This window comes from Caecibacter sp. AF58-12pH5A, assembly GCF_027681725.1.
Taxonomy (GTDB): domain Bacteria; phylum Bacillota; class Negativicutes; order Veillonellales; family Megasphaeraceae; genus Megasphaera; species Megasphaera hominis.
On record NZ_JAQDBC010000018.1, the window covers coordinates 1 to 49,505 of the forward strand.

45 protein-coding genes are annotated in these 49,505 nt (G+C 53.7%); 23 read left to right on the forward strand and 22 right to left on the reverse strand.

All coding sequences use genetic code 11. From position 1 onward, the window contains the following. The first annotated feature begins 539 nt into the window (after positions 1 to 539). The 3 genes from PGX44_RS08630 to PGX44_RS08640 all read left to right on the forward strand — a co-directional run bounded on the left by PGX44_RS08630 (position 540) and on the right by PGX44_RS08640 (position 3,644). Positions 540 to 1,631: a YkvI family membrane protein gene (locus PGX44_RS08630; protein WP_186503478.1), complete on the forward strand. Its 1,092-nt coding sequence runs from the start codon at positions 540 to 542 to the stop codon at positions 1,629 to 1,631. A 327-nt stretch (positions 1,632 to 1,958) separates the two neighbouring features. Beyond that, positions 1,959 to 3,260, forward strand: a complete 1,302-nt coding sequence (locus PGX44_RS08635; RefSeq protein ID WP_498855055.1) for an ammonium transporter — start codon at positions 1,959 to 1,961, stop codon at positions 3,258 to 3,260. A 21-nt stretch (positions 3,261 to 3,281) separates the two neighbouring features. Continuing rightward, complete coding sequence (locus PGX44_RS08640; RefSeq protein ID WP_498855056.1) at positions 3,282 to 3,644, forward strand: P-II family nitrogen regulator; 363 nt, start codon at positions 3,282 to 3,284, stop codon at positions 3,642 to 3,644. 188 nt (positions 3,645 to 3,832) lie between these two features. Here the strand turns inward: PGX44_RS08640 and PGX44_RS08645 are convergent, their stop codons facing one another. Both PGX44_RS08645 and PGX44_RS08650 read right to left on the reverse strand, forming a co-directional pair. Then, the gene (locus PGX44_RS08645) at positions 3,833 to 5,077 is read right to left on the reverse strand and encodes an aminotransferase class I/II-fold pyridoxal phosphate-dependent enzyme (RefSeq protein ID WP_498855057.1); all 1,245 of its coding nucleotides are present in this window, start codon (positions 5,075 to 5,077) and stop codon (positions 3,833 to 3,835) included. A 165-nt stretch (positions 5,078 to 5,242) separates the two neighbouring features. Then, on the reverse strand, positions 5,243 to 5,959 hold the full coding sequence (locus PGX44_RS08650; RefSeq protein WP_498855058.1) for an MgtC/SapB family protein: 717 nt from the start codon (positions 5,957 to 5,959) through the stop codon (positions 5,243 to 5,245). Positions 5,960 to 6,182: 223 nt separating this feature from the next. Between PGX44_RS08650 and PGX44_RS08655 the strand changes: the two genes are divergently transcribed. The 7 genes from PGX44_RS08655 to PGX44_RS08685 all read left to right on the forward strand — a co-directional run bounded on the left by PGX44_RS08655 (position 6,183) and on the right by PGX44_RS08685 (position 16,872). Beyond that, a complete protein-coding gene (locus tag PGX44_RS08655) occupies positions 6,183 to 7,280 on the forward strand; it encodes a hypothetical protein (protein WP_498855059.1) in 1,098 nt (365 codons plus the stop codon). 146 nt (positions 7,281 to 7,426) lie between these two features. Then, the gene (locus PGX44_RS08660) at positions 7,427 to 8,026 is read left to right on the forward strand and encodes a DedA family protein (RefSeq protein ID WP_186503491.1); all 600 of its coding nucleotides are present in this window, start codon (positions 7,427 to 7,429) and stop codon (positions 8,024 to 8,026) included. A 70-nt stretch (positions 8,027 to 8,096) separates the two neighbouring features. Continuing rightward, positions 8,097 to 9,710, forward strand: a complete 1,614-nt coding sequence (locus PGX44_RS08665; protein ID WP_498855060.1) for an ArnT family glycosyltransferase — start codon at positions 8,097 to 8,099, stop codon at positions 9,708 to 9,710. Between the two features lie 11 nt (positions 9,711 to 9,721). After that, complete coding sequence (locus PGX44_RS08670; RefSeq protein WP_498855061.1) at positions 9,722 to 10,417, forward strand: uracil-DNA glycosylase; 696 nt, start codon at positions 9,722 to 9,724, stop codon at positions 10,415 to 10,417. A gap of 272 nt (positions 10,418 to 10,689) precedes the next feature. Further along, the gene (gene gltB / locus PGX44_RS08675; protein WP_498855062.1) at positions 10,690 to 15,243 is read left to right on the forward strand and encodes a glutamate synthase large subunit; all 4,554 of its coding nucleotides are present in this window, start codon (positions 10,690 to 10,692) and stop codon (positions 15,241 to 15,243) included. Between the two features lie 127 nt (positions 15,244 to 15,370). Next, positions 15,371 to 16,258 carry a radical SAM protein gene (locus tag PGX44_RS08680; RefSeq protein ID WP_498855063.1) on the forward strand — a complete coding sequence of 296 codons (888 nt, stop codon included), beginning with the start codon at positions 15,371 to 15,373 and terminating at the stop codon, positions 16,256 to 16,258. Between the two features lie 50 nt (positions 16,259 to 16,308). Beyond that, positions 16,309 to 16,872: a hypothetical protein gene (locus PGX44_RS08685; protein ID WP_498855064.1), complete on the forward strand. Its 564-nt coding sequence runs from the start codon at positions 16,309 to 16,311 to the stop codon at positions 16,870 to 16,872. Between the two features lie 18 nt (positions 16,873 to 16,890). Here PGX44_RS08685 and PGX44_RS08690 read toward each other — a convergent pair whose 3' ends face one another. Then, positions 16,891 to 18,309 (reverse strand): aspartate ammonia-lyase, encoded by a 1,419-nt coding sequence (locus tag PGX44_RS08690; protein ID WP_498855093.1) that lies wholly within the window; start codon positions 18,307 to 18,309, stop codon positions 16,891 to 16,893. 311 nt (positions 18,310 to 18,620) lie between these two features. Between PGX44_RS08690 and PGX44_RS08695 the strand changes: the two genes are divergently transcribed. After that, complete coding sequence (locus PGX44_RS08695; RefSeq protein WP_498855065.1) at positions 18,621 to 19,925, forward strand: L-cysteine desulfidase family protein; 1,305 nt, start codon at positions 18,621 to 18,623, stop codon at positions 19,923 to 19,925. 52 nt (positions 19,926 to 19,977) lie between these two features. Here the strand turns inward: PGX44_RS08695 and PGX44_RS08700 are convergent, their stop codons facing one another. The 4 genes from PGX44_RS08700 to pdxR are packed head-to-tail and all read right to left on the reverse strand — an operon-like array spanning position 19,978 to position 26,125. Beyond that, positions 19,978 to 20,439, reverse strand: a complete 462-nt coding sequence (locus PGX44_RS08700) for a GNAT family N-acetyltransferase (RefSeq protein ID WP_498855066.1) — start codon at positions 20,437 to 20,439, stop codon at positions 19,978 to 19,980. A 32-nt stretch (positions 20,440 to 20,471) separates the two neighbouring features. Next, positions 20,472 to 23,459 carry an AAA family ATPase gene (locus PGX44_RS08705; RefSeq protein WP_498855067.1) on the reverse strand — a complete coding sequence of 996 codons (2,988 nt, stop codon included), beginning with the start codon at positions 23,457 to 23,459 and terminating at the stop codon, positions 20,472 to 20,474. A gap of 3 nt (positions 23,460 to 23,462) precedes the next feature. Beyond that, positions 23,463 to 24,728, reverse strand: a complete 1,266-nt coding sequence (locus PGX44_RS08710; RefSeq protein ID WP_498855068.1) for a metallophosphoesterase family protein — start codon at positions 24,726 to 24,728, stop codon at positions 23,463 to 23,465. Beyond that, positions 24,728 to 26,125 carry a MocR-like pyridoxine biosynthesis transcription factor PdxR gene (gene pdxR / locus PGX44_RS08715; RefSeq protein WP_498855069.1) on the reverse strand — a complete coding sequence of 466 codons (1,398 nt, stop codon included), beginning with the start codon at positions 26,123 to 26,125 and terminating at the stop codon, positions 24,728 to 24,730. The genes PGX44_RS08710 and pdxR overlap by 1 nt, the downstream gene beginning before the upstream one ends. A 238-nt stretch (positions 26,126 to 26,363) precedes the next feature. Here pdxR and bioB point away from each other — a divergent pair, with 238 nt between their 5' ends. Beyond that, positions 26,364 to 27,356, forward strand: a complete 993-nt coding sequence (bioB, locus tag PGX44_RS08720; protein WP_498855070.1) for a biotin synthase BioB — start codon at positions 26,364 to 26,366, stop codon at positions 27,354 to 27,356. A 2-nt stretch (positions 27,357 to 27,358) separates the two neighbouring features. On the opposite strand, the gene PGX44_RS08725 is transcribed toward bioB, so the two are convergent. Beyond that, a complete protein-coding gene (locus PGX44_RS08725) occupies positions 27,359 to 28,648 on the reverse strand; it encodes a hexokinase family protein (RefSeq protein WP_498855071.1) in 1,290 nt (429 codons plus the stop codon). Between the two features lie 281 nt (positions 28,649 to 28,929). On the opposite strand from PGX44_RS08725, the gene thiS reads away from it, so the two are divergent. The 7 genes from thiS (at position 28,930) to PGX44_RS08760 (ending at position 33,953) form a co-directional block, all read left to right on the forward strand. Further along, positions 28,930 to 29,124, forward strand: coding sequence for a sulfur carrier protein ThiS (gene thiS / locus PGX44_RS08730; RefSeq protein WP_498855072.1), 195 nt, complete (start codon positions 28,930 to 28,932; stop codon positions 29,122 to 29,124). A gap of 57 nt (positions 29,125 to 29,181) precedes the next feature. Continuing rightward, positions 29,182 to 29,952 (forward strand): thiazole synthase, encoded by a 771-nt coding sequence (locus tag PGX44_RS08735; RefSeq protein ID WP_186503520.1) that lies wholly within the window; start codon positions 29,182 to 29,184, stop codon positions 29,950 to 29,952. 14 nt (positions 29,953 to 29,966) lie between these two features. After that, positions 29,967 to 31,130 carry a 2-iminoacetate synthase ThiH gene (thiH, locus tag PGX44_RS08740; RefSeq protein WP_289001963.1) on the forward strand — a complete coding sequence of 388 codons (1,164 nt, stop codon included), beginning with the start codon at positions 29,967 to 29,969 and terminating at the stop codon, positions 31,128 to 31,130. Positions 31,131 to 31,504: 374 nt separating this feature from the next. After that, positions 31,505 to 32,125, forward strand: coding sequence for a thiamine phosphate synthase (locus tag PGX44_RS08745; RefSeq protein ID WP_498855073.1), 621 nt, complete (start codon positions 31,505 to 31,507; stop codon positions 32,123 to 32,125). Beyond that, entirely contained in the window at positions 32,122 to 32,643 is a 522-nt protein-coding gene (locus PGX44_RS08750; RefSeq protein WP_498855074.1) for a cysteine hydrolase family protein, read from the forward strand. The genes PGX44_RS08745 and PGX44_RS08750 overlap by 4 nt, the downstream gene beginning before the upstream one ends. 94 nt (positions 32,644 to 32,737) lie before the next feature. Then, on the forward strand, positions 32,738 to 33,133 hold the full coding sequence (locus tag PGX44_RS08755) for a DUF134 domain-containing protein (RefSeq protein WP_498855075.1): 396 nt from the start codon (positions 32,738 to 32,740) through the stop codon (positions 33,131 to 33,133). After that, the gene (locus tag PGX44_RS08760) at positions 33,126 to 33,953 is read left to right on the forward strand and encodes a P-loop NTPase (RefSeq protein WP_498855076.1); all 828 of its coding nucleotides are present in this window, start codon (positions 33,126 to 33,128) and stop codon (positions 33,951 to 33,953) included. The genes PGX44_RS08755 and PGX44_RS08760 overlap by 8 nt, the downstream gene beginning before the upstream one ends. A 78-nt stretch (positions 33,954 to 34,031) precedes the next feature. Here PGX44_RS08760 and nagZ read toward each other — a convergent pair whose 3' ends face one another. The 4 genes from nagZ to PGX44_RS08780 form a co-directional block, all read right to left on the reverse strand. Then, complete coding sequence (gene nagZ / locus PGX44_RS08765; protein WP_498855077.1) at positions 34,032 to 35,222, reverse strand: beta-N-acetylhexosaminidase; 1,191 nt, start codon at positions 35,220 to 35,222, stop codon at positions 34,032 to 34,034. Continuing rightward, the gene (gene nagA, locus PGX44_RS08770) at positions 35,219 to 36,376 is read right to left on the reverse strand and encodes an N-acetylglucosamine-6-phosphate deacetylase (RefSeq protein WP_498855078.1); all 1,158 of its coding nucleotides are present in this window, start codon (positions 36,374 to 36,376) and stop codon (positions 35,219 to 35,221) included. Before nagA ends, nagZ begins: the two co-directional genes overlap by 4 nt. Before the next feature lie 697 nt (positions 36,377 to 37,073). Beyond that, the gene (locus PGX44_RS08775) at positions 37,074 to 37,367 is read right to left on the reverse strand and encodes a hypothetical protein (protein ID WP_289001959.1); all 294 of its coding nucleotides are present in this window, start codon (positions 37,365 to 37,367) and stop codon (positions 37,074 to 37,076) included. A 38-nt stretch (positions 37,368 to 37,405) separates the two neighbouring features. Beyond that, entirely contained in the window at positions 37,406 to 38,578 is a 1,173-nt protein-coding gene (locus PGX44_RS08780; protein ID WP_498855079.1) for a DNA polymerase IV, read from the reverse strand. Positions 38,579 to 38,736: 158 nt separating this feature from the next. Between PGX44_RS08780 and PGX44_RS08785 the strand changes: the two genes are divergently transcribed. The 3 genes from PGX44_RS08785 (at position 38,737) to PGX44_RS08795 (ending at position 40,457) form a co-directional block, all read left to right on the forward strand. Next, positions 38,737 to 39,666: a LysR family transcriptional regulator gene (locus PGX44_RS08785; RefSeq protein WP_498855080.1), complete on the forward strand. Its 930-nt coding sequence runs from the start codon at positions 38,737 to 38,739 to the stop codon at positions 39,664 to 39,666. Continuing rightward, complete coding sequence (locus PGX44_RS08790) at positions 39,663 to 39,941, forward strand: hypothetical protein (RefSeq protein WP_498855081.1); 279 nt, start codon at positions 39,663 to 39,665, stop codon at positions 39,939 to 39,941. Before PGX44_RS08785 ends, PGX44_RS08790 begins: the two co-directional genes overlap by 4 nt. Before the next feature lie 114 nt (positions 39,942 to 40,055). Beyond that, on the forward strand, positions 40,056 to 40,457 hold the full coding sequence (locus PGX44_RS08795; RefSeq protein ID WP_498855082.1) for a hypothetical protein: 402 nt from the start codon (positions 40,056 to 40,058) through the stop codon (positions 40,455 to 40,457). A 55-nt stretch (positions 40,458 to 40,512) separates the two neighbouring features. Here the strand turns inward: PGX44_RS08795 and PGX44_RS08800 are convergent, their stop codons facing one another. The 7 genes from PGX44_RS08800 to PGX44_RS08830 all read right to left on the reverse strand — a co-directional run bounded on the left by PGX44_RS08800 (position 40,513) and on the right by PGX44_RS08830 (position 46,313). Next, entirely contained in the window at positions 40,513 to 41,718 is a 1,206-nt protein-coding gene (locus PGX44_RS08800; RefSeq protein WP_498855083.1) for a C40 family peptidase, read from the reverse strand. 335 nt (positions 41,719 to 42,053) lie between these two features. After that, positions 42,054 to 43,715 (reverse strand): dihydroxy-acid dehydratase, encoded by a 1,662-nt coding sequence (ilvD, locus tag PGX44_RS08805; protein ID WP_498855084.1) that lies wholly within the window; start codon positions 43,713 to 43,715, stop codon positions 42,054 to 42,056. A 12-nt stretch (positions 43,716 to 43,727) separates the two neighbouring features. After that, complete coding sequence (locus PGX44_RS08810; RefSeq protein WP_498855094.1) at positions 43,728 to 44,018, reverse strand: 3-hydroxyacyl-CoA dehydrogenase family protein; 291 nt, start codon at positions 44,016 to 44,018, stop codon at positions 43,728 to 43,730. Between the two features lie 62 nt (positions 44,019 to 44,080). Further along, positions 44,081 to 44,617: a methylated-DNA--[protein]-cysteine S-methyltransferase gene (locus PGX44_RS08815; RefSeq protein WP_498855085.1), complete on the reverse strand. Its 537-nt coding sequence runs from the start codon at positions 44,615 to 44,617 to the stop codon at positions 44,081 to 44,083. Positions 44,618 to 44,627: 10 nt separating this feature from the next. Further along, the gene (locus PGX44_RS08820; protein ID WP_498855086.1) at positions 44,628 to 44,834 is read right to left on the reverse strand and encodes a type II toxin-antitoxin system RelB/DinJ family antitoxin; all 207 of its coding nucleotides are present in this window, start codon (positions 44,832 to 44,834) and stop codon (positions 44,628 to 44,630) included. Next, the gene (locus PGX44_RS08825) at positions 44,824 to 45,873 is read right to left on the reverse strand and encodes a nicotinate-nucleotide--dimethylbenzimidazole phosphoribosyltransferase (RefSeq protein ID WP_498855087.1); all 1,050 of its coding nucleotides are present in this window, start codon (positions 45,871 to 45,873) and stop codon (positions 44,824 to 44,826) included. Before PGX44_RS08825 ends, PGX44_RS08820 begins: the two co-directional genes overlap by 11 nt. Then, on the reverse strand, positions 45,870 to 46,313 hold the full coding sequence (locus PGX44_RS08830) for an acyl-CoA thioesterase (protein ID WP_498855088.1): 444 nt from the start codon (positions 46,311 to 46,313) through the stop codon (positions 45,870 to 45,872). The genes PGX44_RS08825 and PGX44_RS08830 overlap by 4 nt, the downstream gene beginning before the upstream one ends. Positions 46,314 to 46,431: 118 nt before the next feature. Between PGX44_RS08830 and PGX44_RS08835 the strand changes: the two genes are divergently transcribed. Beyond that, positions 46,432 to 47,451, forward strand: coding sequence for a LacI family DNA-binding transcriptional regulator (locus PGX44_RS08835; protein ID WP_498855089.1), 1,020 nt, complete (start codon positions 46,432 to 46,434; stop codon positions 47,449 to 47,451). A gap of 45 nt (positions 47,452 to 47,496) precedes the next feature. Here PGX44_RS08835 and PGX44_RS08840 read toward each other — a convergent pair whose 3' ends face one another. From PGX44_RS08840 to selD, 3 genes are read right to left on the reverse strand one after another with little or no spacing between them, the layout of a single operon-like run. Further along, positions 47,497 to 47,757: a putative Se/S carrier protein gene (locus PGX44_RS08840; protein ID WP_498855090.1), complete on the reverse strand. Its 261-nt coding sequence runs from the start codon at positions 47,755 to 47,757 to the stop codon at positions 47,497 to 47,499. Next, the gene (yedF, locus tag PGX44_RS08845) at positions 47,757 to 48,356 is read right to left on the reverse strand and encodes a sulfurtransferase-like selenium metabolism protein YedF (RefSeq protein ID WP_498855091.1); all 600 of its coding nucleotides are present in this window, start codon (positions 48,354 to 48,356) and stop codon (positions 47,757 to 47,759) included. The genes PGX44_RS08840 and yedF overlap by 1 nt, the downstream gene beginning before the upstream one ends. Before the next feature lie 14 nt (positions 48,357 to 48,370). Continuing rightward, entirely contained in the window at positions 48,371 to 49,393 is a 1,023-nt protein-coding gene (gene selD, locus PGX44_RS08850) for a selenide, water dikinase SelD (RefSeq protein ID WP_498855092.1), read from the reverse strand. Between the last annotated feature and the right edge of the window lie 112 nt (positions 49,394 to 49,505).

The following is a 49,505-nucleotide window of genomic DNA, read 5'->3' on the forward strand; positions in this document are numbered from 1 at the left end:
AAGTGCGTAAGTTAGTAAATTGGTTACCGGTAACTTACACACTTCATTTTACACTCCCCATATTTTTTTATATCCATCTGTTCCGCCTCCTTTTACCTCTCTCTTATAGTTTGTATCCATACTTTATCCCTATATTTGTGAACATAGTAACATTTACTTTTTGTTTTTTCAATACATTTTGAAGAAAAAGCATACAGGGTAATAGATTTTCCCTTATTGATATTATATTTTCACGCTACATATTATAAATAATTTCATGTTACTATATTTGTATATCATCAGATCGTTACTTTATTTTCTTATTTTTTAAAGCATATATCCATTATTTATACTATTTTCTTTTTCATAAATATAATAAATTATAATACTTTAATTATATCTCATTAAGGATTACGTGAAGAAGAAATACATTATCCCCCCTGTACGGTTATTTATTCGTTTTCGTTATTTCTCAATAGTGTTTTTTATCCCGCTTACGTAGTGCACGCGTATATATATCAGTTTATTATTGGATGGCAATAGGAGAAGGAGGTTTTTTTATGCACATGAAAACAGCACTCACCGTTGGTGGCGCCTTTACAGCCTATTGTATTGGCGCAGGCTTCGCGTCAGGCCAGGAAACACTCCAATTTTACGGTTCCTGGGGCGGTGTGACGCCTTTTTTGCTCGTTATTTTTACGTTTGTCCTCATGTTTATATTCTGTTTGGGCACGTATCGGACAGGAGCCTTAAAGCACTTTGAAAATCCGAGCGAAGCCTACACGTACTATTGTGGCCGTCATCTGGGTTTCCTCATCGATATTCTCTGCACCCTCTCCATCGCCCTTTGTACGCTCATCATGTTTGCCGGAAGCGGCGCTACGATCAATCAATATTTAGGCGTTCCCGTCTGGATTGGCACGACTCTCATGGGCATCGTCGCTGTCTTCGTCGTCTGCCTGGGCCTCCAGAAGGTCGTAGACATCCTCGGCTGTGCCGGCATCATTATTATCGCCATCATGGCCGTCGTCGGCGTTTACTGTCTGGTAACCAGTCCGGTAGGTATTATGGAAGGACAGCAGCATGTCCTCGAATATGTCCAGGAAGGACGGATCCTGCAGGGCACGTTTATGGGAATCGACAATTGCGTCGTCGCGGTTTTCTCCCTGGTCGGAGCCTATATAACCTTAGGCCTGCTCTTCAACGTTTCCCTCGGCGCCAGCTGCAAAACAAAACAGGACATTTGGGGCAGTGCTTTTTTATCGGCTCTCTTTTTCTGCATTGGCCTCTCCATGGTTCTCTTGACGCTGATCAAAAACCTGGACTACATTGCTGCCATCAAAGCCCAGGTACCGATGCTGGCAGCCATTGAAAATGTACTGCCGATCATGGCCATGCCCTTTACTATTATTATCCTCATTGGCATCTTTACGACCATTACAGGCTATCTCTGGGCCTTCGGCCGCCGTTTTGCTGAAGATAAGACAAAGAAACAGCGCATCATCGTCATCGTCGTAGCCGTACTGGGTATGACCGTTGCCTCTTTTGTTCCTCTGAGCCAGCTCGTCAATACGATTTACCCTCTCGTCGGCATCGGTGGCGACCTGCTCCTCATCGGCATTCTATACCGCATGCTACGCGCAAAGGAATAAGAGCCAATAGCTTGAAAATCTTTTGTATGTATGTATTGCACATGCTTATTTTACGTTTTGTTGACAATCTGACAGTTGACAATTTCGGCATGTACGGCTATAATGAAACACACCAAAAGCATACAGGGCATCGAAGCCCGGATGAACACTACTTCACCTGTTCATCCGGGCTTTTCTGCATACCCGGGTACGCTTTTGTTCACAGACAAAAGAAAATCGGGGCAGCCTGCTGATGCGCTGTCCGGGGGACGAGGGGGTCCTGCCTGCACGGGTATATGCAGGCAGGATTTTTCTTTTGTCGTATTTTTTTACGAGGGGGTAGTTGGCATGAGAAAATTTTTGCCTTTATTTTTCTGTTTTTTATTCACTGCATCCGTTGCCTTAGGGGCGGACGGCACAGACCAGATCAGTGCCGGCGATACGGCATGGGTTCTGATCTCGGCCGCACTGGTCTTCATCATGACGCCGGGTCTGGGCTTCTTTTATGGCGGTATGGTCCGCAGTAAAAATGTCCTGACGACGATCATGCAGAGCTTCTTCATCATCGCCATGATTTCTGTAGAATGGATCATTTTCGGCTATGCCATGACCTTTGGTACAGATATTAACGGCTTTATAGGTAGTCTCGACAAGGTCGGTCTCGCCGGTGTCGGCATGAATATCTTAACAGGCGGCACCATTCCGGAGCTGGCCTTCGTTGCCTTCCAGTGCATGTTTGCCGTCATTACGCCGGCCCTCATTACAGGGGCCTTTGCCGAACGGGTCCGCTTCCGTACGTTCTGTATTTTTATATTCTTCTGGGCTGTCCTCATTTATACTCCCATGGCACACTGGGTCTGGGGCGGCGGTTTCCTGGCTCAGCTGGGGGCTCTCGACTTTGCCGGCGGCCTGGTCATCCATATTCTGTCCGGTGTATCAGGACTGACGCTCTGCCTGCTCATTGGCAAACGCCGGGGCCTGGGGAAATATCCTATCATTCCGCACAACATGCCCATGGTTGTCCTCGGTGCGTCTCTCCTCTGGTTCGGCTGGTTTGGCTTTAACGCCGGCAGTGCCTTAGGTGCCAACGCCCTGGCAGCCAGTGCATTCATTGCCACCCAGGGTGCTGCAGCAGCGGCTACGGTTTCGTGGATTCTCGTCGAATGGATCATTAATGGCAAACCGACAGTTCTCGGCGCCGCCTCCGGCTGCGTTGCCGGCCTCGTTGCCATTACGCCGGCAGCCGGCTTCGTCGCGCCCCTGCCAGCCATTTATATCGGCGCCATTGGCGGTGTCATCTGCTATGCAGCCGTCGCCGTCTGCAAGAACTATTTCGGTTACGACGACGCCTTGGACGCCTTCGGGATCCACGGTATCGGTGGTACGTGGGGTTCTATTGCCACCGGTCTCTGGGCCAGTATAGAAGTCAATCCGGCAGGAGCTAACGGCCTCTTTTACGGGGAAACCCATTTACTCACGGCCCAGCTCATTTCGACAGGCGTTGCCTATGTGCTGGCCATTGCCGGTACCTTCATTCTTTACAAGGTGATCAGCCTCTTTACAACCTTCCGCGTTGATGCTGACGAAGAAATCGTCGGCCTCGATATCAATGAACACGGCGAACGCGGCTATTTACAGCAGACCTTATAGTACAGGCAGGAGGTATTTTCTATGGTAGCAATCAAAAAAGTGGTCATTGTCACGCGGCCCAGCAAGCTCGATAAGCTGAAGGCAGCCCTCAACGCGATTGGCGTCATGGGCATCACGGTCAGCCAGGTCTTTGGCTGCGGTACCCAGAAGGGGCACGTCGAAGTATATCGCGGCAAAGAGTATAATGTTAATCTTCTGCCGCACATCAAGGTAGAAACGGTGATTTGTGAAATACCCGTCGATGACGTCATCGATGTCGCCATGCGAGTCTGCCAGACAGGCGAACCGGGGGACGGAAAAATTTTCGTCTTTAACGTCGAAGATGCCGTCCGGATCCGTACCGGTGACCGGGGGCCCGCTGCCATTATGGACGAACACGAATAATACGCAGGGCCCTGTCTTATATACTATAATATAGAGCTCACACAGAGTCCGCCTAAAAGGCCGTTTCCAGCCTCTACCGAAAAGAGTGGAAACGGCCTTTTTTCTTTCAGCCTGGCTAAAAAAGCCCTTCTATCCGCTCGCACAGCCGGATAAAAGGGCTTTCTATAGGTTTCCTGCAGGCAGCCGTCTTAGCCGTTGACTGCTTCCAGGGCTTTTTTAATTTTTCCTGCTACACCGCTCATTTTATACGCCGGGATCGAGCAGACACCGAGGCGGATACCGCGGGCCAAGGGGGCTGCAAAAATCAGGTCGTCATGCAGCTTTTCACAGGCTGCTGCCGAAACGGTAGTCGGTACAGAAATAAAGAAGCCTGCTTTATAGGGAATAACATTGAGCTCACAGGCCTGGGCTTCTTCCATAAAAATGGCTGCCCGGTCACAAATGGTGCGGAAGAATCCCGTTTCTTCTGCTTCCAGTTCTTTCAGGAGCACCGGGTCACGGCGAATAACCGAAAGGAGCGTCATGGCCGCGCGATTGACGTTCGACCACGAGGTACGGGCAGAATACTTGCCTGCTTCTTCAAATTCACGAATGACATCCTGGCTGGACGAAAGACCTACGAGTGCACCGGCACGCTGGCCATAGAGGGTAAAGGCCTTGGACATGCTATAGGCAAAGAGGACAAAGATGTGTTCCGGCAGGTTGCCAAATTTTTTCATGAACGATCGCACTTCGTTCTTTTCACCGGCATAGGCGATATAGGCAATATCTACCAAAATCGTAATCCGTTTGCCCTTCTTTTCATGAAAGCGGCATACATCGAGTACTTCGTCCCAATCGCGGTCCGAAAGGGCAAAGCCCGTCGGATTGTTGGCCGGCGTATTGAGCATGATCAGGATCGAATCCTGTTCCTGTAAAATAGCGGCCACAGACGAAGAAAAGGATTCAATATTAAAAGACCGGCTTTCATCAAGCATTGCGAAAGTTGCCAGCTGGCGGCCTACTTCGGCACAGAGGTTATCATATACGGCCCAGCGCCAGTCCGTCGTCAAGACCTTGTCGCCTACTTCCGAATAGTTGCTAATGGCAATGTGTACCGCACCGGTACCGCCGGCCGTAGCCACAGCTGCCGTATAGCCTTCCGGGTGCTGATCTTCAAATGTCGCATCAATGACATCGTGCCGATAGGTTTCCAAACCAATAGGCGGCGCATACGTAATGAAGTCGCTCATGGGCAATGAACGATATACCTTTTCTACGACAGGCAGACAGGCCACCTTTTCATCATCGTCGCCATAGCAGCCTACTGTAGCGTTTACGACCTTTTCTTTTCCGTATTGTTCAATTGCAGCCCGTGCCGCTGCTCCGGCGGAAAATACGACATCATTAATCTTTTTGCCTTCCCGGCTCGAAGCTATCATAAAAGTAGACATAGCATAACCCCTTCCCTATAGGACATCATAAATTTCGTATCTATTATAGCACGACAAGGAAAGCTTCACCTATATAATTACAAGAAAAATCTCTTTTTAGCAGGATTTGTCACGAAAAAAGCAGAAAACGCAAAATACTATATACCCGTTTCCCATAAGAGCTTATTATTTCTCTTTTACCTTTATCTTCTCGTCCATGTCCAGCAGCTCTGCCTGGAGGACACCCTTGAGCCCCAGCAGCTGGCTCATGAGCGAGCCGCCATCCAGGTCCTCGCTGACCAGAAGCGTCGCTTCCACTTCGATGTCCGACGCCTCTTCTTCCGAAAGAACGCGAAAGGACTGGAGCGCCAAATGGTGGCCCTGGAAATAGTCGGTCATGCGGCGGAACTGGCCTGTAGAATTGCGCATGACCAGGTGGATATGACACGTATGCTCACTATGACGCCGCATATATTTGTCGAGCCGCACAAACAGGGTAAGAACGATGAATACAAAGAGCGTCGCCGCTGCAGCCGTAAGGAGATAGCCCGCGCCGACGACGAGGCCGACGGCCGCAACGACCCAGATGCTGGCAGCTGTCGTCAGGCCGTGAATACTGCGGCCCTTCTGGTTGGCCAAGATCGTGCCGGCCCCTAAAAAACCGACACCGGAAACGACCTGGGCGGCGATTCGTCCGGGATCGGAATTCGTGTAGCCATACCGGAAGAAATACTCCATAGCAATATTGACAGAAATAATCATGCACAGGCACGAGCCCAGGCAGACGAGAATGTGCGTCCGCAAGCCGGCTGATTTGCTTTGTGCTTCCCGTTCATAGCCGATGAGGCCCCCTAATACGATGGCTATGAGCAGCCGTATAATGCTTTCTTCTGTACTGATCATATCTTTTCTCCCCTTCCGTTCGGCACGTATGTTCTGTACGGTAATTATATCACATTTTGTCTGAAATGGGTATATTTTTGGACACTGACGCGCTATAATCAGGTTGGTATTCCTCTGACGCTATCAGTGGCGGCAAGGTCATGCCTGATCAACATATAGTACTGTCACTACGACCGCAGGTTCAAGAACGGTAAAACGGCCGCATAAGAAAGGAGCGATCCGTATGGGCAAGCATATATTTTATTTAGATAACTTGCGCACGTGTATGGTTTTTCTCTCGATTCTCTGTCTCTCCCTGGTTTCCTTTTTACCTCTGCCGGCAGTTCCCTTGTTTGCCGTGTACGACAAACAAGCTCTCGGAACGGGCATGTTTTATTATCTCTTCTATGAATGCTTGGCAGCCCTCGTCATTCCCGTACTCTTTTTCCTGAGCGGCTATTTCAGTGCCTCTAACCTGCGGATCCGCACGCTGTCCTCCTATTTCCACGACCGCTGGCAGCGCTTAGGCTGGCCGTGGCTCTTTGCTGCACTCCTCATCGTGCCTGAGCTGGCCTGGCTCGGTATCCTCAGCCGGGGCTTTCATATCTTCTTTATGGACTATCTTTCCCGTCTGGTGCACGGCTCGTATATTACTCTCGGTGCCTATGGCATGCTGGCCATTCTCTTACTCTTTACGTTCCTGCTCATGGCCGTCAAAAAGGTAAATCACCAGGCTCTGCAGCGCAAAGCTGCCAGTACGCCGGCGCCCCTTTTCCTGCTGGCCTTCGTCGTCCTGCACGGTCTGTTTATATTCGCCTTCTCCCGCCTTTGGCTGGCTGCCTTTCAGCTGCACGCCGTGGCAGCAGCCCAGCTGTTTATGACGGTCAGCGGCTTCCGCTTCAGCTGGGTCATTACGGCAGCCTTGTATTTTGTCCTGGGCTGCTATGCCTGCCGCCATCGCTGGTTTACACCGGGCGGGTATGTACCGGGCCGTTTTTGGCTTGCTGCTGCTCTGGTCTGCCTGATGCTCTACATCCTGACGCCGGCCGTCTACGCCGATTACGCCGGTGTGCTGCTCTCCTTTACAGGCACCTTGGGCCTCATCGCAGCCTTTGCTGCCAAGGGTAACCAAAGCGGCAAGACAGCTGTCTCCTTTGCTCACATGGCCTATCCTCTCTGGTATTTGAGTATTCCGTCCCTGCAGGCAGCAACGTATTTCTTGCTGCCCCTCAATCTGGCCATTCCCCTGAAGATCCTCTTATCCCTCCTGCTCACCCTGGTTTACGGCTATTTAGTCTGCAAATACGCCTTATCCTATCTGGCCTGCTTCAAGGTCCGCTAAAAAGGTCTGGCATAAGCAATCGTTTTTAAATATTGCTTAAATTTTTTTCGAAAAACTGGCACAGGCACCCTTTTCTATGCTATGCTATATTAAGTTTGAAAGTGTTACTTTAGTAGTAGTTTTAGAAAAGGAGTTGGATCTATCGTATGGATACATTGCTGCAGCTAATGGAAGCGTATGGTTATGCGGCCATGTTTGTGGCTATGGTAGCTGAAAATGCCAATATACCTGTGCCCAGCGAAGTTGTACTTGGTTTTGCCGGGTTCCTCATTTCCCAGAATATTTTTGACTTTTGGACTACCTTTATCGTCGCCTGCGTTGCCGGCGTCGTCGGTTCCATTCTCAGCTACTGGCTGGGTTCCTATGGCGGCAGACCCTTGCTTTTAAAGTATGGCAAATACATCTTTTTCAACGAAAAGAAGTTTAACATGGCAGAAAAAATGTTTAATAAATACGGTGGCATTGCCGTCGTCATCTGCCGTTGCCTGCCTGGTGTCCGTACGTTTATTTCCTTCCCTGCCGGCGTAGCCCGTTATCCCTTTGGCCGCTTCGTCCTCTTTACCATTATCGGCACGATTCCCTGGACGTTGCTCCTGGTCTGGGCCGGTTCCGTCTTAGGCAGTCATTGGCGTGATTTGATCCAGTATAATCACCAGCTGCTCATCGCCATGGTCATTGGCTGTGCCTGCATTGCAGCAGTTGTGCTTTGGAAATATTGCCGCCGTCGTAAACAGCAGGCCGAATAAGTTTCACAACGAGTCAAAAGGCAGCAATCTATTTGCTGTCTTTTTTTTTTCGGAAAGGAAGGAAACGTTCATGAGAAGAAGCAGTCTGCTCAGCCTCATCGCCCTCGGCAGTCTCTTATTTTTTCTGTTGGGCAATGCAGCCCTTGCCATTACGGATCCCGTCGAATCGAACTATGTCCTGACGGCCAAAGAAATGGTGCAGTCCGGCAACTGGATTTCCCCGCAAATCTTTTCTACGTACTGGTACGATAAACCTATTTTTATCTATTGGCTGCTCAGCCTGTCTTATTCACTCTTTGGCTTTACGGATTTCGCTTCCCGCCTGCCCGGTGCCGTCTTTGGCATGGGTTCCGTCGTCTTTATGGCCTGGTATATGCTGCGTCGTGGCAGCCGCTGGGAATACGCCGTCCTGGCGGCCATCGTAACGGCTACGAGTTTTGAAGTCTGGATCGTGAGCCATTCGATCATTACGGATCAGATGCTCTTTTTCTTCACAGCCGGCACCTTGTTCTTCGCCTGGTTTGGCCTGACCGAGGGAAAGGGACGGTTCATGACGGCCGCCTATGCCATGGCGGCCTTGGCCGTACTGACCAAAGGACCTGTGGGAATCGTACTGCCCGGCACCTTTCTCCTCGTCTTTGCCGGCCTCCGCCGTAATCTGACATATATCAAACGCATTTTTCAGCCTGCCGGTATTCTGCTTTTCTGCGTCCTCTGCCTGCCCTGGTACGTCACGATGTACAATCTGCACGGCATGGACTTTATCAACGGTTTTTTAGGGCTCCACAATATTGCCCGGGCTACGGCGTCTGAACATCCTGAAGCCAACGTCTGGTATTATTACGTCGCACTCATTCCCGTCAGTCTCCTGCCCTGGACCGGCGCCGCCATCTACGGCATTTGGAAACGGCGCTGCCAGACCGAAGAATCTGTATATCTCCTGGTCTGGGCGGCAGGGACGTTTCTCTTTTATACGCTCGTCGCAACCAAATATCCGACCTATACGTATATTGCCAATATTCCCTTGCTTCTCTTTGCCAGCTTCGGTCTGGCCGACCTGTACGAAGAGGGCAACCGGCGCCTTTGGACATGGGTTACGGCACCGGCCATCTGTTGGTGGCTCCTCTTTTTCGCTGCTACGTTCTTCCTCCGTAAGACACCCATTGCCGGCAGCAGCTGGCTTTTGCTCTACCTGTTTGTCCCCCTTGCGATTCTCCTGGTCGTGGCAGCACAACGGCTCAAGGCCTTTCCTGCCATCCCCTTGCTGACCGGTATCGCTACAGCCGTCGTCTACCTCATCGTCCTCTACCAGGGGCTGGCTCCGTTCTATACCTATCGCTCGGCTGCGCCCTTTATTGGCCAGGAAGCCAAGCTTCCCGGACGCATCTACTTCTTTGAAGACTACCGCGTTTCCTTTACGTACTACACAGGCCTGACGGCTACCTATACGGCACCGGCCGGTTACGATGAAAATAAATTGCTCCACCGTTCGTCCGTCTGGGCCGGCAAGCATCCCTTCCCGGAAGAAAGCAGTGCTGCCTTGCAGCAGCGGCTGCGCCAGGGCGAAACGATCACCATCCTGGTACCGTCAGGAAAGTATGAGGACTACACCCGTTCTGAGTTTTATCCCCTTACACGGCCGGCCGGCAAAATCGGCGCGTGCTATGTCTTTTGTAATCTCTGAGGAGGTCTGTCATGACGCTGTCTGCATTTATCGAAAATCTCTCCCAGTATGAAAGTACTACAGCATGTAATCCCTGGCGGGATTACGACGAACGCTGTGATATCGGCCCGGACGCACCAGCCCTGCGGCGCCGGCAGCTGGCCGAATACCTGCAGCTGCGACTGGACCGGGCCCGCTATCTCTTTGTGGCCGAAGCGGCCGGGTATCAGGGCTGCCGCTTTACAGGCATTGCCATTACGTGCGAGCGCATGCTCCTGGACCATCATAAGCAGATTCCGAGTACGGCCATTCTCGGCCACAGCGGTACGCGGACGAGCCGGCCGGACTCGCCTTTCCTGACGGGCCGTACACAGCGGGAACAGGGCCTGAATGAGCCGACGGATACGTATGTCTGGGGCTCCATCGTAGATAATGGCCTGGACCCGTTTGACGTCATTCTCTGGAACATCTTTCCTTTCCATCCCCACAAAAACACACCCTTGTCGAACCGGACGCCGACAGACGCAGAATTAGCTGCCGGCCTGGCGTATACACAGCAGCTTCTCGCCCTGTGCCAGAAGCCAATGACGATCGGCGCCATTGGCCGCAAAGCGGCGGAAACCTTGCAGGCCGCCGGTCTGGACGCTGCAGCAATGCGGCATCCTGCTAACGGCGGCGCCGGCCTCTTCCGCCAGCAATTTACAGCCTGGATAGAAAGTATCCGCTAGATTTTCTCATAGTAAAAGACGGCAGCGCACTACACGTGCGCTGCCGTCTTTTGCATGTCAGGCATACCATGCTTTACTTTATTTTATTCTTATCTTGTAAAATATTAGAATATTTTTAGCCAATTCTTTATTTTTATAATTATATACACGATTATTTTTATATTTTTATTGATTTTATGTCATACTACCTTTATAATAGTATTCAATCTCTATACCAGGTATCTTTTTACTATATACCTGCAGAGACATATTTTATACGAGGGGGAATCGGTATGTATAAAAAACTTCGTGACCTGCCGGCACCACAAGGCTTGTATGATCCGGCGTACGAACATGATGCCTGCGGCATAGGGTTTGTCGTAAATATCAAGGGGAAAAAATCGTATGATATCCTCGACCAGGCACTGACCATTCTGGAAAACCTGAAACACCGCGGGGCCGAGGGGGCCGATGCAAAAAGCGGTGACGGTGCCGGTATTTTAGTCCAAATCCCGCACCAGTTCTTTTGCCGCGAATGCGAAGTATTAGGTTTTTCTTTGCCCGCAGCAGGAGACTACGGCGTAGGCATGATTTTCGCCCACCGGTATGAAACATTCCGCAAACAGCAAATGGCCGAGTTTGAAGCCATCGTCCGCAGTGAAGGCCTGTCCGTCCTGGGCTGGCGCGACGTACCTGTCGACGAAAGCCTGATCGGCAGTATTGCCAAGACGACGCGGCCTCACTTTCTGCAGGTCTTTATCAGCCGCTCTGATGCCCTGACGACACAAATGGACTTTGAACGCAAGCTTTACATCATCCGCAAGCTGGCAGAAAAGAAAATCGTCCCGGCCAGTCAGGAAAAGGGCTCTGATTTCTATATTGCCAGCCTCTCTTCCCGGACTATCGTCTATAAGGGCATGCTGACCTCCGTCCAGCTGCGGCACTTTTATCTTGATCTTTCCGACCTCGATTTTACGACAGCCATGGCCCTCGTCCATTCCCGTTTCAGTACGAATACCTTCCCCAGCTGGGCCCGGGCCCATCCGAACCGGTACATCGTCCACAACGGGGAAATCAACACCATTCAAGGCAATATCAATTGGCTCAATGCCCGGGAAAGCAAGTCCCAGTCGGCACTGTATCCCGATCTGGCCAAGGTATTCCCCGTCATCGACGACAGCGGCAGTGACTCGGCCATGTTCGATAATTGCCTGGAATACCTGTGCATGACCGGCCATTCCTTGCCCCATGCCATGATGATGATGATTCCGGAGCCCTGGGAGAAAGACCCGCTCATGAGCGAAGAAAAGCGTGATTTCTACCGCTACCACAACTTCATGATCGAACCCTGGGACGGTCCGGCTGCTATCGGCTTCTGCGATGGTACACTCATCGGCGGCATGCTCGACCGTAACGGCCTGCGGCCTGGCCGCTATTATGTCACCAGCGACGACCGGGTCATTGCCAGCTCCGAAGTCGGCGCCCTGACCATCGATCCGGAAAAGGTCCTGTATAAAGGCCGTTTGCAGCCGGGAAAAATGCTGCTCGTCGACACAGAACAGCAGCGCCTCATCGATGACGAAGAAATTAAACACCACGTCGCTACAGAACGTCCCTATGGCGAATGGTATGCCCGTCACGTCGTGGACCTCGATTCCCTCATGCCGCCACAGCACGTCTTTGGCAGTACAGACCTCATTCCCTATGACCAGCAGGAACAGGAACGCGTCTTTGGCTATACCCAGGAAGACATGGACAAGATTATCCTGCCCATGGCCCGCGACGGCAAACAGCCCATCGATTCCATGGGTATGGATATTGCCCTGCCTATCCTTTCCGACCGTCCACAGCTTTTATACGACTATTTCCAGGAAAACTTCGCCCAAGTAACGAACCCGCCCATTGACGGCGTGCGCGAAAACATCGTCATGAGTTCCATCGTCATGGCCGGCAACGTAGCCAACATTATGGACCCGGACGATAAAGATACAGCAGCGCTCTACCTGAAACGGCCTATTTTGACCAATGAAGAAACAGCCGTCATCAAATCACTCATGAATGAAAAGCTGCGTTCTTCTGTCATTTCCATGCTCTATCCCGTCAGCGGTGGCACAGAAGCCATGGAAACAGCCATTGAATCGCTCTGCATCGATGCCCTTAAAGCCATCCGCAGCGGGGCTAATATTCTCGTTCTTTCCGACAGGGGCACGAACTCCCGCATGGCCGCCATTCCGGCCCTGCTGGCAACGGCAGCCCTGCACCATTTTCTCATCCGCCAAACCGTCCGTTCTGACGTAGGCCTCATTCTGGAATCGGGCGAACCGCGGGAAATCCATCATTTCTGTACCCTCCTGGGCTACGGCATTACGGCCATCAACCCGTACGTCGCCTTAGAATCGATTAAAGAACTGATTGCCAAGCGGAAACTGGGTGCGATAGATTACGAAACGGCCCGGGAAAATTACCTCCAGGCTTCGGTCAACGGGATTCTGGCCGTCATGTCCAAAATGGGCATTTCTACCGTACACAGCTACCACGGCGCCCAGATTTTTGAAGCCGTCGGCATTGGCCGTGAGCTGATTCAAAAGTATTTCGTCAATACGCCCAGCCCGATTGGCGGCATTGGCCTGAAAGAAGTAGCCGAAGAAAATGCCCGCCGTCACGCAGCAGCCTTTAACGGCAAAGACGGCCTGCCCCGGGGCGACGTCTATCAATACCGGAAAAACGGCCAGCAGCACATCATTTCTCCGGAAGCTGTCGAGCTCTTGCAAAAAGCCTGCCGGACCAATGACTACGAGCTGTACCGCCAGTATGCCGAGCTCGTCAATACGTCCTCCGTGTACCGTTTGCGGGACCTCCTGGAATTCGTCTACCCTGCCGGCCGCAGTATACCCATTGAAGAAGTCGAAGCAGAAGACCGCATTGTCAAGCGTTTCCGTACAGGCGCTATGAGCTACGGTGCCCTCAGCAAGGAAGCCCACGAATGTGTGGCCCAGGCCATGAACCGTTTGGGCGGCCTGAGCAATACCGGCGAAGGCGGCGAAGATGCAGACCGCTTCGCGACAGATACAAACGACAAGATCAAGCAGGTTGCCTCTGCCCGTTTCGGCGTTACGAGCAATTACCTCATCCACGCCGACGAATTGCAAATCAAGTGTGCCCAAGGGGCCAAGCCGGGCGAAGGCGGCCACCTGCCAGGCAGCAAGGTCTATCCGGATATTGCCAAGACGCGTCATGCTACGACGGGCATTGCCCTTATTTCCCCGCCGCCCCATCACGACGTCTATTCCATCGAAGATCTGGCAGAACTGATTTTTGATTTGAAAAATGCCAACCGCAACGCCCGCATTGGCGTAAAACTGGCCAGTGGTGCCGGCATCGGTACGATTGCCGCCGGCGTCGTAAAGGCCAAGGCCGATACGCTGACGATCAGCGGCTACGACGGCGGTACCGGCGCCTCGCCGCGTACGAGTCTGCGCCATACAGGCCTGCCCTGGGAAATCGGTCTGGCCGAAGTCCAGCAGACACTGCTCCTCAACCAGCTCCGCGACCGCGTACGCATTGAAGCCGACGGCAAGCTGCTGACCGGCCGGGATGTGGCCATTGCCGCCCTCTTTGGCGCCGAGCTCTTCGGCTTTGGCACAGCACCGCTCCTGACCATCGGCTGCCATATGCTGCGCGTATGCCATCTCAACACGTGCCCCTACGGCGTCTGCACACAGGATGAAAAGCTGCGGAAAAACTTCAAAGGCAAACCGGAGTACATCATCAATTTCATGCACTTCATCGCCCGTGATCTGCGGGAAATCATGGCCCGCCTGGGCTTCCATACGATTGATGAAATGGTAGGCCGCTACGATCTCCTGCGGCAAAAGGATACGGCCCCCAACGCGAAGGCCGCTACAGTCAGCCTGGACCACCTGCTCTACAGGCCCTATACAGATGTACACATTGGCCACCATTTTACGACCGGCCAGGATCATGAGCTCTCAAAGACCCTGGATATGTCGAAGCTCGTCCGCATGTGCCGGCCGGCCTTAGCAGCACAAAAGCATGTCCGCGCCCGCTTGCGCATCTGCAATACAGACCGCGTTACGGGCACCCTCTTAGGCAGTGAAATCACCCACCGCTACGGGGAAAAGGGCCTGGCTGAAGATACGATTAAGCTCTGCTTCGTCGGTTCGGCCGGCCAGAGCTTTGGTGCCTTCATTCCTCAGGGACTGACCCTTGAACTCGAAGGCGACGCCAACGATTATCTCGGCAAAGGCCTTTCCGGCGGCAAGCTCATCGTCCATCCGCCTTTGGAATCAGCCTTCCCGGCAGAAGATAATATCATTATCGGCAACGTAGCCTTCTACGGTGCTACGAGTGGGGAAGCCTACATTAACGGCATGGCCGGCGAACGCTTCTGTATCCGTAACAGCGGCATGGAAGCCGTCGTCGAAGGCGTAGGCAACCACGGCTGCGAATACATGACAGGCGGCAAGGTGCTCGTCCTGGGCAGTACGGGCCGCAACTTTGCTGCCGGCATGTCCGGTGGTGTCGCCTATGTATACGATCTGGAACCGGCCAACTGTAACCAGGACCTGGTCCGGCTGGAGCCCTTGAGCAACGACGCAGAAGCCGCTGCCATTCAGGAACTACTTAGCCGCCATGTCCGGTATACGGGCAGCGAGCTGGGCCGCCGTCTCCTGGAAAACTGGGAAGATACGCAAAGCCGTATTACCCGCATCATCCCCGAAGCCTATGAAGAAATGCTGCACCTGATCGAACAGGCCAAGGCCGAAGGTCATAGCGACGCCGAAGCCCATGCCATGGCGTTCCATATCAAACACGGCAAAAAATAAGCCTCTTTTCTATCCCCGTCTGTGCTGCAGGCGGGGATTATTTATGCCGTCCGTATGATGCCTGCCAAAAATATAGTATAATAGAGCTAGAACGACCTAACCTGTACAGACCGAAAGGAGACTTTCTATGTTCATTGACGATGCTGAAGGATTAGTTTTCCGGCCACCTAGTGAAGCGTACAGTTTCATTCTGCGCGCCACCATTGGCTGCTCTCACAATACATGCACCTTCTGTCCCATGTATAAAGAATCGCGCTTCCGCGTGCGGCCGCTGGACGAAATCGACGGGATTATCGAACGGGGTGCTGCGGTCTATCCGCATATCCGCCGTCTCTTTATTGCCGACGGCGACGCCCTGGTCTTACGGACGGACCAATTGCTGCATATCATCGAAAAATGCTACGCGTCCTTCCCGGCCCTGACGCGGATTGGCGCCTATGCGACGCCGGCCGATTTGAACCGCAAGACGCCGGAGGAACTAAAAGCCCTCCACGACGCCGGCCTGGCCATTCTTTACATGGGGATCGAAAGCGGCGATGATGCCGTCCTGACCCACGTAAACAAAGGCACTACGGCTGCCGCAACAATTACAGCCGGCCAGAAGGCCTTGGCAGCAGGCTTTAAATTATCCGCCATGATTCTCCTCGGCCTGGGCGGCCAGGAACGGACCCACGAACACGCACTGCATACAGCAGACGTCGTATCGGCCATCAACCCGACCATGCTCAGTGCCCTGTCCCTCATTATTCCGCCTACAGTGCCCCTGTACGAGGATGTGCAAAAGGGCACCTTTACACCGCTCACAGCCAAGGGCTTTATTCGTGAACTGCGGGAACTCCTGGCACACACGGAAATGACCCGCCCCTGTATTTTCCGCAGTAACCACGTGTCCAACCTCGCGCCCGTCGGCGGCAATCTGCCACAGGACAAGGAAAGGATGGTACAAGCCTTGGACCTCATGCTGCCCCACATGGACGATACGACGCCCTTGCTGGGTAATATACACAACTTTTAACGCAGAGCAGGAAGTACGTCCCGCCCTGTCCGAAAGGGAGATGGTTCTCTGTGAAAAAAATACTGCTCTTGTTCGTTTCCCTGGTTATCCTGGCCAGCACGGCCTTTGCGGCGGACAGCACGCCTGTCATGTTCGACCAGGAACGGACCGTCGTCGTCGTCCAGACCACGCAGGAAGGCTATCCTGTCCATTACATGCAATACCGGCTGGGCCAGCCCTTCCGCATTCCCTACTGGAACCGCATAGACGCGGCAGAACGACTGGCACCGGAAGCCATTACCGCTGCAGCCCTGAGCCAGCTGGCCCACGACTACAAGGCCGATCTCGTCGTCGTCCCGGTCGTACACACCTGGGTCTGGCAGCAGTCGGTCAACCGCTTTGGCTGGCACGATGACTACGAAATTTACACCTTATGCTGGTACGACCTGACCGTATATGCCTACAATGCGCAGGATGGTACACTGAAAAGCTACAGCTCTAAGGGCTCTGAAAAAGAACAAGCGTCCATTCTCAATGATCCGAACGATGTATTAAGCGAAGCCATGGATCAGATTATGGAAAAACTACCGTACAAACGCATTCCTGTCGAAGCAACAAAAGAAGCGGCGCCGTAAGGGCCGCTTTTTTTGTTGTCAGCCACTAATGGGCAGCGTGTCCTCTCCTTCCCCCGTAATGCCCGGATGGGTCATAGACCAGGGCGACAGGAAGTGCTCGATCTGTGCGTCTGTAAGAATATGATGTTCCCGCACGATATCCCGCACAGGCCGGTGGCTGTCATAGGCTTCCCGAGCCAGAAAGGCCGCCTTTTCATAGCCAATATGGGGCAACAGGGCCGTAATGACGCCGACACTGTGATCTACCCAGTACTGGCACTGACTGTCATTGGCTTCCAGTCCTTTGAGCAAATGCGTCACAAAGGCCCGGATGGCATTGGTCAGACATTCGAGGGAGCGAAACAGATTATATGCCATGACCGGTTCCATGACATTCAGTTCAAACTGCCCGTTTTCCACGGCCAGCGTAATCGCCAGGTCGTTCCCAATGACCTGATAACAGGCCTGATCGAGGACTTCTGCCATAACCGGGTTGATTTTCCCGGGCATAATCGACGAGCCGGGCTGCCGGGCCGGCAGCTTCAGTTCATTCAGGCCGCAGCGCGGCCCCGACGCCATGAGGCGTATATCGTTAGCCATTTTGATTAGGACCAGAGCGACACATTTCATGGCCGAGGAAACATCGGCAAAGCTGTCTGTATTGCTCGTCATGTCCATGAGGTTGCTCGCCGTTCTAAAGGGTTCACCTGTCCGGGCAGCCAGCTCTTCGGCTACGCTGCGGATATAATCCGGTTCCGCATTAAGCCCTGTCCCTACGGCCGTCCCGCCCAGGTTGATCAGGTGCAGGCCTGAGAGAGACCGTTCTATCCGTTCGCGGCCCCGGTGTACAGCCGACGCATAGGCTCCCATTTCCTGCCCCAGCGTGACCGGTACGGCGTCTTGCAAATGAGTCCGTCCCATTTTGAGGACGTCTTTAAAGGCATCTTCCTTAGCCAAAAGCTCCAATTCCAGCTCTTGCAGGACACGGCTGAGCTTGCGGCCCTTCATGAGCAGGCAGACTTTCATGCTCGTTGGGAATACGTCATTCGTAGATTGTGCCATATTGGCATGGTTGTTAGGCGAAATAAGGTCGTACCGCCCCTTGGGCTGGCCCAAAATTTCCAAAGCCCGGTTGCACAGGACTTCGTTCATATTCATGTTGACCGACGTCCCTGCACCGCCCTGAATGGGATCGACAGGAAACTGATCGAGCCACTCGCCGGAAACGATTTCATCGGCTGCCTGCAGCAGGGCCTGGCCAATCTTTTTCGGCATTCTGCCGCTTTTCATATTGGCCATGGCCGCCGCCTGTTTTACCAGCGCCATCGAACGAATGAAATCACCATCGAGACGATTGCCGGTAATATGGAAGTTTTCTATAGCCCGTACGGTCTGTACGCCATAATATACATCATCCGGCACAGGTACTTCCCCTAAAAAATCATGTTCCTTTCTCATCATCAATTCCCCCTATTGTACAGTTATTTATCATATATCTGCTGCCTGACGAATCCCCTCCGCTCAGGCAGGCCAGCACCCCTCGTTTTATAGCACACGCAAAAGGCGCTATTGGATACCCCTATCCAACAGCGCCTTTGCCGTGCGATCTATAAAACTTGTGTATATAATACAGTCTCGTTCTGCCTTTGTCAAGACCCGATCCGTCTCCTATTCCTACCGCTAAGGTTATGATTTACACGCATTTCTATATGAATTATAATGAATATAACAGCAAGGATCGATTTTTTTCTGTAAAGGAGCGGATCATTATGGAATTAGAAGTTATGTGGGAAAAGATGATTGACTGTTTAAAGAAAGAGGTAAAACCGGCGACAGGCTGTACGGAGCCGATATCCCTTGCCTATGCAGCAGCCGTAGCAGCCAGTAAGCTTGGCTGCCCGGTAGAACGGATTGAAGCAAGAGTATCGGCGAACATGATGAAAAACGGCATGGCCGTCATCGTCCCCGGCACGGAAACACCAGGTCTCTACATTGCCGCCGCCGTGGGCGCCTTAGGCGGCGACCCGGAAGGCGGCCTGCAGGTGCTGAAAAAACTGCCACCTAATGCCGTACGCCAAGGCAAAAAGATGGTAGCCGACAACCTGGTCAGCGTCGATATTGCCGACGTACCGAACGTGCTCTACTCAGAAGCCAAGGTCTTTGGCAGCAGTCACAGCGTCTGCGTCTCCATTGCAGACGACCATACCAACATCGTACGTATCGAAAAAGACGGCCACGTCATCTTTGAAGCACCGCCGGTGGCCCAGGACGAAATAGCGCCGGAACAGCTTTTCCTCAATAATCTGACCTTAAAGGACATTTATCAGTTTGCTACAGAATGTCCCTTAGACAAAATCTCCTTTATAGAAGAAGCCGCCGTCCTCAACGAAGAATTAACCCGCGTCGGCTTATCGGAAAAATACGGCCACTGTGTAGGCTATACCATGAAGGCAGAAATGCAAACAGGCTTTTTGAGCAACGCCCTGCAGGATCAGGTCATCATGGAAGCCGCAGCCGCCTCAGACGCCCGTATGGGCGGTGCACCCTTGCCGGCCATGACCAATTCCGGCTCCGGTAACCAGGGTATCGCTGCGACCATACCGGTCGTCGTAACCGCCAGGAGGATACAGGCCAGCAAGGAACGGCTCATCCGTGCCCTGACCTTAGCGCACATGACCTCCATCTACATCCATAGCTTCCTGCCCCGCCTCTCCGCGCTCTGTGCGACCGGTACAGCCGCCATGGGCGCCGCTACCGGTATGGTCTGGCTCTTAGGTGGCAAGCTAAAAGACGTAGAAGATACGATTTCCAACATGACCGGCGACCATATCGGCATGGTTTGCGATGGTGCCGGCAACAGCTGTACCTTGAAGGTAGCCACGGCCTGCGATGCCGCCTGCCGTGCCGTCATGCTCGCCCTGCACAATATCCGGGTCACCGGCAGTGAAGGCCTGGTCAGCAACAGCGCCGATGAATCGATCCGCAATATCGGTGCCCTCGCCCGCGACGGCATGCAGCAGACTGATGAAGAAATCTTACATATTATGCTGAACAAAAATAAAGTCAAAGCCTGACATGTTCCGCAGCAAAAAAGGCCTGTGCAGCAGCACGGGCCTTCTTTCTATGTCAGAGCTCACATTTCATATAGATGACGTTGGGCATAGGGTTGTCATAGTAGGCATCCGTTTCGTGAAAGCCGGCTGCCTCATACATGCGAATAGCACTTTGCATGGTGTCCGTAAACGAATCGAGCACCATTTCACGATAGCCGTCGGCCCGGGCCTGCTCCATGATAGCCGCTACCAGTTTTTGGCCGGCTCCTCTATGGCGCCACGCGGGCCGCACGTAGAGACGCTTCATTTCACAGGACCGCCCGTCCCGCCGGTGATAGGCCACACAGCCGGCCAGCGTACCGTCCCCACAGACGGCAGCCAGCAGGCGGCCGTAGGGATAGACATAATGCGTGTCTAAATGGTCCAGCTCCTCAGACAGGTTCTGAAAGCCCAAATCCATGTGCAGAGAATCTGTATACTCGATGATCAGTTTCTTTATCTCAGCTAACCGCTCCGTACCAGCAATAATTTTCATCAGCCTAACCTCCCCCGGCCTGCAGGCCTGTCTTAACCGGCCAAAATCTTGCCCTGTTCGATTTCAACCATGTGAATCGTATCCGTTTCACCGGCCAGCAGCTGCTGTACAGACGCGGCCAGGTCACGCGTTTCTTTCGAGCATGTAAAGAGAAAAATCTGTTCTGTCTTCCCTAAATCGGCGAGAAAACGCAAGGCCTCCTGCTGCCGCTGTTCATCAAAACGCACGAGAATATCATCGAGAATGATCGGCATCGGTTCTATCTGCCGTGAAAAGGCCATGGCCAGGCTGAGGCGGATAGCCAAATATACCTGGTCCGCCGTACCACTGCTCCATTGTTTTTCCGGAATGCGCCGGCCCGTGCCATCGACGGCAAAGAGCTGGCGGCCGTCAAAGCTGGCCTGCAAGGTATACCGGCCCTGGGTCATCAAATGGAGGTAATCACCGGCCTGACGAATGACCTGGGGCTGCCGCACCCGTTCATAATAGGCCTGGGCTTCACCCAGCATGTACTGGGCAAAGAGGCAGGTCAGCCATTCATCAGTCGCCGTATCGAGTACGGCCTTGCGGTTTTCCTTTTCCTGCAGGAGCCGGCTTGATTCTTCACTCTTTGCCATTTGGCTGAGCCGTTCGACAATACTGCCGCGTTTTTCTGCTACGTCGGCCAGTTTCTTTTCCGTATCGGCAATTTTTCGTTCGTAATACGTCTTTTCTTCCTGCCACGTGTGGACGTCGTGAATCTTCAGCTCGTGCCGCAGCTGGGCCAGATTTTTCGGCTGTTTGGCAATGAGCTTCAAGTGCGCTTCCGATTGTTCATATACTTCCTTGTATTGATGGAACTGACGGAATTTAAGCACTTTACTGCGGAATTCCCCTGCCGTTTGGGCGCCTGCTTCCTGGAGAATCTCCGTTTGCTGATGGAGACGGATTTCTTTATCCTTCCGCCACTTTTCCAGCTCCTGCTTCTGTTCTTCCTGCTGCCGGTCCTGTTCCCGCGCTACTTCTGCCTGGACGCGGATTGTTTGCCACTGCTGGTACATCGCTTCAATACCGTCCGGCGAGACGTCCTGCCGCAGGCCTACTTCGCGGAAGATCTGTTCTGTTTCATCCTGAACGTGGGCAATTTGCTGAAGCAGGGCATCCTTGCGGCTATGCCACTCCTGTAACGACCGGTGTGCCGTCTGATAGGCATCCCAGACTTCCTTGGCCTCCTGTACCTGCCCATAGTCCAGCTTGGTAAAGCCCGTTTCTGCCTGCCAGGCAGCCCAGGCCTTACGGCAGTTTTCCAGCTTTTCCTCCCAGCCCTGGCCGTCAGCTTCCCATTTCTGGTAAATGGCATCATACATGACCTGCTGTTCCTTGCTCCACGCGTCTTTTGTTTCCCGCGTTTTCCAGTCCATGTACTGCTTGCGCACGTGGTCCAGGCATTTAGTCCAGCGTTCGTTGTCGTCAGCGATGGAAATTTCCATGTGCTGGTCTTCTGCCATGGCTGCCAAGTGCGTCTGAATCCGGGCCAGCTGTCCTTCTAATTCTTCCATACGCCGTGGCCGGCGGTGGGCGTTAGCCCGTTGCTTGAGAAACGCAGCGCCAGCCAGAACCAGGCACACTGCCGCTGCGGCGCCGCCTATGGTCTGATCGAGATCATACTGGAAAATACCCGTAACCAGGCCGATGGCCGCGACGACAAAGAGCAGCCCCAAGGCAAAAAAGGCATGGCTCGTTTCTGCCGGTTCCTGGCGCAGCAGGGCCAGCATGTCTTGTACCTTTTCCCGTTCCGACAGGGATTCCTGAATGGAAACTACGGCTTTGCCCAATTCCTGCCATTCTTCCCGCGTCCGTTCCGGTACGCTGGGATCGGCCTCTGTCAGGGGCGCGCTAACATTTTTCGGTTTCGCTGCCTGCCACTTTTCTTCTTCCCTGATGCACGTAGCCAAATGCTGGGCCATGCTCAAGGGCCATGTCCATTCGACGTGCTCCGGCACGGTCGTTTCCGTCCACTGCTTGAGCTCCTGGGCGTATTTATTTTCGTCATACTGCCAGTCCATTTCCTTGGCTTCGTGCGTTTCCAGTTCGCTCAGCGCCTGCTGCCACTGTGGTACTTTATGATAGAGGGCGTCGATCTGGGGGCCGCAAATCACCCAGCGGTTCCATTCTGGCTTAAAGGCCGGTTCCTTGCGGATGGACGCTTCTATTTCCTTAATTTTTTCATCTACATCGCGCAGCTTATTTTCCAGGTCGCTCCAGCGCTGGGCTGCGTCGGCAGGAAATTGGGAGACCTCTGCCAGGTCCTGCATGTGCTTCATCGCTTCCTGGCCCCGTTTGTAGACATCCCACGCCGCCAGGGGCATGGCTACCTTTTCGATTTGCTGCTTCGTTTCTTCAATGCTCAGGCGCAGCCGTTTTTCTACGTCGTGGGTCTGCTTTTCCTTTTCCTGCAAATCGGCAAACTCGTCTTCATCATAGGACAGGTGGCTGATCTTGCGCTCAAATTCCCGCTGTTCCTGAAGGAGCATATTAATGGGCTTTTTGCCCTGCGGCGAGGCCACCAAGCGCTCGCCCATTTTCTGCGTAAAATCACGCCGCGTAAGGCCCATGCGCACGCCGCCTTCGATGCTGAAGAAGTGACTGCGCACGTCTTCATTCGAAAGGATCTTAAAGCCCTGCAGGTCTTCTAGTCCCATGGCAAAAATCTTGTCATACGTATTGTGATCGAGGCTGTGCCACCAGAGATCGGCTGGTTCCTCGTGGAGCGTTTCATCACCGTCGGTAATGTACGATTCCTTTTCATTGCGGTAAATGGTATATTCCTTCCCGTTTTCCCGGCGAATATCCATGTGTCCGAAATAGCCCTTCCACTCGCCGCGGGGATAGCCGAAAAACATGGAGCGCACATACTTCATGAGTGTCGTCTTGCCACTTTCATTCTGACCGTGCATGACGATCAGGCCCCGTTCCGGCGGCGTCCAGGATACGTTATGATAAATGCCAAAATCATCCAAATTCATGCGTATAATATTCATACTCTATCCTCTTTTATCCTCCAGCAGTTTCTGCATGCCCAGCCACTTCGCCTTTTCAAAGGCTTCCAGGAGCCGGTCGTCAGAAATACTGCGTCCATAGGCTCCCAGGCGTTCGAATTCCGGACGCTGTGCCAAGACCTCGCGCAAGGCCTTTACCTTTTCGTCGCGCGGCAGACTTTCCAGTTTATCGAATACGTTCAGATAATCGCCTACCGTATCAGGCAGCTTGCTCCGTTCGCCGGCGTTGATCTTAGGCCGCGCCAGGTTACGCAGGCGCTGTACCATGACGAAGGCATACTTGCCGGCCTCTTCCTCGCGCCACGCATCGATCCAGTACTGCGTAGCCTCCGGATTATTCAGTACCTGATACATACTGCCGGCACCGGTAAATTGAATCGTCAAAAACGTAGGCTTGCCTATGTCCTTACGGATCTTTTCCTTCGTAAAGCGGACAGCATCGCGAAGCTCCGACACGGATTCAAAGGGAGCAATGTCTACGTCTGTCGTTTCCCAGCGGACGATGCTCGTATCGATAAATTCCAGATTGGCCGTACCGTAGGGGCCGACTTCTACGTAATAGCAGCCGCGCGGTCCCGTTTCAGTGCAGTCCAGCCCTTGCGGATTGCCGGCGTAGACAACGTAGGGCTTTTCACAGACGATCTGATGGTTATGTACGTGCCCGAGGGCCCAATAATCCATACCGCTTTCTTTCAGATCCGTCAGGGAGCACGGCGCATAGGGCGATTGGTTCGTCCCTACCTGCGTGTGCAAGAGACCGATAGCATAGCGGTCGCCTGCGGTACGCCGGAAATTCCAGGCCAGGTTATCCCGCTGCTCGCTTTTGGCATAGCTCTGCCCGTATACGGCGGCTAATTCCTCCCCTTCGACGATGAGCGGTATGCGTTCCACCTTTTCTGTGCTAAAGACGTGGACATTCGGCGGAAAGGGGATTTTAGCCTGCCACGCATCTAACGGGTCATGATTGCCCAGAACGGCAAAGACCTGAATGTTATGCTGTGCCAATTTATGAAGGAGACGCACATAATCCAGCTGTGCTGTCAGATTATGACTGGCACTGGTATATACGTCACCGGCAATCAGCACGGCATCCACTTTCCGTTCAATGGCGATCTGGACGATCTTCTGGAAGGCCCGGACCGGGGCCTTGCCGACAATGCGCTGCCAGCGTTCATCTACCATAGCGATATCGTGAAAGGGACTGCCCAAATGCAAGTCACCACAATGTATAAAACGTAATCCTTTTGCCATTAGTTTCCTTCCTTCTCCAACCAGGCCCGCCGCAATGCGGCAACAGCCTGTTTAAGTTCCTGTGCAGGAATTTTGGAAAAACTCAATAGAAATTCTTTATCCGTTCCTGCGACGCTCTTTTCATAAAAAGAGCGGACAGATAAGACGCGGCAGCCCTCTCTGGCAGCCCGTGCCAAGAGGACCTCCTCCGGTACATCGCTCTGCAACACGACGTGGCAGTAGACACCGGAAACGACAGGGCTCACGCGCATAGCGGCGCCGAAGGCCGCCTTTAAACAGTGCGCCAGCAGCGCCCCTTTCTCCTGATATTCCTTGCGCAGGCGCCGTACCTGCCGGGCCAGGCCGCCCGTACGGATATATTCGGCCAGCACGCATTGTTCCGGCACAGACGCACCCTGCCGGAAGAGCACGCGGCGCCGGTTATAGGCCTGCAGCAACGGCGCCGGCAGAACCATATAGCTGAGCCGGACAAAGGGGGGCAGGATTTTCGAAAAGGCGCCCATGTAGATGACGCGCCCGGCCCGGTCCAGGCTCTGCAGTGCCGGTATAGGCCGTCCCTGGTAGCGCAATTCGCTATCGTAATCATCTTCAATGATCAGGCCGTCACACCCATGGGCCCAATTCAGCAGGTCATAGCGGCTGCCTGCCGGCATGACGGCGCCTGTAGGAAACTGGTGGGACGGGCTGACGTAAACCAGACGGGCGCCGCTTTGGGCCAAATCGGGCAGGGAGAAACGGCCCTCCCGAACAGGAATCGGTACGATTTCAAAGCCGCCTGTACGAAAGAGTTCCCGTCCCAGGCGAAAGCCCGGTTCTTCTACGGCCACCTGCGGGTACCGGTCGTGCAGCAGATTCAGCAAAACCGTCAGCAAGGCGCCTGTGCCGGAGCCGATGATCAGGTTCTCCGGCTCTGCCTGGACACCGCGTGTCTGGTATATATATTGACTGAGCACGTGACGCAAGGCCGGTGCTCCTTGTTCATCCTGGTTTGCCAGCAGCAGGTCCGGTTCGTGGAGAACCCGGTTCATGAGCTTGCGCCAGACTGCCAGCGGGAAGAATTCTGCCGCCAAGTCGCCACTGCCGAAGTCATAGGCAATGGCTGCCGGTGACTGCGCAGCTTCTGCCAAGGCGGACCGTGGCCGGTCTGCCTTTTCAGGCACCCGGACAGAGGCCACTTCATAACGGGCCTTGCTGCGGCGCAGGATATAGCCTTCGCCGGCCAGCTGGCAATAGGCCTTTTCGACCGTCATTTTGCTGACTCCCAGGGTCTGGGCCAGTTCCCGTACAGACGCGAGCCGCGTGCCGGCGGGCAGGCTCCGGCTTTCAATTTGCTGCCGGTAATACGTATAAATTTGTACATAATACGGCGTTTTTACACGTTTATCCAGTTGCAGCATGTCCCACCTCGGCAAACAGAAAAAAGGATATATAGGTACATTCTTTATTGTAGCGAAAAAGACGGCCTGTGAAAAGAGTCAGCCTGCATTTTTTTGCTCTTCTTGCCGTGCCTGGGGGACAGTGGTTTCTTGTTCTGTGTCTTTTAATTGTCAACTTTTAGCAAATTGTAAAAAGTTGACTTTTATTAAAAAGTACAGTATACTGACGGGGATTCCAAAAGAAAAGGAGCCTCATACTATGGATATTGAAACGTTAACCGCCTGGACTACCCGTGTCTTAGAAGGCGGTGCACTGACGCACGCAGAAGCCGAAGCGCTCATTACCGTATCGGACGCTGACACGCCCTTATTACTGGCCTTAGCCGATAGGATCCGCCAAAAGTTCCGGGCCCATACTGTCGATTGCTGTGCCATCATCAATGGCCGTTCAGGAAAATGTCCGGAAAACTGCCGCTTTTGTGCCCAGTCGGCCCATTACCAGACAGGCGTAGCAGAATACCCCTTGCTGGCAGAGGAAGAAATCATCGCGGCAGCCAAAAAAGCCCGGGCCGCCGGGGCCGCTCGCTTTTCTATCGTTACCAGCGGCCGCTCCGTACTGCCCGGACCGGAATTCGATCAAATTATCCATACCTTAACCCGTATCAAAAAAGAAGTGAAAATCGAAACGTGCTGTTCCCTGGGCCTGATCAATCTGGACCAGGCGAAAGCCTTGAAGAAGATCGGCATTTCCCGCTATCACGCAAATATTGAAACAGCCCCTTCGTATTTTCCCTCCATCTGTTCGACCCATACCTTCATGGACAAGGTAAAGGTCATCCGCACAGCCCAGGAAGCGGGTCTGCGCGTCTGCTCCGGTGGTATTTTCGGCCTGGGAGAAACGCCGCGCCAGCGCGTGGAAATGGCCTTCGCCCTGAAAGAGCTGGGCGTCGATTCCATTCCCTTAAACATTCTGAACCCCATTGCCGGTACGCCCTTTGCCCATAACTGGAGCCTGACGCCGTGGGAAATTTTGCGTACCTTTGCGGTCTTCCGCTTTATTCTGCCTCAGGCCTTGATCCGCACGGCCGGCGGCCGGGAAGTAAACCTGCGTTCCCTCCAGGCCCAGGCCCTGAGCGGCGGCTTAGACGGCCTCATGATCGGCGGCTATTTGACAACCGGCGGCAATGAAGTCCACGTCGATCAGCAAATGCTGGCCGATTTGAACCGCCCTGCTGCCCGGCCTGAGCTGTAGCATCAGTCTTTGCCGGTTGCCAGGGCAGCCGCTGCGGCAGCGCCAACGGCAGGGCCGTCAAAGAGGATCAACGATTCGACAGGAATCCCTTCCTGCCGCGGCCAGCCATCAAAAGCCGCACAGGCATACATGGCATCATCAAACATGAGCAGGCCGCCGCGGGTATGCTGCAGGACGCTGCCTTCTACGGTCACCATCTGCGCAGGAATTTCCTTGCCCGGATAAATATGCCGCACCATGCCGTAGGCTGCGGCACCGGACAATTCCGCCGTCCGGGCAAAAATAGCAGCAGCCAGGTTGCGCACCGGTTCAATTTCCGATAATTGAATAATCCGGTTCAAAAGACGGCTCAGCCTGATCTGTACCGTCGTCAGGCCCAGATTATCCATGACCAGGATGTCCCCCATGTCCTTAGCTGTCAGCTTGGGAATCGTATCGGTCTGAAAATAGGTCATCAGGGCCTGGCGGTATATTTCGCCAATATAGGCGCCACTGATCATTTTTTCCAGGCGGTGTACGCCCGGATGGAGGGATTGTGCATCTACCCGTTCGTCCCAAATGGTCTGTTTTACGCCGGAATAGTCGCCGGCTTCCAGATTGACGATCATCTGCCAGGCCGGTTCGTAATAGCACATATTAAAGCCCGTGCCACAAATGACGCCGACGACAGAACAGCCAAACTGATAGGCTGCCGCCGCGAGGAGCGCCGTCGTATCGTTTACCAGGGCCACCGGTTCGATCTGGTCCAAGCCGCGCCGGACCAGGGCGTCACGCAGCATAGCGTTCACATAGTGACCTTCTGCGCCCTGGACGGCAATTTCCTTGGCCCAGCAGGAAAAGAGCGCATCGTGCAAATCCCGCTGCTGTACGCCAAAGGAAAAGGTATGGCCTAAATAGAAAGGGCGGTTGCCGCCGGCCGCTTCGCCCACACAGTCAGCAATAAAGTCAAATAATTCTGCCGCCGTCGTTGCGGCTGTCGTATAATCATATTTTCCGGCTAGCCGCAGGGGACGGGACACCTTCTTTTCTACAATATGACAGTGCCCTCCCAATAAGCGGATACGAGCGGCACGCACATTGGTACCGCCAAAATCTACTGCAATGTACGTGCCCTTTTCCTGTCCCGTCGGCAAGGGTAAGTACGACCGCAATGCAGAAAGGGAACTCGTTTCACCGCGCTGGGCGGCTTCGGCTTGCTGTCGGAATTGATTGGCAAACTGGTACAGCGTTACATCGTTGCAAAAGAAATGCTTCGCTATGTCCAGCCAGGTATATGTCGTGTTAGCTTGCAATGTACGTCCATCCTCTCTCCTATAAGTTATGACTATTATACTACAAAACGGAGGGACCTCCAATAATGCAGCGTGGACACAGGCACTTTTGCCAGGGCCCGCGGCAGTCCAAAAAAGGCATTGACATTTTTTCAGCATACGCTATAATTAGAGCCAGAGTGAGGCCGAATGAAGCCGCACGAAGGGGTACACCACCTTGGGTGTAGTTCTTCGTGCGGCTTTTTGTTGTTATTGTTTTTCCTTATATAGTAAAAGGGTATAGGAGAAAGGAGGCAGCTTTCATGGTAAAAATCAATGGTCTTGACGTCCCTGCCGACAACGTCTGCCTGCAAGAGTATCTGACCTGCCAGGGCTTCCGTACAGACCGGATTGCCGTTGAGCTGAATGGCCGCATCGTTCCCCGTGCGACCTATTCGTCCGTGACGCTCACGCCGGGTGATACCGTTGAAATCGTCCAGTTCGTCGGTGGCGGCTGATACAGCCCTGTGTTCCCATGCACATGCATTCATGACTTTTTACAAGGAGTGATTCCCATGGCAACTGATGACAAATTAATTCTGGGCGGGCACGAATTTACGTCCCGCTTCATTCTTGGTTCCGGTAAGTATTCTGTCGATTTGATCCGCGCCGCCGTTGAGCAGGCTGGTGCCCAGATCGTCACCATGGCCCTGCGCCGTGTCGAAGCCGGCCAAAAAGATAATATCCTCGACTTTATTCCCAAAGGCGTTACGCTCCTGCCTAACACGTCAGGTGCCCGTAATGCCGACGAAGCCGTCCGCATTGCCCGCCTGTCCCGGGAAGTCGGCTGCGGTGATTTCGTAAAGATTGAAATCATGCGCGATTCGAAATACCTCCTGCCTGATAATGCAGAAACCATTAAGGCCACAGAAGTCCTCGCCAAGGAAGGCTTCATCGTCCTGCCTTACATGTATCCCGATCTGTACGCAGCCCGCGACCTGGCGAATGCCGGTGCCGCAGCAATCATGCCCCTGGCTGCGCCCATTGGCACGAACAAGGGCCTCAGCACCCGTGATTTCATCCAAATCCTGATCGATGAAATCGACCTGCCCATCATCGTCGACGCCGGCATCGGCCGTCCGTCCCAGGCCTGCGAAGCCATGGAAATGGGTGCCGCTGCCATTATGGCCAATACGGCTATTGCTACGGCAGGTGACCTGCCGCTCATGGCCGCAGCGTTCCGCAAGGCCATCGAAGCCGGCCGTGCCGCTTACCTGTCCGGCCTGGGCAGTGTCCGTGAAACTGCCGCTGCTTCTGATCCGCTGACCGGTTTTTTAGGCGACTAAGGGGGCAATAGACAATGGCTGAACAACGTATAGACCACATGACATATCTCCCGGGCATGGAAGTCCTTGATTCAGACATGCTCGATCAGGTACTCACCTACCATGATGCCTTCCGCAATGATGATTTCACGGTCCGCGACGTACGCCGGGCCCTGGCAAAGACCCATTTGGAACCGCGCGATTTCATGGCCCTCCTTTCGACGGCAGCTGCGCCGCTTTTGCCGGAAATTGCCGAAAAAGCCCACGCCGTCACACGGCGGCATTTCGGTACCAACATTTCGATCTTCACACCGATCTACTTTGCCAATTATTGCGACAACTACTGCATCTACTGCGGCTTCAATTCCCACAATGCCATCAAGCGGGCCCGCCTGAGCGACGAAGAGCTGCATCAGGAATGCCAGAACATTGCCAATACGGGCATTGAAGAAGTCCTCATGCTGACCGGCGAAAGCCCCAAGATGAGCGACATCAAGTACATTGGCAACGCCGTTAAAATCGCCTGCCAGTACTTCCGCAATGTAGGCATGGAAATCTATCCCGTCAATTCTGACGACTATACGTATCTGCACGAATGTGGTGCCGACTACGTCACGGTCTTCCAGGAAACGTACAACTCCGATAAATATGAAACGCTGCATCTGGCCGGCCATAAACGGATTTTCCCGTACCGCTTCTATGCGCAGGAACGGGCCATCCTGGGCGGCATGCGCGGTGTCGGCTTTGCTGCCCTCTTAGGGCTCGACGATTATCAAAAAGACGCCGTCGCCACAGGCATGCACGCCTGGCTCTTGCAGCGGAAATATCCTCATGCAGAAATTTCCCTTTCCTGTCCGCGCCTGTGCCCGATCATCAACAACGATAAGATCAACCCCAAGGATGTAGATGAACGGAAACTGACACAGATTATCTGCGCCTACCGCCTCTTCATGCCCTTTGCGACCATCGTCGTTTCGAGCCGTGAAAGTGCGGCCTTCCGCAACAACATCATCAAAATTGCGGCGACGAAGGTTTCTGCCGGCGTCTGCGTCGGTATCGGCGGCCACCTCCATCAGGATGGCTCTGAAAAAGGCGATGAACAGTTTGAAATTACAGACAGCAGATCCTTTGATGAAATATACAGCGCCATCAAGAGCGCCGGTCTGCAGCCTGTTACGAGCGAGTACATTTACGTTTGACCGCCCGTATTCCCCTTTTGCCAGCAGGCGCCGGTTTATCCGGCCGGCGCTTTGCCTTTTAAACATATCCAGTGTCCGGCCAGACCTATCCACCTGCCGGACGGAAACGAGCTGTACTACCAGGCACAGCTCGTTTCATATATATAGAGATATAGAGAATAAAAGCACCCATTGTCCCCTCCCAGGCGTCGGCAGGTTCTCTTTCCTATGACTTTTTATCATTGCAATATAGCTATTTTATATAATAAACCCCGTTTTTTTATGCCTAATTCTTATTGTTTACCCTATATTTCATTGAACCTCCTGGTAAATAACGGTATAATATGAGTATTAGTAACAGCTTGTATTGTTCCGAAAGACAAAGGTGATATATCGTGAAATTAATTGCTATAACAGATCGTACACTGTCTAGCCAAAACTATTGGGATCACATGGAACAAATTGCCGCCACCAACGTGGATGGCATTATTTTACGCGAGAAAACATTAAGCGAAGAAGACTACACCTCTTATGCCAAGAAAATGCAGCGCTTGTGCAACTGTCATCAAAAATTCTGCATTCTCAGCCATTTCGGCCGCATAGGCATCAAACTGCATATTCCCCGCTTTCAATGTTCTATTTCGTATTTTCAATCCCATACGTCCTTAAGCTACTATATGACCAGCCTGGGCGTATCGGTCCACACGGCTGAAGAAGCCCGCCAGGCAGAAGATCTGGGGGCAACGTACATCATCGCCAGTCACGTCCTGCCGACGCCCTGTAAGCCGGACCTGCCGCCCATTGGTCTGGATACACTGCGGGATATTTGTAGCGCCGTGCGCATTCCCGTCTATGCCATGGGTGGCATTACGCCGGAAACGCTGCCCCAATTGCAGGGTATCCCCATTGCCGGCGTCTGTGTCATGACCGGTATTATGACCTGCGAAGACGTGCCCGCCTACGTGCAGCAGCTGCGTCAGGCCATGGAAAAAACAAAGGAGGCTGTCCGCTCATGAACCAGGCATACATTATCGTCGACATGCAAAATGATTTCATCGATGGCGCCTTGGGTACAGCCGAAGCGCCGGCTATTATTCCCAGAATAGAAGCGCTCCTCCAGGCTGCCAAAAAGGATGAAAGCAATACTACGGATTTCATCTTTACACAGGATACGCATACGGAAGACTATTTGGATACACAGGAAGGGCGCAAGCTGCCTATTCCCCACTGTATCCGCGACACCAAGGGCTGGCAGATCTGTAAGGCCCTCCTGCCGTATTCCCTCTTTGCCACGGTCCTCGAAAAGCCGGCCTTTGCCAGCACGGACCTCGTAGAAGAAACGGCACCGTACGACCGCATTGTCCTCATGGGCTTATGCACGGACATTTGTGTCATTGCCAACGCCCTGCTGCTGAAGGCCTATTTCCCGGAAAAGGAAATTGCCGTCGTCCGGGACTGCTGTGCCGGCGCCACCGTGACGGGCCATGAAGAAGCCCTGCGGGCCATGGAACGGTGCCAGATCGATATCATCTGAGCGGAATTAATTTGACATATGTCAGCATGGTAAGTATAATGAGTAAGGATAGGTATCTGTCTGTCCTGTCACCACGGTAAAAGGAGGAGTTCTTATGCCGCGTCCTCAACGTTGCCGCCTTGTTTGTTCCCTGCCCCGTCAGGAAGCCTTCGTGCCGGATGGTTCGGGTTCTTGTACGGACACCGTAATCATGACGGTCGATGAATACGAGGTCATCCGCCTTATGGATCTGATTGGCCTGACCCAGGAACAGGCAGCCGCACAGATGAACGTCGGCCGCACGACCGTGACGGGCATCTATGAATCGGCCCGCCACAAAGTAGCGGAAGCGCTGGTCTACGGCAAACGCCTGCTGATCCAAGGTGGTAAGATTAAGATATGCGAACGCGCCGGCACGTGCCACCATCCCTGTTGCCGCGCGCAAGATCAGAAAGAAGGGGAAGGGAGCGATCCTTTGTCCCCGCAAAAGGAGCATGATATAAATGAGTGAAAGCTGCAATCACGACTGTTCCAGCTGCGGCAGCAGCCGTACGCAACCGCAGAGCCTTCTGGCTCAGCCCCATGAAGGAACACACGTCAAACACGTCATTGCTGTCGTCAGCGGCAAGGGCGGTGTCGGCAAATCGCTGGTCACCTCCCTGATGGCTGTCCAAATGCGGCGCCACGGCTTTAAAACGGCCATTTTGGACGCCGATATTACAGGCCCGTCCATTCCGAAATCCTTCGGCATCACCGGCCGGGCAACAGGCGACGAAACAGGGATTTTCCCGGTAGTCACCAAGACCGGCATTGAAGTGATGTCCATGAACGTTCTCCTGGAAGACGCTGCTTCGCCTGTCGTCTGGCGCGGACCGGTTATCTCCGGTGCGGTCAAACAGTTCTGGACGGATGTTATGTGGGGCGATATAGACTACATGTTTGTCGATATGCCTCCGGGAACCGGTGACGTACCCCTCACGGTCTTCCAGAGCCTGCCTGTCGACGGCATTCTCGTCGTCACGTCGCCGCAGGAACTGGTTTCCATGATCGTCGAAAAGGCCCTCAAGATGTCGGAAATGATGAACGTTCCCGTTCTCGGCCTGATTGAAAATATGAGCTATTTCGAATGCCCGAACTGCCACGAACGCGTAGAAATTTACGGTCCCAGCCGGGTTGACGAATCGGCACAGAAATACGGCATCAGCCATACGGCTAAGCTGCCTATCGATCCGTCCTTTGCAGCACACTGCGATAAAGGCGATATCGAAGGCTATCCGGCCGATTACCTGGCTGACACGGCCAAATTCCTGGAAGGCGTATTAGGTAAATAATACGTTTGCCGGCACCTATACAACACATAAAAAACGGCAGGAAGAGAAAACTCTTCCTGCCGTTTTTTATGTAGTTCTTCATTGGGCCGCCGGCAGATAGCCTTGCTGCTCGCCGACAAGCTTCGTACGGACAATGCGTACGACCTTTTCATCGACCAGCCGGCGGAAGGAAGCATCCTGCTTATAGGCCTTTAACAGGCCTGCATACGTTTCCTGTTCGTGCGCATATTCATGGCACACGAGCACCAGATCGGCGCCGGCCTTGATGGCCATGACGCCCATATCGGCAAAGGCATAGTGCTTGGCCATAGCGCCCATTTCCATATCATCGGAAATGATCAGCCCCTGATAACCAAACTGCTGCCGCAGAATGCCCGTCATGACCGGTTCGGAAACACAGGCCGGCAGGCTGGGATCTAAGGCCGGGAAGGTGACATTGGAGACCATGATGAACATGTGCTGTGGCGACTCCGTATGGATCAGCTCAGCAAAGGGCTTCATATCCTGTGCCAACAGTTCCTCCTTGCTGGCCGTCACGACGTCGCCATCAAGATGGGGATCCGTCTTGACCCGGCCGATACCGGGAAAATGCTTGAGGGAGCACCAAATCTTTTCCTCCTCATATCCGGCGACGGCCTCTGCCGCAAAGGCAGTGACGACGTCAGGATCCTTGCTGTACGACCGTTCCGACGCCGAACCCAGATCGACGACAGGCGCAAAATTCATTGAAAAACCCATGTCCTTTAACTGCTTGCCTGTCTTTTTCGCCCATTCCTTTGCCGCTGCGGGATCACCGCTTTCGCCCAGCTGCTGTTCACTGGGAATGCGCGGGAAGGCCTCGCGCATGCGCATGACAAAGCCGCCTTCCTGATCGACGGCAATAAAAGGCGCAACGCCGCCGCTTTCTTTACGAATTTGCCGGGTCAGCGTCCGGTTCAGATCTTTTACCTGCTGCGTCGACTGCATATTGCGGTCAAAGAGGATGATATTGCCCATGTGGTACTGGGCGATCTGATAGGCTGCGTCCTGATCTACGCTGGTCCCCTGAATGCCCACCATCATGAGCTGGCCTACGCGCTGCTCCGGTGTCATGGCAGCTACTATGGCTTCGGCCTGTTCTTCTACAGTACCGCTTTGCTTCATACCCGTCGTTTTCGTATTGCCCTGGCCCGTATGCTCGTACCAGGCAAAGAGGCAGCCCGCCACGAGCAGCAGTGCCGCCAGGAATCCCAAGAAGGCCAGGGCCCGTTTATGTTCTTTTAGTATCATTTCGTTTCCTCATTATAGACGAGATTTCCATGAATGACCGTTTGCTTGACGTGGAAATCTTCGCTGTCCAAAATAACTATATCCGCTTCCTTGCCTTTTTCCAGCGAGCCGAAGCGATCGTAAATCCCCAGGTCCTTGGCCGGGTTCACCGTCGCCAGGGCAATCGTATCCGGCAGAGACGCCCCTGTATTGACCATAAAGTGCAGGAGCGATTCATTCATCGTCGCAACGCTGCCGGCCAGGGTGCCATCGGTCAGGCGGGCTTCGCCGTTTTGAACGAGCACCTGCTGGCCGCCTAATTCCGACGGCCCGTCGCCCTGCAGGCAGGCCCGCAGGGAATCCGTCACGATGATCAGGCCGTCCCGGCCTTTCATGCGCCAAGCCAGCTGCTGCGCTGCCGGATGAACGTGGAGATTGTCGCAAATGAGTTCGCAATGAGCCCGCCTGTCGAGGAGAGCCGCACCGACGAGGCCGGGCTGGCGGTGATGGAACGGTGTCATGGCATTATATAAGTGCGTCACATGATAGACGTCGCTTTTTGCCATGGCGTCCTGTACGTCTTCATAGGTAGCAGCACTGTGGCCGAGAGAAACAAGGATGCCCGCGTCGTGACATTCCTTCAGGAACGTTTTGTGGACAATTTCTTCCGGTGCCAGCGTAATGATGCAGATCGTATCGGCATAGGGACGGAGCCAGGAAAAATCAGGCCGTACAATATGCGTGTCAGCCTGAGCGCCTTTATAGGCCGGGCTGATAAAAGGTCCTTCCAGATGGGCCCCTAAGATACGGGCACCGCTGCCCTTGCCCCGGGCCGCACGGATCCGCTCCAAGGCCCGTTCCAGACGGGGCCGGTCATAGGTCATGGTCGTCGCCACAAAGGCCGTAACACCTGTAGCCGGCAATGCCTCCTGCAGCGTCTGCAGGGCCTCCGGCGTTTCATCCATGACGTCCGCACCGGCACAGCCATGAATATGTTCATTAATGAAGCCCGGCACGACAAAACCGCCGTTGGCATCGATTAATTCCGTACAATGGCCCAGGCGGAAGCCTTTACGCGGTACAACATCCAAAATTTTGCCGTCTTCATACAGCAAAATATGGCCGCCTACAATAGAATCAGGCAAGACGATCATGCCATCGATAATTGCTTTCACTTGTTATCACTCCTGCTAAGAAAATTCCGGCAGGCCAGACCTGCCTGGATACTGTTTACAGTATATCACAAAGGCGGCCGTGTCAGTAGCCTTTCCGGCCCGGCAGATTGCCGGCACAGCCTGTCTGTCACACTATACATTTGTCCTCTTGCAAAGGATAAGAGGTCCGTTTTTCTTTCTACCAAACCTTTACGGTTCCTTTACAAATCCCTATTTCTGGGCATTCCCAGGCTTTTCCCCTGGAGGATTTTGTATTTGTGGATAACTATGATAAAAAAGGAAAATCCTCTGTCCGGGCACGTGTGGACAAGGTATATATCCTTTTCTTGTGGATAACTTTTGCCGTTTCAGTTATCCACAAATTCACACAAGTTGTACACCCTCTATATTCCCTTCTTTCACAATCTTTTAAAGCGCATGGTTAAGCCATTTACATAGGTTATTCACTTATGTCAGCAAGTGTTTTTTATCGAGTTATCCACATTTTTCCCAGAAATCCCCTAAAGCTATACACAGGCATCGTTGGCCTATCTACGCCATTTTTTTAATATATCCACAGACGTGCACAAGTTATGCACCATTATTGTGCACAACTTGTGGATAACCTGAAAAAAGCTATACACATACAAAAAAAGCAGATTTCAGATCCTATTCATAGTACCTGAAATCTGCTTTAGTTTACACTGTTTGACCTTTCCTACATGTCTTCTACGGGACGGCTCCAATCGATATGTACACCGAGGGGCAACCAAATATAGCCCAGGGCCAGCTTCAGCGTTTCCAAATTATCTGTCGCCGCCGCATTGACCGTTTCGTATTGGGAAAGGGTCACGTAGCGATGCCAAGGATGTACTTTGGTCAAAAATTCCCGGGCTTCCTTTTCCTTTTCTTCATCATGAAGCATGAGCTGCAATTCTTTCGTTTCCGTATTGTAGCGGATGAAGCCGTCGTTATGGCCTGCCGTATGTGCAGCCACTGTAAATACTGCCATTATGTATTCCTCCTCACCAAAATTATATATGATATGGTTTATTTTTTTTCATGAGACATTTCCCAAAGGAACCCTTTCATGATCGCCTGCCGGCCAAAGCGCTGTTGCAATTTATCGATGGCCTCTGTCACCTTTGCCTGCGTTTCCGCATCATCAGAAAAGAGATCCTCTTGCACCTGATACGGGCGCAGCTGGCTCACGGTCAGGCCCAACAGGCGGACAGGCTGGGTTACCTTCTCTTTATTATACAATTTTTTCGCAGAAAAATATAACTGTTCTTCCGCACAGGTGCCTATATCCTCTAAGGTCAGCGAACGGGTAATGGTCTCAAAGGACGCATAGCGCACTTTGATCGTAATCGTCCGGCCCATGAGTCCGTTTTGCCGTAACCGCCAGGCTACTTCATTCGCCAACAGGCGGAACTGTTCATCAATTTCCTCCGGCCGGATCAGGTCGTGCAGGTACGTATGCTCGTTGCCTACGAACTGGGGCCGGCGGCTTACATCGAGCTGCCGGTTGTCACGGCCACAGGCCAGTTCATACAAGCGGTGCGCCTGCTTGCCCGCCACAGGACGCAGGGCTTCCTGACCGGCCCGGGCAATATCGCCAATCGTTTCAAACCCGGCTTTACGCAAGGCCGTTTCGGTTACCTTGCCGACACCCCAGAGGCGGGACACAGGGAGCGGCGCGAGAATTTCCTGTTCCTTGCCGTAGGGAATCCAAACCAGGCCATCAGGCTTTTCCAAATCCGAGGCCAATTTGGCCAAAAACTTATTCGGCGCAATACCGGCCGACGCCACAAGGCCTGTAATACGCAAAATATCCGCTTTAACAGCTTCACCAATCTTAATAATTTCCGGATAGTGCAATTCCATGCCCGACACATCGAGAAAGGCCTCATCCAGGGATAAGGGCTCAATATAGGGCGAATAACGGGACAAAATCACGCGGATCTGATGGGATATGCGGCGGTAATAGGACATGCGTACCGGTAAAAACACGCCGTCCGGACAGAGACGCCGGGCCTGGCGCATACTCATGGCCGAATGCACGCCATAGCGTCGTGCTTCGTACGATGCCGTAGCGACGACACCGCGTTCACTCAAGCCACCGACAATGACCGGTTGTCCCCGTAAAGCCGGATTATCCCGTTGTTCGATGGATGCATAAAAGGCATCCATATCGACATGCATAATCCAACGCGTTCCCATAAGCCGTTCCCTCCCTTTCACTTATTGTATTATACAACGATTTCCATTCACAAATATAGAGGAAAACAAAAAAACCTATGCCCTTACGCTACAAGAACATTCTATTATGTCTTGAAATATGGTAAGATTACAATATATAAAGAGAGGTGACGCAGGCCATGGATCTATTCCAATTAACGTACTTTGTCGAGGTGGCGCATAAGAAAAGTTTCACCAAGGCTTCGAAATCCTTGCACATCAGCCAGCCATCCATCAGCAAAGGCATTAAATCACTGGAAACACATTGGAACGTAACATTATTTAACCGCAGCGGCAAGCAAGTGGAGTTGACGGAAATGGGAGCCTGGCTGCTGCCCCGGATCGAAACGCTCATTAAGGATATGAGTCAGCTCAACGAACAAATCGGCTCCCCTGATTTTCTCAATTCCGGCAAGCTTGCCGTCGGCATTCCACCAATGATCGGTTCTTCTTTTATTTCCCCCTTTGTCAGGCAATTCATCTCTACGTACCCCAAAATAGAGCTGGAATTACTGGAAGTCGGCTCCAACGACATCATTTCTTCCATCGATGAAGGTCTCATACAGGCCGGCTTCGTCGCCTTGCCCGTATCGACAGAAATGCCCTACGATTTTTTCATCTTTAACGAAGAATACTTGGAAGTCGTCCTCTGGCCGGGCCATCCCCTGGCTGACAGGGAAACGCTGACCCTGGAAGAAATCAAAGACGAACCGCTCGTGTATTACCCCAAATCCTTTTCTCTCAATCCCTTCATTAAGACCTTCTACCAGCGCCTGACAGCCCACCCGAAGATTGTCTGTCAAAGCAGCAACTGGGACTTCCAGGCAGAAATCGTCCGTACCCAGCTGGGTATTGCCCTCTTGCCGCATACGATCTGCCAGCGCCTGGATGAAAAGAAATACGTCCATATCCCCTTAGTGGAACCACAGATTCCCTGGACCCTGGCAATGGTCTGGAAGAGCAAGGGATTCCTGCCCCATCCGGCGCGGACCTGGGTACAATCGTTTAAACAGTATTATGAAAAACGGAATGCCGAAAAGGACCGGCAAGCTGAAGAAAGCAAGGAATGATCACATTGAAGACACAGGAGCTAACGAAAGCAGACGCAGCAGAGATTTTTTCCCATCAGGCACCCGGCGCCCAGGGCTATTCCCTGGCGCTCGTCGCCGCAGGCCTGAATTATCTGGATACCGTGAAGAGAACTGCCTCAGATATCTTAGCCAATACAGACACGCGGGCCGCTGCCAGACGCCGATGGCTGCAGCTGGAACAAAAATTATATCAGTACACGCGGCGGGAAACACCCCTCAGCCTGTACGATGCCGCCTATGCCCAGGAGGTATAGCACTACGTACGGCTGCGCCTCATCTGGCTCGATGCCGCAGGCTTTACCTTTACGCGGCACCGCCTGGCCTTCCTGCTCGAAATCCTGCGCTTTTGCCACCAAGATCCATGTCAGGTGCTGCCCGAACGGGAGGCCCTGGCCCAGCACCTGGAAACCCGCCTGCTCGATGAATACCTGCTCTACGACATGACCCTCGAAAACAGCCAATACGTAGGCAGAGAAGCCGTCTCCAACGGCTATCACGAATGCGACTTCACGCTGGAGCTGGAAGACCTCGTCAGGAACGCCAAAAAGGCCCTGCCCCGCAGCCACTTCCGCTACTTGAAACAGGCCCTGCCCGAAAGCCGCATGGCCGCCTGCACGGCCGCCTGGCTCTATGAGCACCGCCGGGACTTCGCCGCCGGTACCTGTCTGATTGATGACCAGGCCGTGAGACAGGCCTATGCAGCAGGCAAGGCACCGCAGCTTACGGCAGCCCAGCTGCAGGCGATTGACGCCGCCTACGCCGGCCGGTAAGAAATAAAAAAAACTTCTTTTGACACGTTGCCAAAAGAAGTTTTTTTGTATTCCGTTACATGACGCGGCGGGCGCCTACGTAGCGGCTGGACCAATAGCGGCTGTCCAGGTTGTCTATGCTGACGCCATTGTTGGACGCATTGATGAACTGGTTATTGCCAATATAGATGCCTACATGGGAAACACCGGGCAGATAGGTCGTAAAGAATACGAGATCGCCGGGCTGCAAGAACGAACGGCTTACATAACTGCCTACATTATACTGTTCATCTGCCATGCGCGGCAGATCGATGCCGACGGCAGAATAGACGTAGCGCGTAAAGCCTGAGCAGTCAAAGCCCGACGGGTCATTGCCGCCAAAGACGTAGGGCACGCCAATGTACTGGTTGGCAATCCCCATGAGCCGCTGCGCCCGGTCAGCTACCATAGTCATACCGCCATAGCCGCCGTTACCAAAGCGGCGCAAGGGACCGGATGGCAAAAACTTGCCTGTCAGCTCATAAAAAGTCGCCTGGCCGGCAACACCGTCTACTTCCAGCCCATGCTTAGCCTGGAAATCGCGGACGGCATTTTCCGTACCGACGCCAAAGGAGCCATCTACATCGATATTGTAGCCCTGATTGACCAGGGCCTGCTGTAAGAGGACGATGGCATTATCGGACGTAGCCGTTACGGCAGACGCTGCCGGCGCAGCGGCCGCGGCCGCATCACTGCGGAAGCGGTCTGCCAGGCGGTACGAAGACTGGCCGTCCGGCATGGGAGAGCCTACGAGAGCGGCATACGTAGCCGGTCCGACGACACCGTCCGCCGTCAGGCCATGGGCCTGCTGAAAGGCCTTGACCGCAGCCTCCGTCCCCTTGCCAAATACGCCATCTGTATCGACGCTGTAGCCCTGGGCGGCTAAGGCCTGCTGAATCCCCAGGACACCCGTAGCGGCCGGCGCCGGGTCACTTGTCTTTTGCACGAAGCGGCTGCTCGTATTATCCGGTATATCACTGCCCATGAGGGCCCGGTACGTGGCCGCCCCCAAAATACCATCGGCAGTAAGGCCGTTCGCCTGCTGAAAGGCCTTGATCGCCTCTGTCGTGGCTGTACCATAATCGCCGTCAGCAGTAACACTATACCCGGCTGCCGCCAGCTGCTGCTGGACCGCCACAATCTGACTGCCCCGGTCACCGGGGTGGAAGGTTGCTCCGGCAAAAGAGACGGAAGCCAAAAAGCAGACGCACGTAAGGCCGGCTAATTTCTTTATCTGAAGCATTGTATCCCTCTTTTCTGACAGTACAGCAGGACGGCCCTGCAGCTGTCTGCTTACCTGCTCTTAGTACGTACCCATAATAGGGCACTCTATGAAACAAGCTATCCTGTGAGAAGGCCCACAGGATAGCTTGCTGTTACATGCGTATCATTCAAATCCGTCGTATATTATACCACAACTTCCTTCTATACGTCAAAATACCTATGTTGCATAGGTTTCATTACTAACGTCATCATCTTTACTTATTTATAAATGCTGTTGTATGCTCTCACAGTACAGTCAAAAAGACGGCCTCTGCCAAGGCAGGGACCGTCTTCTTTTACTGCAGCATACAGGGATTATTCGTCTTTCAAGATAGCGCCGAAGTTTGCGCTCGTAACCATAGCCCGGTAGCGTTTCAGGTAGCCCGTCACCTTTTTCGGTGGCTGCGGTACGACCTGCTGGCGCCGCAGAGCGATTTCTTCCGGCGAAAGGAGGAGCTCTACTTTATGGTTCGGAATGTCGATGGCAATCTGGTCGCCATCTTTTACATAGGCGATGAGGCCGCCGGCAGCCGCTTCCCGCGACACGTGGCCAATGGAGGCGCCGCGGCTGACACCGGAGAAACGGCCATCTGTAATGAGGGCACACGTACTATCAAGACCCATACCGGCCAGTGTCGCTGTAGGTCCCAGCATTTCCCGCATACCCGGGCCGCCCTTAGGTCCTTCGTAACGGACGACGACGGCATCGCCGGCCTGGACACGGCCTTCCCGCAGGCCCTGGCTGCACGCTTCTTCACTGTCAAAGCACTTGGCCGGTCCCGTATGGACCATCATTTCCGGCAAGACAGCGCCCTTTTTGACGACGGCACCATCAGGAGCCAGGTTGCCATAAAGGACGGCCAAGCCGCCGGTCTGGCTATAGGCATGTTCCCGGTCACGAATGACATCGTCATCCCTAATAGCCGCGCGTTCCAGACGCTGGGCCCACGTGCCTTCAACGGTCCGGGCCGTCGTATCGATGAGGCCCATTTCGTCCAGCCGTTTCATGACGGCACTGAGGCCGCCGGCATTGTTGAGGTCGACGAGGAAGTGCTGGCCTGCCGGATTGAGCTTGACAATGTGCGGCACAGCTTCGCTGATATCGTTGACGTGATTGAGGTCAAAGGCTAAGCCCGCTTCATGGGCAATAGCCGGCAAGTGGAGCATCGTATTGGTCGAGCAGCCCAGGGCCATATCGGCAGCCAGGCCGTTGCGGATAGACGCAGCCGTAACAATTTGACGCGGCAGAACCTGGTCGCGTACGAGATCCATGATTTTCATGCCGGCGTGCTTAGCCAGGATGATGCGCTGACTGTCGACAGCGGGAATCGTACCGTTGCCCGGCAGGCCCAGGCCAAGGATTTCCGTCATACAGTTCATGGAGTTGGCCGTAAACATACCGGCACAGCTGCCACAGCCCGGACAGGAATGTTCTACAATATCGGCCGCTTCGCTTTCGCTCAGCTTGCCCGTGCGGACCGCGCCGGGAGCTTCAAAGGCGTCCGTCAGGGCGACGGTCTTGCCGTTTGCCCGGCCGGGCAGCATCGGGCCGCCGCCGCAGAAAATAGACGGAATATTGACGCGCAGGGCTGCCATGAGCATGCCCGGCACGATTTTATCACAGTTCGGAATGAAGACCAGGCCATCAAAGGGATGGGCGTTGGCCATGATTTCTACGGAATCGGCAATGTGTTCCCGGCTGGGCAGGGAATAAAACATGCCTTCATGGTTCATGGCAATGCCATCACAGACGCCGATGGACGGAAATTCAATAGGCATACCGCCGGCCAGGCGGATGCCGGCTTTCACGGCTTCGGCAATGCGGTCCAAGTGCATATGGCCCGGGATAATTTCATTTTTGGCACAGACCACGCCGATGAGGGGCCGGTCCAATTCTTCCTGCGTCAGGCCCAAAGCCCGGAACAGGGCCCGGTGGGGAATACGGTCGACACCGCTCTTCATCAAATCACTTCGCATACGACATACCTCCTATTTGTACAGGCATTTGGCCAGTTTGATAAACAATTCATCCCGTTCTTTAATGGCTTCGTCCGCCTTATCACCGGAATAATCGTAGTAGCCCTGGCCGCTCTTTACTCCCAATTTACCATCTTCCACGAGGCTGTGCAAATAAAGAATTTTCTTCCTTACTATTATCAAGGCAGCAAAGAGATACTGGGAAATATGATCGAACGTATCGAGTCCGCCCAGGTCGGCAATGCGGAAAGGTCCCAGCGCTGCCAGGCGCAGGCCCATGCCGTATTTCATGACGTCGTCAATAGCCTCTCTGCCAAGAGATCATACGTAAAATCAGACGCTGCTGTAAACAGCAGCGTCTGATTTTACAGTGCCGTCCCCCGCTTAGGCACAAAGAAGCGGTCCGTATCGACACCTTCGTGCCGGAGGAGGTAGATTTTCTTAGCGAGGCCGCCGGCATAGCCTGTGAGGCTGCCGCTCTTACCGACGACGCGGTGACAGGGCACGATAATCGTAATGGGGTTATGGCCTACAGCACCGCCGACGGCGTGGGGATTTTCTTTCTTCCCCGTTTTTTCCGAAAGGGCCGCAGCCAGGTCGCCATAGGTCACAGTCGTACCGTAGGGGACGCGGCAAAGAATGTCCCAAACGGCCTTACGAAAGGGCGTGCCCGCCGGCGCCAGGGGCAGCTCCAACGGGTCTGGCCGGGCACCGGCAAAATAGCGGTCCAGCCAGTCCGCAGCCGCCGCAAGGACCGGCAGGTCCGGTTTTTCTTCCCACTGCGCGCCGAGGGTGGCCTTTTCATATTTTTGTCCGGCTATCCAGAGCCCCGTCAGGCCTGTACCATTGCTGGCCAGGAGAACCGGACCGATAGGCGTAGTATACGTACGTGTATATTCCATATGTGCCTCCTTAGAATGCGTCCCATTCGGCAAAGCGTTCGTTCATGCGCTTTTTCTTGAATTTCGTTTCTTCCTTCTTCCCTTCACCAAAGGGCAGGCGGCCTGCTGCGGCTGTGCGTTTATAAAACAGGGTAATGGCTTCGCTTTCGCTCAGTCCCAGGCGGTCGAATACGGCCTTGGCCTCCTTGCGGACGGCTTCATCCAGTTCAATTTCCATGGTCCATGCCTCCTTTTTGTTCTTCATGACGGCGGGCGGCATCGGCGTTGATCCCGTCCAGCGTGTCCATATGCCAAATGGCATAAAAGAGGGAGCGCAAAAGGGTCACGGCCAGGACAGCACCGGTCCCTTCACCCAGGGATAAGTCGGCCCACAAGGGCACGTCGTATTCATCAAAGCCGGCGTAGCGCAGGGCAGCGCTCATGCCCGGTTCCTTGCTCATATGCGACGGCAGGGCGTAGTCGCGTACGTCCGGCTGTAACTGCACAGCGGCGGCCAAGGCGGCAGCCGTAATGAAGCCGTCAATATAAAAGGGTATGCCCTTGTCGGCACAGGCCCGCATAGCCGCCGTCAGGGCTGCCAGGTCAAAGCCGCCTACGTATTGCAAAATATCTGCCCCATCGTGGAGAGCAGGCGCATAGCGCGTAAGCGCCGTACGGATCAGCTCCTGCTTGCGCAGGGCCAGGCGGAAATTCCCATGGGACGAGCCGTAGCCCGTGAGGCTGGCCACATCGCCCCGGGTAAGCCCCAGGAGCACGGCGGCAGAGGTCGTCGTATTGCCAATGCCCATTTCGCCAAAGGAAAGGAAATTATAGCCCTCTGCCGCGGCTTTTTCTACGCGCTCCCGGCCGGCAGCAAAGGCCGCTTCCAGCTGGTCCCGCGTCATGGCCGGGCCATAGGCAAAATCAGCCGTGCCCCGGGCAATTTTATAATCGAGACCGACACTGTCGGCGCTATCGATGCCCACATCGATAACCTCCCAGGGAATGCCGTTACAACGGCAAAAACAGGTAACGGCCGACGTGCCGGCCACCATGTGGCTGCTTTGCATATACGTAATTTCTGCCAGCTGCGCCACAGCGCCGGAGCGGCACACGCCGTTATCGGCGGCAAAGATCAGGTGCTTAGGCCGGAAGGACGTTTCCCAGCGGCCCCAGGCGAGAATGGCCTTCCGGGCCTGTCGTTCCAAAAGGCCCAGGCTGCCGGGCGGACGGGCCAGGTTGCGCAGCCGTTCATCTACTTCTTCTATAAATGTCATACTACAGTAACTCCTTTATACGCCAGATAGAGGCGTTGCAGCCTCTTCGTTTCGTCGTTGAGCGATCCCAGGCTGAGCCCATGGGGTACGGCCTTACCTGTTGCTTCCTCAATGGACACAAAGGAAATAAAGCATTCTGCCGCTTTTTCTTCACCGGGCAGCCGCCGCATGGCCAGGTAGACACCGACACTGCTCGTACCGGCATAGACCAGGGTACTGTCAATGCGGATTGTCTGATCCTTGTGCACAGGCCGCAAAAAGCGCAGGCCATCCAAGGACAGACAGACGATGTGGCCGTGTCCCAAAAAGGCCTGTACTGCCAAAAAACCACATTCGATGAAATACGCTGCTGCCTGCCCGGCAAACAGTGTACCATGGGGATTCAAATCTTTTCCCAATACCATATGAGCTGCTGAAACGTGCTGATCCTTCCCTGCCACGGACGATTCCTCCTGTCTGTACATACTATGTATATTATACTATATAGTGCCTTGGGAATGCTTGAAAAATATATTCTTTTGCGTCATAATATAGTGTAGGTTAAAAGGAGGTTCTCCATTGTCTACTATAAAAGATATTGCCAAAGAGGCTGGCGTATCCATTGCCACCGTATCGATCGTACTCAACGGGAAGGGCAAAGAACGTAAGATTTCTGAGGAAACGCAGACCCGTATTTATACAATTGCACAACAACTGAATTATGTCCCCAACCAATCCGCCAAAAAGCTGCGTGTCGCCCAGGAAGACAGTTACGCCATCGCCTTTTATTGGGCAACAGACTTCCGCATCAATTATCTGGCCCGCATTACCTTAGGGATCCAGGAAGGCATTATGAAGCAAAATAAAAATATCCGCCTGACGGTCATGCCCTATAAGGTAGATCAGCTGGAAAAGCTGATGAAATCGACACAAAATGAATTCTTTAACGGCATTATCATTGCCAACATGTCGGATAAGGATATGGAGTTCCTGAATACAGATTTCGTACCACCCTGTCCCATCGTCTTATTCAACCGGGAATCGCCCAAATTCAGCAGCGTCACTATGGATAACTACAAGGTCGGCCAGAGCGTCGCCCGTCATTTCCTGGACAAGGGGCTCTTCGACGCCGGGGTCCTCACACATGATACGACCTTCCCCATTATGCGTCAATGGATGCAGGGCTTCCTCGACACGTACCGCGACGCCGGTCATGCCATTAGCGAAGAAAATATTTTCCTCTGCCAGACATCCTCAGCCAGCGCGTTTGAAGTCTGCAAGCGCATTCACGCCGAACGCCGCATGCCCCGGGCTATGTTTTGTGAATCCGACGTACTGGCCCACGGCATGCTCTTCGCCTGTCACGAGCTGGGCATCGCCATTCCTGACGCCGTAGAAGTCTTTACGGTCGGTATCAATATGCCGGAAATCAACGATTACACCGTACCGTCCCTTTCACGGATCGATATTCCCATGGGGGAAATCGGCGAAGACTGTCTGCATCTGGTCGTCGATCTCATCGAAAAGAAACAGCCCATGCCGACAGTAGAATATTTGGAAGGCAAAAAAATTATTGGCCAATCGTCTCCCCTTGGCTGAACCAACGCAGAAAAATCCTGATGAGCCGCGCTCATCAGGATTTTTTTACTGCTTCGTATAGGTGGCAATGAGGCCGTGCCGCTCGGCATGATACCACGCGTCGACGGCAACGCCGGCGTTCTCCAGGCACGCTTGCAGCGGCCCTTCTTCGTCCAGGTCATAGCGCAGGGAAAAGCCGCATGTCGATACGATGCGCCCCGGCGTCGGGATAATGCGCACGTGCAGGCCCGCAGCCTTGCCCGTATCTTCTGCCCGCATGGCAATGCGCGTTGACGCAAAGAGGGCTACGCCAAAGGTTTCCGTCATCACGGCCGGACGATGCGGTTTGCCGTACGCATCATTTCAATGATCCGGAACATGTTGGTAATTTCTCCGACGGCTACGTCGTCTGTGAGGCCGTAATAATTGAGGCACGCGCCGCAGGCATAAATTTCCACACCGGCTGCAGCCAGCTTCTGGAGGTCTTCCAGGGATTCGGACGTCTTCGTTACCAAGGGGACGCCGCCGTTATAAAAGATAATCCGCTGGGGCAGGACGTCCTGTTCCGTCAGGGTATAAATAAAGGTCTTCAAGAGGTTGCGGCTGAACTTTTCGTCGCCGACGCCCATCATAGGCGAATTAATGACGACGATATACGCCTCCGACGTCGCTTCCGGCACAGCCGGAGCTGCCGCAGCAGTCGTTTCCGGAGCTGCGTCCGTCTTGGCAATGACGACCGTATAATGGGTCGGCGAATCTACCGTCAGGGCATACGTGTAGCCCAGCTGGTCAGCCATTTTCTTCAGGTTTTCCGTAGCAATTTTATTATCTACCACGGTCGTTACGGCGTCGTGCTCTTTGAGGGCCTTGCGCGTTTCAATGACCGGTAAGGGGCAGGCTTTGCCCAATGCATCAATCGTAAACATATGCTTCACACTCCCTAATCAATATAAATTTCTTTTTCCGCTTTTTCTGTGATTACGCCGAAATCGGCTGCCGGAATGCCGGCCCGCTGCAGGTCCTCTGTCAGGGCTGCTGCTTTTTCCGGCCCGGCGGCTACCAAGAGGCCGCCCGACGTCTGCGGGTCAAAGACAATTTCTTCCAGGCCGAAATCGTCGTGGCCAAAGGCCACCTGCGCCTGGAGATAATCGCGGTTGCGCTGGCCGCCGGCCGTAAGGATGAAATTCTTCGCGCCGGCATAGGCTTCCTCAAAATAAGGCAGGCGCCGGGCGTCAATACGGGCCGAAAAGGCACCGTGCAGCATTTCGTGCAAATGGCCGCACAGGCCAAAGCCCGTCACATCGGTGCAGCTGTGTACGCCATAGGGACGGATAATATCCATGGCGTATTTATTGAGGGTACACATACTCTTCACGGCTGCCTCAAAGCCTTCCCGGCTGATTTCACCGGCACTGTAGCCGATGGTCAGGATGCTCACGCCCAATGGCTTGGTCAGGATCAGGTGATCGCCCAGCTGGCACGTATCGTTGCGCAGGATCGCCTGGGGATGGACCGTACCGGTCACGGCCAGTCCGTATTTGACGGTGCGGTCGTGAATTGAATGGCCGCCCGAAAGGAGTGCACCTGCTTCCTGTACGGTTTCTGCACCGCCGCGCAGGATTTCCTTTAAGATGCCAAAATCCTTTTCTTCCGGGAAGGCGACGATATTGAGGGCCGCGAGGACATCCCCGCCCATGGCGTAGACGTCACTCAGGGCGTTGGTCGCCGCAATGCGGCCAAAGAGATAGGGATCGGTCACCATAGTCGGGAAAAAATCCACCGTCTGTATGAGGGCCAGATCAGGACGCAGCTGAATGACTGCCGCATCATCAGACGAATCGTAGCCGACTAATAAATCCGGGCTTTGCCGGCGCGGCAAATCTGCCAGCAGCCGTCCCAGATTGCCGGCACCTATTTTAGCATTGCAGCCGCCGCAAACGACGAGCTGTTCCATATCTTCCATAGACTGCCTCCTTATGGATTCATTTTTCTTCTCTCTTATTATACCGTTATGGCAGCAAAAGGGGCTGTGAAATAACGCCCCTATAAAAACGAATGAGGATCACTGGCTCGAA

Coding starts and splice junctions, on each gene's coding strand:
- PGX44_RS08630 (WP_186503478.1), top strand. CDS start 540: ATGCACATGAAAACAGCACTCACCGTTGGTGGCGCCTTTACAGCCTAT.
- PGX44_RS08635 (WP_498855055.1), top strand. CDS start 1,959: ATGAGAAAATTTTTGCCTTTATTTTTCTGTTTTTTATTCACTGCATCC.
- PGX44_RS08640 (WP_498855056.1), top strand. CDS start 3,282: ATGGTAGCAATCAAAAAAGTGGTCATTGTCACGCGGCCCAGCAAGCTC.
- PGX44_RS08645 (WP_498855057.1), bottom strand. CDS start 5,077: ATGTCTACTTTTATGATAGCTTCGAGCCGGGAAGGCAAAAAGATTAAT.
- PGX44_RS08650 (WP_498855058.1), bottom strand. CDS start 5,959: ATGATCAGTACAGAAGAAAGCATTATACGGCTGCTCATAGCCATCGTA.
- PGX44_RS08655 (WP_498855059.1), top strand. CDS start 6,183: ATGGGCAAGCATATATTTTATTTAGATAACTTGCGCACGTGTATGGTT.
- PGX44_RS08660 (WP_186503491.1), top strand. CDS start 7,427: ATGGATACATTGCTGCAGCTAATGGAAGCGTATGGTTATGCGGCCATG.
- PGX44_RS08665 (WP_498855060.1), top strand. CDS start 8,097: ATGAGAAGAAGCAGTCTGCTCAGCCTCATCGCCCTCGGCAGTCTCTTA.
- PGX44_RS08670 (WP_498855061.1), top strand. CDS start 9,722: ATGACGCTGTCTGCATTTATCGAAAATCTCTCCCAGTATGAAAGTACT.
- gltB (WP_498855062.1), top strand. CDS start 10,690: ATGTATAAAAAACTTCGTGACCTGCCGGCACCACAAGGCTTGTATGAT.
- PGX44_RS08680 (WP_498855063.1), top strand. CDS start 15,371: ATGTTCATTGACGATGCTGAAGGATTAGTTTTCCGGCCACCTAGTGAA.
- PGX44_RS08690 (WP_498855093.1), bottom strand. CDS start 18,309: ATGAGAAAGGAACATGATTTTTTAGGGGAAGTACCTGTGCCGGATGAT.
- PGX44_RS08695 (WP_498855065.1), top strand. CDS start 18,621: ATGGAATTAGAAGTTATGTGGGAAAAGATGATTGACTGTTTAAAGAAA.
- PGX44_RS08700 (WP_498855066.1), bottom strand. CDS start 20,439: ATGAAAATTATTGCTGGTACGGAGCGGTTAGCTGAGATAAAGAAACTG.
- PGX44_RS08705 (WP_498855067.1), bottom strand. CDS start 23,459: ATGAATATTATACGCATGAATTTGGATGATTTTGGCATTTATCATAAC.
- PGX44_RS08710 (WP_498855068.1), bottom strand. CDS start 24,728: ATGGCAAAAGGATTACGTTTTATACATTGTGGTGACTTGCATTTGGGC.
- pdxR (WP_498855069.1), bottom strand. CDS start 26,125: ATGCTGCAACTGGATAAACGTGTAAAAACGCCGTATTATGTACAAATT.
- bioB (WP_498855070.1), top strand. CDS start 26,364: ATGGATATTGAAACGTTAACCGCCTGGACTACCCGTGTCTTAGAAGGC.
- thiS (WP_498855072.1), top strand. CDS start 28,930: ATGGTAAAAATCAATGGTCTTGACGTCCCTGCCGACAACGTCTGCCTG.
- PGX44_RS08735 (WP_186503520.1), top strand. CDS start 29,182: ATGGCAACTGATGACAAATTAATTCTGGGCGGGCACGAATTTACGTCC.
- thiH (WP_289001963.1), top strand. CDS start 29,967: ATGGCTGAACAACGTATAGACCACATGACATATCTCCCGGGCATGGAA.
- PGX44_RS08750 (WP_498855074.1), top strand. CDS start 32,122: ATGAACCAGGCATACATTATCGTCGACATGCAAAATGATTTCATCGAT.
- PGX44_RS08755 (WP_498855075.1), top strand. CDS start 32,738: ATGCCGCGTCCTCAACGTTGCCGCCTTGTTTGTTCCCTGCCCCGTCAG.
- PGX44_RS08760 (WP_498855076.1), top strand. CDS start 33,126: ATGAGTGAAAGCTGCAATCACGACTGTTCCAGCTGCGGCAGCAGCCGT.
- nagZ (WP_498855077.1), bottom strand. CDS start 35,222: ATGATACTAAAAGAACATAAACGGGCCCTGGCCTTCTTGGGATTCCTG.
- PGX44_RS08775 (WP_289001959.1), bottom strand. CDS start 37,367: ATGGCAGTATTTACAGTGGCTGCACATACGGCAGGCCATAACGACGGC.
- PGX44_RS08780 (WP_498855079.1), bottom strand. CDS start 38,578: ATGGGAACGCGTTGGATTATGCATGTCGATATGGATGCCTTTTATGCA.
- PGX44_RS08785 (WP_498855080.1), top strand. CDS start 38,737: ATGGATCTATTCCAATTAACGTACTTTGTCGAGGTGGCGCATAAGAAA.
- PGX44_RS08790 (WP_498855081.1), top strand. CDS start 39,663: ATGATCACATTGAAGACACAGGAGCTAACGAAAGCAGACGCAGCAGAG.
- PGX44_RS08800 (WP_498855083.1), bottom strand. CDS start 41,718: ATGCTTCAGATAAAGAAATTAGCCGGCCTTACGTGCGTCTGCTTTTTG.
- ilvD (WP_498855084.1), bottom strand. CDS start 43,715: ATGCGAAGTGATTTGATGAAGAGCGGTGTCGACCGTATTCCCCACCGG.
- PGX44_RS08815 (WP_498855085.1), bottom strand. CDS start 44,617: ATGGAATATACACGTACGTATACTACGCCTATCGGTCCGGTTCTCCTG.
- PGX44_RS08820 (WP_498855086.1), bottom strand. CDS start 44,834: ATGGAAATTGAACTGGATGAAGCCGTCCGCAAGGAGGCCAAGGCCGTA.
- PGX44_RS08825 (WP_498855087.1), bottom strand. CDS start 45,873: ATGACATTTATAGAAGAAGTAGATGAACGGCTGCGCAACCTGGCCCGT.
- PGX44_RS08840 (WP_498855090.1), bottom strand. CDS start 47,757: ATGACGGAAACCTTTGGCGTAGCCCTCTTTGCGTCAACGCGCATTGCC.
- yedF (WP_498855091.1), bottom strand. CDS start 48,356: ATGTTTACGATTGATGCATTGGGCAAAGCCTGCCCCTTACCGGTCATT.
- selD (WP_498855092.1), bottom strand. CDS start 49,393: ATGGAAGATATGGAACAGCTCGTCGTTTGCGGCGGCTGCAATGCTAAA.